Genomic DNA, 55,668 nt, shown 5'->3' on the forward strand with positions numbered 1-55,668 from the left:
CAGCGTGATCTCCTGCTCGCGCCAGTCCTGACGCACACTCAGGATGTCCTGCGACGCCTCTTGCAGCCGTTGCATGGCCTCGTCGCCCAGCTGGCGCAGCACGCGCGGATCAGGGCCGGCGAAACGGACCTCGATAGGCGCGCCCCCACCGGGGCCAAAGACCAGCCGCTTGGTGCGGAATTCGCCTTCGGGGAAGCGTCCCTGGCCGAAGTCCTCCAGATCCGCCTGCAGAGCCGGGATGCCCTCAAGGCTCGTTGCGCGGATGATCAGATGGCCATAGCTGGGGTTCGGGTCTTCGGAATCATAGGTCAGCATGAAGCGCGTGGCCCCCTGCCCGACAAAGGTCGCGACCGTCTCTACATCGTCCCGTTCGGCCAGCCAGTCCTCAAACACACGCATATGCTCGGAGGTTGTCGCAATCGACGTACCCTGCGGCAGCTTGTAATGCACAAAGAACAGCGGCGTGTTGGAGTTGGGGAAGAACTGCTGTTTCACCTGACCAAAACCGATGAAGCACAGCACCGTGATCGCAAACAGACCCGGCACCACAAGCCAGCGCAGCCGCAGGGACAGGCGCAGGATATTGCCATAGGTGCGGAACAAGAGGCCGGAATAGGCATCCTGATCGTCGCCGGTACCCTGTTTGAAAAAGTAATGCCCCAGCAGCGGCGTCGCGGTCAGCGCCAGCAGCCAGCTGAGCAACAGCGAAATCCCGATCACCGCAAAGAGCGAGAACATGAATTCACCCGTTGAATCGGGGCTGAGACCAATCCCCGCAAAGGCCATGATCCCGATCACCGTCGCGCCCAGCAGCGGGATCTGGGTTTTCGATGCAGCCTCATGCGCGGCCTCGCGTGAGGTCCGGCCCCGGGCCATGGAGATCTGCATTCCCTCGGCCACGACGATGGCATTGTCCACCAGCATCCCCATCGCAATGATCAGCGCCCCGAGCGAGATCCGTTCCATTTCGATGGCGAAGATATTCATGAACATCAATGTGCCAACGACCGTCAGCAGCAGGGTGGCGCCGACAACAACAGCCGCGCGCCACCCCATGAAGACCGCCAGCACGATGACAACGATACTGACCGACATCGCGAGGTTCACGAGAAAGGCATTGGAGGCCTCGTCTACGACCACATGCTGCTGATAGATTGGCTTCAGCTCCACACCATAGGGGATCTGTGTGCTCAGCTCCGCCAGCCGGGCATCGACCCGCTGCCCGACCTCAACGATGTTTTCAGTCGCAAGGCCCGCGACCCCCATGGTAAAGGCCTCGACGCCGTCAAAACGAATGATCTGCGAGGGATCATCGAGGCGGCCGCGATGCACATCCGCCATATCAATGATATTGATGACCTCCCCCTGAGAGCCAATCGTCAGCCCGGCGATTTCCGTCACCGAGTCCGAGCCTTCCGGCGCGCTGATGCGTGTCTGGGCAGGCCCGTTGTCGACCTGACCGGCAGAGCGGACGGAATTGGCGGTGGCCAATGCGTTCGAAACCGCGCCAATCGGAATATTCTGGTTGACGGTGATCGCCATCTTCGGCTCGACAAAGATCGCCTCTTCCGGCAGGCCCGCGATTTCGACGTCGGCGACGCCATCAACGGCAAGAAGCTCTCGGCGCAGGAATGTCGCCAGCTGGTGGCGTTCGGCATCCGTGAAGCCTTCGGCGGTAACGGCGTAGAAGACCCCGAACACATCACCGAAACCATCGTTCACAAAAGGGTCGCTGACGCCGTCGGGCAGGTTCCGCGCCGCGTCTTCGACCTCTTTGCGCAGCTTGGTCCAGAGGCCCGGCAGTTCGGTGCCGTCAAAGGTGTCCTGCATTTCGACATCGATGCGCGACAGGCCCGGCTGGTTCATCGAGGTGATCTGCTTCACCTCCCCCATCTTCTGGATCGCTGATTCCAGTGGCTCTGATACTTCCAGCGCCACCTGCTCGGCGCTGGCGCCGGGGTATTGGGTAATGACCACAGCCTGTTTGATGGTGAAGGCCGGATCTTCGAGCCGCCCGAGGTTCAGGAACCCCCAGATACCGCCAAACAGGGCGGCCAGCATGATGATCCAGGTATAAAGCGGCCGATTGATCGACCCGCGTGCAATGTCCATCTGATCCGCCCTCAGTTGGTGAAGCCGGTGAAGCGACGCACGGCCGCCCCGTCAGCAAGCGCGCTGCCACCGGTCAGCACGATTTCTTCGCCACCGTTCAGCCCCGAGACGATCTCGATCTGGCCACCGTCGGTGGCCGAGGTTTCGACCCTGGTCCAGGTGACGGTGCCCTCATCCGCGCCCTTGGGTGTAAACAGCATCACCCCGGTGTCGCCGTTGGCGGCGGGCACGATGGCGGTTGGCGGGACCACAATCGCAGACATGCCGGTATCTACGGTCACCCGTACAGAGGTCGAGGCCCCGGGGAAAATCTGGCGGTCCTCGGGCGGGTCAAGACGGAAGGTCACGCGATAGGTCTGGCCAACGCTGCTGGCCTCGGCGTCGAACTCAAGGATTTCCAGCGGGTAGGTCTTGTCGCTGCCGGGGAAGCTTGCCGTGATGGTCAGCGCGTCATTGTCCTCACCTTGCTGGAACAGAACCTCGGGCACATCGACCTCGATATGCAGCTCCGACATGTCGTGCAGGCGCACAATCGGGCTGCCGGCGCTGACGGTGCTGAACAGGGCGACCTCACGGCTGGACACCAGGGCATCAAATGGCGCGTTCAGCGTTGCATGTTCCAGCGCATAATCGGCATCCCTGAGCGCAATGCGGGCCAGTCCGGCCTGGGTTTCGGCATCGTCGATGGAGACCTGGCTGACCGTGCCGGTCAGCTTTTCCAGCCGCGTGACGGTCCGGTCAGCCTGCTCTTTTTGCAGCTGGGCCTGTCCCAGTTTCAGCTCGAACGGCTCCAGATCCAACTCCGCGACCAGAGCCCCCTTTGGCAGGAAAGCCCCCTCAGTGACAGGGAATTTCACAACCTGTCCGCCGACCTGAAACGCCAGATCCACCGTCTCTTTTGCCGCGACCTGACCGAAGAACTCGCGCTGGATCGGCACCGCGCCTGAGCGTGTTTCCATCAGTTTCACGGGTTTCAGGACGTTCTGGGCCAGTGTTGGCGTGGCCACCAGTAGCAACGCGGCGACCCCGGCGATGACTCTCGAACTCAGCTGCATGGGTTACTCCTTCCGACGCGGCTTCGCGTCCGCTTTAATGACTGTGTCATGAATCTTGGCCGACAAGGCCGCAAATTGTTTGATTTCCTCCGGGTCCAAGCCGGAAATACGTTGGAACAGATCCGTCATCGCCTCGACCAGATACTGGCGTTTGGCGGCGCCGTCGGGGGTGAGCGACAACAACCAGGCGCGCCTGTCCTGCGGATCCCTGCTGCGGCGGATCAGACCCTGCCGTTCCAGCCGGTCGGCGGCCGTGGTTACCGACGAAGGCACCGTCTGCAACATCCGCGCCAGCTCTCCCATCCGGCAAGGCGTGCCCAGACGCACCAGCACATGGCATTCCATCCGGCTCAGGTCTGGCAGGTCAACGGTGTCTTCGATGCAGGAGTCGATGCGCCAATAGAGCGCAAAGACACCCAGCATGGCGCAGACCTCCGGGCGGGTCTCAGCCTGATTGCCGTCCGTCGCGGTAACGCCGTCAGTTTGGGTGTCGCTGTCGTTGCCGGTTTGTCGAATCATACCACCATCGCCTTCATCGCGCATATACTTCAAATTTCGAACCATTCAAGGAGGGAAGCATTTTGTTCATATCAACAATGCTCCGGGACGCCCTGATCAGGTTGACGTAGGGGCTGCGCCCGTAACGCCAAGGGCCTTGCCCTTGACCTCACTGGGGGAAGATGCCCAGATATGCAGCACTTTTGAAAACCACCCGAAGGTCCAGCTCATGTATACACCCGCCATCACCGGCACGGGCGTCTTTACGCCGTCACAGACGATCACAAACGCCGAGCTGGTCACAGCCTTCAATGCCTATGCCGATAAGGTCAATGCCGAGAACGCAGAGGCGATTGCAGCGGGTGAGATGGATCCTCTGGCGCATTCCTCCGAAGACTTCATCCTGAAGGCCTCCGGTATCGAACAGCGCTACGTGATGGACAAGAGCGGTATTCTTGATCCTGAGGTGATGCACCCGCTGCTGCGTCAGCGCAACGATGACGAGCCATCCATCATGGCCGAAATGGCACTGGATGCCGCCAAGAAAGCACTGAAACAGGCCGGCAAGACTGCGGCGGATGTCGACGCGGTCATCTGTGCGGCCTCCAATATGGAACGTGCCTATCCGGCGCTGGCAATCGAAATTCAGGATCTTCTTGGCATCGAAGGCTTTGCCTTTGACATGAATGTCGCCTGTTCCTCCGCCACCTTTGGGATTCAGGCGGCTGCCGATATGGTGCGCTCCGGCTCCATTCGGTCGGCGCTGGTGGTCAATCCCGAGATCTGCTCCGGCCATCTTGAGTGGCGCGACCGCGATTGCCATTTCATCTTTGGCGATGTGGCAACGGCCACCCTGATCGAGCGCAGCGAAGACGCCAGCGGCCCGCATTTCGAAATCCTGTCGACCCGCTGCGCCACCAGCTTTTCCAACAATATCCGCAACAACAATGGCTATCTGCGCCGGTCGCGCCCGGATGGGGTCGCAGATCGTCGGGACATGCAGTTCATGCAGAACGGGCGCAAGGTCTTCAAGGAAGTGCTGCCGATGGTCAGCCAGCATATTGCGGATCACATGGAGGCCGAGGGCGTCAGCAACACCGAGCTGAAACGGCTCTGGCTGCATCAGGCCAATAAGACGATGAACGATTTCATTGGCAAAAAGGTCCTTGGCCGCACGCCAGAGGCCGGTGAACAGCCCAATATCCTGCAGGATTACGCCAATACATCCTCGGCAGGGTCGATCATCGCCTTCTCCAAATATTCGGATGATCTGGCCGAGGGCGATCTGGGGCTGATCTGCTCTTTCGGTGCCGGTTATTCGGTGGGATCGGTGATCCTGCGCCGCGCGGCCTGAGCCTGCCGGACCAGTTACCAAACGAATTCGGGCCTGCCGATCCTGGCAGGCCCTTATTCAGTCTCGCCTTCAGCTCGCGTCCGGCGCTATTTCTGCGACACCCGCTGGTGCACGGCCTCGGCGTCCTCAACCCGCTCTGAGTAGCGGTCGACCAGGTAGTCCTTGCGACCGCGAGTCAGCCAGGTGAATTTCACCAGCTCTTCCATCACATCGACAACACGGCGATAGAACGGGCCTTCGGGCAGACGGTCCCCCTCGGCAAATTCCAGCCACGCCTTGGGAATCGAGGATTGGTTGGGGATGGTCAGCATCCGCATCCAGCGGCCCAGAATACGCATCTGGTTGACAGCGTTGAAAGATTGCGATCCGCCGGAGACCTGCATCACCGCCAGCGTCTTGCCCTGCGTGGTGCGAACACCGCCTTTCAGCGACAGCGGCAGCCAGTCGATCTGTGTCTTCATGATGCCCGTCATAGCGCCATGCCGTTCCGGGCTGGACCAGACCATTCCATCGCACCAGACCGCAAGATCGCGCAGTTCGCTCACCTTGGGGTGATCTTCGCTGCCGGTGTCATCGGGCAATGGCAGCCCGCTCGGATCGAAAATCCGCGCCTCGCAGCCCAGCGCGCGCAGGATCCGGGCTGCCTCCTCGGCAACCTTGCGTGAGTAGCTGACGGCCCGCAGGGAGCCATAGAGCAGCAGGATCCGGGGCGGATGCTGCGGGTCACCTGTCGCTGCCAGGCGGGCGATATCAATCTGCGGCAAGGCCTCGGCGATGAGCGCCGGCAGATCCTCCGCCACACGCCCGTCAGCCGAAACAGCAGGCCCGGTCGTCGGTGTCTCAGCCACTTTCTTCTTCCAGATGCAGTTTCATATCCAGAAGCACCTGCTGCAGCATCACCGTTTCGCGCAGCAACCGCTTGGCCTCATTGATGGTGATGATCCCATCGGCCATGGCCTCCTGATATTCGCTCATCAATGTGGCAAAGCGCTGGCTGAGCGCAATCACATCCGCATTGACGCCACCGCGGCGCGCCTCTGAGGCCGGGCTGGCCTGACAGTAGGACAAGGTGATGTTCTTCAGATCCGCCAGACCGGAAGTCACATGCGGGAAGGAGGCCGCAGCTTCCAGTTTGGCAACGGCGTCGACGGGCATGAACCGATCGACATGTTCGGCATTATCCGAGTAATACCGCCCCAACGTCGCCTTGGATTTTCCTGTGATCTGGCAGGCTGCCTCGATCCCCACATCCTTGACCAGAGCCTCGGTGTGCTTTTTTAGATAAGTACCTATGTCTGCCATATAAAATCTACCTGCATATGACCGCGACCCCATCGGGGAAGAAACGCGTTAATTTCCCATTCACGACACTTAAAGGAAATGCAAAGCTATTTCTATCCCTAAGGTTTTTAAGGGACTTACCGCGCTGTTCCGGGTCGCGAGACAGGGAAACGCGCTGGGGGCGGAGGCGTGTTTCGTGGGCCTTCGCTGGTGGGCAATTTCCGTCCAGTTGGCGCCCTGCCGCAGGTGTCATGTGGTTCGTTTCTCGGGTTGTTTCGCCGCGAACCGGCATCCGCGCGCAGGGCGTTTTATCCTCAGACCGAAAATGCCGTCAGCTCATCGGGCAATAGGTGAAGAAATGGTGAAGAAAACCGTTTCCTCCGACCGGCTCTGCGGCTAAATCAGCGCCATGGCCAAGCTTTACTTCCACTACTCCACCATGAATGCCGGCAAATCGACGGTGCTCTTGCAAGCCTCGCATAACTACCGCGAGAACGATATGGACACCTATCTGCTGACCGCAGCGCTGGACAACCGCGCCGGTCAGGGGCGGATCGCCTCCCGCATCGGGATCGGTGCCGAGGCTGACATCTTCCGGCCCGGTGAGAACCTGTTCGACAAAGTGACAGAGCGACTGGCAAGGGGCAGTGTTGCCAGCATCTTTGTCGATGAGGCGCAGTTTCTGTCGCCGGATCAGGTCTGGGATCTGGCGCGGGTGGTCGACGATCTGCGGGTGCCGGTTTTGTGCTACGGGCTGCGGGTCGATTTTCAGGGCAAACTGTTTCCCGGCTCCGCCACCCTGCTGGCGCTGGCCGATGAAATGCGCGAAGTCCGCACCATCTGCCACTGCGGTAAAAAGGCAACCATGGTGATCCGGCAGGATGAGAACGGCCAGACCATCACCGAAGGCGCGCAGGTGCAGATCGGCGGCAATGAAACCTATGTATCGCTCTGCCGTCGCCACTGGCGCGAGGCCACCGGCGATCTGCCCACCTCTGCTGTGGGCTGATCTGAAACGGCCTGCACCGAGCGGAGGCCGGGCGCGTCTGACGCAGCGCGGGGCGTTAGACGCCCCGACGCGATACGCTGGCGGTTACACAGGCAGTTACACGGGCGAAATCAACGGCCGACCAGCAAGGAAGGCGGCGACATTGTCCAGCGCCAGATGTCCCATGGCGCTGCGCACCTCCTCGGTGGCGGTGCCCAGATGCGGCAGCAGCGTGACCTGCTCCATCTGCCGCAGGGCCTCCGGCACCTCCGGCTCGAATTCATAGACATCCAGACCTCCCCCGCCGAGCGCGCCCGCCTGAAGGGCGGCGATCAGCGCCGCCTCATCCACCACCTCACCGCGCGAGATATTGATCAGCAGGGCATGAGGGCGCATCGCCGCCAGAACCTCCGCGCTGATCAAATGCCGCGTCTCCGCACCGCCGGGCACTGCAAGCACCAGCACATCCACCTGAGCCGCCAGAGCGGTCAGGCTATCCGCGCGCGACACCGGGAAGCCGGGTGATTTGTCGCTGCGCGCCAGATAGCTGACCGACATGCCAAAGCCGAAGTGACAGCGCCGCGCGATGGCCTCACCGATGCGGCCAAAGCCGACGATGCCCACATGTTTGCCTGTCAGATGCATCCCCAGCATCTGGGTGGGATGCCAGCCCTGCCAATCGCCGGAGCGGACCAGACGTTCGCCCTCGCCGGCACGGCGGGCGGTCATCAGCATCAACGTCAGCGCAATATCAGCGGTCGCATCGGTAACGGCGCCGGGGGTGTTGCTGACCACGATCCCGGCCCGGCGCGCGGCCGCCACGTCGATATGATTGAAGCCGACGCCGAAATTGGCCAGCAACCTGCACCGTGGCTGCGGCACGGCGGCAAAACTGCCTGCGTCGAACTGGTCCCCCAGGGTCGGCAGGACGATGTCGAAATCACGCAGCGCACGCTGGCGCTCATCGGCGTTCAAAGGGCTGGTCTGCTGGCGGATCTCGACATCGAATTCCGCCCGCGCACGCGCCTCAACCGCGGCTGTCATTGGCCGGGTAATCCAGAGTTTGCCGCTCAATGCATCCGCCCTCCCAATGGGACCGGTCCATCCGGACCAATCAGAACAATCTCTCCGGTGGCATCCGGCAGCCCCAGCACCAGCACTTCGGACATGAACTTGCCAATCTGGCGGGGCGGGAAATTCACCACGGCCATCACCTGTTTGCCCAGCAGCGTTTCCGCCGTGTAATGGGCCGTCACCTGCGCCGAGGTTTTCTTGATGCCGATGTCATCGCCGAAATCCACCCACATCTTGATCGCGGGTTTGCGAGCCTCGGGGTAGTCCTCGGCGCGCACCACCTCGCCCACGCGCACATCGACCTTGAGAAATTCGTCAAAACTGATGTCAGCCACGGGACAGCTCCCTCGACCGGTTGGTGGCTGCCGCCACGGCGCGGCGCAGCAACGGCGGAAAGCCGTCGGTCTCATCCATCAGCACCTCCAGCGCGGCCTGGGTCGTGCCATTGGGGCTGGTGACATTGACCCGCAGCTGCGCTGGCGTTTCCTCGGAGGCTTCTGCCAGGGCACCGGCCCCTGCGACGGTGGCCTTGGCCAGCTGCATCGCCAGATCGGCAGGCAGCCCCTCAGCCTCGCCAGCGGCGGCAAGGGTTTCGATCAGATGGAAAACATAGGCCGGGCCGGAGCCGCTGACGCCTGTGACCGCATCCATCTGCGCCTCGCTCTGCAATCGGACGGTCTGGCCGATGGCCTGTAACAGCGCATCGGCGCGATTTATATCCGCCTCGGTCGCGCGCATGTTGCCGATGAGCGCGGTAATGCCACGCCCGACGGCGGCAGGTGTATTCGGCATGGCGCGCACGATCGGCGTCTGCGCCCCCAGAAGCGATTCATAGGTGGCGATCGAGGTTCCGGCAGCAACCGAGATAAACAGCGTCTCGCCATTGCCCAGCTGTTGCAGCTGCGGCAGCGCCTCTCCCATCATCTGGGGTTTGACTGCAATCAGCACGATCCCCGGCGCCCGGTCACCGGCCTCTGGCAAGGGCGCATTGAGATGCACACCAGTCTGGCGCAGCCAGTCGGAAGGATTGGGATCAATCACCCAGACGGTATCCGGGTCAACACCCCGGTCAAGCCATCCGGCCAGCATTGCCGACCCCATCTTGCCGCAGCCCAAGAGCGCGATGCCCCGCGCTGCGATCTGTGATACCTGCATCTTTCCCCTCCCCTAATCGGATCTCCGGCACCATGCAGCGCCGGTTCGGGGAAAGGTTTACGCGCGCCCGTAAGCCTCTGCAATGGCGACCTGAAGCGCGTCGCGCGGCGACTGTCCGCCCCAGACCATCAGCTGGATTGCCGGGTAGTAGCGCTCGCAATTGGCGACAGCGGAGTTGATCAGCGTGTCGATCTGCTCCGGGCTTGCCACCTGTCCGCCGGTCAATACCAGCCCATAGCGATACAGCATCAGCTTGTGATCGGGCCAGAAGGTAAAGCCACCGGCCCAGCACTGATCATTCATCTCGTTGATCAGCTCGTAGAGCCGCGGCAGCTGTTCCTTCGGCGGCTCCATCTCAAAGCTGCATACCATCCGCAGGGTTTCTTCATAGCCGGACCACGCCAATGTCAGCGAATAGGTGCGCCACTGGCCTTCCACCGCCATGGCGATCTGATCGTCGCCTATGCGGTCAAAGTCCCAATCGTGGTCCGAGGCCAAGTGTTCGACGATGTCGATAGGGTGAATTTCGTCTTCCAGAAAATGTTCGGAAAGAGCCATGTTGCCACCTCTCTGATCTCTAGCAAAAGAGATGCGGGGCACCCCCAATTGCTAGCGGCCTGCTCAATAAGGAGAGGGATTTACCCGTCCTCCTACCAGATATGGTGGAGGCACCAAGGCCGTCTGGCAACCCTTTATTTGGGGATAACTGCAATAAGTTGTGGACGAAAGGCGATGACCCTCAAAATATCGTGACAGTGCTGTGAAGAGAGGCAGCTGCGGGATCCTGCTGCGCCGGGTGGGAGTCTGCGACGCGGGCTTGGTCGCAAAAATGGCGCGCCACCCGGACCGGGCCGCACGCCAGCAAATGTTGCAGATCGGATATTTCAGCGCCGGGCGGCGGGCTGTGCCTGCCGCTCAGCCCTGGAACCGGATCACGCGGATTTATCCGCTTCCAGCGCGTCGAGCCGGGCCTTCAGCGCTTCGTTTTCTTCACGCGCCTTCTGGGCCATGGCGCGCACGGCGTCGAACTCCTCGCGGGTCACGAAATCGCGATCGGCCAGCCAACGGTCGATCAGCCCCTTCATGGCGGTCTCTGCCTCTTCCCGCGCGCCATGGGCCACACCCATCGCGTTGGTCATCAGCTGGGAAATATCATCCATGATCTTGTTGCGCGTCTGCATTGTCTTCTCCATGTCTGCCTTGACCCCTATATGGTCATCAACACCGGCGGCGGCAAGCCGTTGACACCGCAGCCCCCGCAAAGGCATTGACGGCACATGCACGCATTCATCCTCCAATTCCCCGATCTGACCCCGGAAATCTTCACAATTGAGCTGTTCGGCAGCCAATTCGCGCTGCGCTGGTACGCGCTGGCCTATATCGTCGGGATTGTCATCGCCTGGCGGCTGGCGGTCGCGGCGCTGCGGCGCCCCGCGCTCTGGCCCCACGCACAGCCCCCGATGAAACCGCAACAGGTCGAAGATCTGCTCACCTGGATCATCCTCGGCGTCATTCTGGGCGGACGGCTTGGCTATGTGCTGTTCTATCAGCCCGGCTACTACCTTCAGAACCCGGCCGAGATCCTGCGCATCTGGCAGGGGGGCATGGCCTTTCATGGCGGTCTCCTGGGGGTGATCATTGCCACCTGGATTTATGCGCTGCGCCACCGGATCCCGCGCCTTCAGATCGCTGATCTGGTGGCACATACGGTGCCGCCGGGCCTCTTGCTGGGCCGACTTGCCAACTTCAACAACGCCGAGCTCTGGGGGCGGGCAACCGATCTGCCCTGGGGGGTCGCCTTTCCCGGGCGCGCGGCGCAGTCCTGCGGGCAGGCACTGGGGGAGATCTGTGCGCGCCACCCGTCCCAGCTCTATGAGGCGCTGCTGGAAGGGCTGATCCTTGGTGCGGTGCTCTTGTGGCTGGTCTACCGGCGCGCGGCGCTGACCCACCCAGGCCGGGTGACCGGCGTGTTTCTGGCAGGCTATGGCGCGGCGCGCTTCGCGGTTGAATTCATGCGCCAGCCCGACGCCCAATTCGTAACCGCAGAGAACCCCTTGGGGCTGGCCTGGCATATCGGCGGCTACGGTCTGACCATGGGACAGCTGCTGTCGCTGCCGATGATCGCCATCGGCCTCATTCTGGTGCTGCGCAGCCGACGCATGGCGGTGATTCCGGCATGAGCCTGAGCGACCATATCACTGCCCGCATCCGTGCCGAGGGGCCGATTTCGGTCGCGGATTACATGGCCGAGGCGCTGCTGCATCCAAGCTATGGCTATTACACCACCCGCGACCCGCTGGGGGCCAAGGGGGATTTCACCACAGCCCCGGAAATCAGCCAGATGTTCGGAGAGCTGATCGGACTGGCGCTGGCACAATGCTGGCTGGATCAGGGCCAACCTCAGCGGTTCACATTGGCCGAACTGGGTCCCGGTCGCGGCACGCTGATGGCTGATCTGCTGCGCGCCACGAAAGGCGTGCCCGGGTTTCACGCCGCCATGCAGATTGCCCTGCTGGAGGCCTCCCCCACCCTGCGCGCCCGTCAGGCGAGGCAACTGGCAGGCCATGACCCGGTCTGGTACCCGAATATCGCCGAGCTGCCCGAGCAACCGCTGTTTCTAATCGCAAATGAGTTCTTTGATGCGCTGCCGGTGCGGCAATTTCTGCGCGATGGCGATGGCTGGCGCGAAAAATCAGTGGGTCTTCAGGATGGCACGCTCAGCTTTGGCCTTGGCGCGGTGGCGCCACAGCCCGCGCTGGCGCATCGCCTCGAGGACACCCGCGACGGTGATCTGGTCGAGCTGTGTGAAGCCGCGCAACCGATGGTTCAGACCATCGCCACCCGGATCGCCCGCTACGGCGGAACCGCGCTTATTGTCGATTACGGCGATTGGCGTTCGCTGGGGGATACGTTGCAGGCCCTGCGCGCCCATGCGCCAAGCGATCCGCTGAAGGATCCGGGCAGCGCCGATCTGACCACCCATGTCGATTTCGAAGCGCTTGCACTGGCTGCGAAATCTGCGGGCTGTGCCTATAGTCGGCTGACCCCGCAAGGCGTGTTTCTGGAGCGTCTGGGCATCACCGATCGGGCACAGGCGCTGGCGGCGCGGCTAAACGGCGACGCGCTGCAATCTCTGATTGCGGCGCATCGACGGTTGACGCATCCTGAGGAAATGGGAAACCTGTTCAAGATACTGGGGATTTTCCCCGAAGAGACCGCACCCCCACCGGGATTGAACGCATGACGCTGGAAATTCTCATCTCCGAGCTGCTCAATGGCACCAAACACGGCTTCTTTACCCGTCGCGGCGGGGCCTCTTCGGGTATTTTTGCCGGATTGAATTGCGGGCTTGGCTCGTCGGATCAGCGCGAAGCGGTGCAGATCAACCGGATGCGCGTCGCCGCAGCGATGGAGGCATCGCCCGAGGCGCTTGGCCGGGTGAATCAGGTGCATTCCGCCAATGTCCTGACCATCTCCGATCCCCGGCAGGACAATATTCAGGGCGATATTCAGGCTGATGCCATGGTCACCAATGTGCCCGGCGTGGTGCTGTCGATCCTGACCGCCGACTGCCAGCCGGTTCTGTTTCACGACCCGGAGGCCAATGTGGTCGGCGCAGCTCATGCCGGGTGGCGCGGCACGCTTGATGGCGTGCTGGAGGCCACATTGGACGCGATGGAACAGCTGGGCGCGCGGCGGCAGGCCACCCGCGCGGTTATCGGCCCGTCGATCTCGCAGCGCGCCTATGAGGTCGGCCCTGAGTTCTTTGACGACTTCATGATGCAGGATCCGGAAAACGCACGGTTCTTTGCCAATGGCGAGGGCGATCGCTACCTCTTTGATCTGCCCTCCCTGGGTCTGCACAAACTGCGCAGCGCCGGAGTGGCCGAGGCCGCATGGACCGGACATTGCACTTACTCCGACCCGGAACGGTTCTATTCCTTCCGCCGCGCGACCCATCACAAAGAGGTCGACTACGGGCGCCTGATCTCCTGCATTCGCCTGTAGGCGCCGCGACCTGCAATTCGCGGCCCAATGTGACCACCGAAGCGCGCCCGCGCGGGGGCTGAGTGCGCGCGGATCACTGCGGCGTTCCTGTGATTTCCACAGATCGGCCACATTCCCGGCGCATTGGCAGGCGACAAAAGACGGGACTAAAGCGCGGGCCGCAGAATGCTGCCCCGCTCCTACAGGAGACGCCTCATGAAACCAAAATCGCGCTTCATCAAATCCATTGTAGCTGCCGCCAAGACCGAAGAGGTGCGCCTACCCTGGACGCGTGGCGCCACCCGGCAGATCGCGATTGAGCGGCGTCGCGAGACTCTCCGGCGCCCGGCCCAGGCCAAGAGCGCCTGAGATCATTGAAGAGGCGTCCCTGCAATCTCGACGGCCCCCTCTCACGACGGGGCCGGGAATACCCGCCTGACACCGTCCACCGGTGATCACCTCCGGCGGCGGCCTCTGCCCAAGACAGGACCGCCGCATTTACCTGCCCGATTGGGCGCATTGCCCCGGACCGCGCGTATTGCGACCGGGGCGCCCGACAGGGACCAAGCGATTCCGGCGCGCCTTCTGCTCATCGCGCTGCCGGGGTTGATGCAAGTACAGTCATGAGAGAGGCACGTTCGCCATGACCATACCCCAGTCGCTGCGACGCGCAGCTGCCAATGCGGTCGAAGCCAATGCTCTGCTACAGGACCCTGCTGCCCAGCGCGGCGGGACCCGGCCACAGCTGCGCCGTTACGATGTCTGTAGCCTGCTGCCAAACGGCCAGATCGCCGAGACACGCCATGTCGCACCGTCGCTGCCATTGTTCGAAGACGCCTTTACCGCCTTTTGCCGCGGATCCCTGATCGAGACCACGCAGGGGCCCATTGCAATCGAGGATCTGCTGCCGGGCGATGAGCTGATCACCTTTGATGGCGATCCCCTCCCCCTGTTGTGGAAAGGCAGCACCAGCCTTGTCCCATCGCGCAGCGGGCAGCACGGTCGCAGCCACCGGCTGACCAGCTTTACCGCCGATAGCCTTGGCGAGGCAAAGCCGATGTCGACGGTTGTCGCAGGCCCCGCCGCGCGGCTGTTGCAACGGGCACCTCTGCCGGGGATCAAGCTGGACAATGCCGCCTCGCTGGTTCCGGTGCAGCAATATCATGACGGGATGAGTATTTTCGAAACCGCGCCCCCGACCGCCGTGGACCTCTTTCATCTGTGCCTGCCGCGCCATGCGGCGATCAGTGTCGGCGGTCTGCCGTTCGAAACCTATCACCCCGGCCCGGAGGCCCTGAAACTGGTGAGCCACGCCATCCGCACGCTCTATCTGAACCTGTTTTCGCATGTCGAATCGATCGCAGGCTTCGGCCCGCTGGCCTATCCCCGGATCCTGCTGCAAGATCCCGATATGAATTAAGCCGGGTCCGCCGACCGCTGCGGCGGTCGCCCCAAACGAAAAAAGCGCCCGCATTGCGAGGCGCTTTTTCTGATCAGACTGGCCTGACCGATTTCTGCGAGGCTCTGCCCCTCAGGCTTCGCGCGCGAGCCGTTGCTCCAGCACATCAAAGGGAACGCCGGGTTCGTCCTTGGCCCCCCGGATCACCAGCGACGTCTTGACGCTGGCCACATTCGGCGTCGTCAGCAGATCGCCGGTCAGAAAGCTCTGGAAGGTGCTGAGATCGGGCGCGACGCATTTCAGGATGAAATCCACCTCGCCGTTCAGCATGTGGCACTCGCGCACCAGCGGCCAGTCGCGGCATTTCGCTTCAAAGGCGCTCAGCTCGGCCTCGGCCTGGCTTTCCAGCCCCACCATGGCAAAGACCTGCACCTCGAACCCCAGTTCGCGTGCGTTGACCTCGGCATGGTATCCGCGGATCAGCCCGGCCTCCTCAAGCGAGCGCACCCGGCGCAGGCACGGCGGTGCGGAAATACCCACACGCTTGGCCAGTTCAACATTGGTCATACGACCGTCGGCCTGTAACTCCGACAAAATCTTGCGATCAATCGGATCAAGGCGTGTTGTGACCATCTGGAAGCTCCTGTTGAATTTTCCGTTTGTTATACCAGCATCCGTAGCGCACGCAATATTATTTCAGACGCGCGCAACAATATTTGCCGTTGATAAGATGAGACCTCAGCATCTTAGCCCAGGCATCAAAACCGGGGGCATCCGACATCGCTGAAGCCGGGGCTTTAAGACATCGCCGGGTGCAGTTATATGCATTGCCTGACGGCGGCAAGACCGCCCTTTCATCGACTGGGGAAATGAGATGAGCGACACGCGCCACACCAAGGTTCTGATCATCGGGTCCGGCCCGGCAGGCTACACCGCCGGCGTCTACGCCAGCCGCGCCATGCTGGAGCCGATTCTGGTTCAGGGCATTGAGCCGGGCGGCCAGCTGACCACGACTACCGAGGTAGAGAACTGGCCTGGCGACACCGAGGTTCAGGGCCCGGATCTGATGGTGCGGATGCAGGAGCACGCCAAGACGATGGGCTGCGAGATCATCGGGGACATCATCACCGATCTCGACACCACCTCGCGCCCATTCGTGGCCAAGGGTGACAGCGGCACCGTCTACACCGCCGATGCGGTCATTCTGGCAACCGGCGCGCGCGCCAAATGGCTCGGCCTGCCGTCCGAGGAGAAGTTCAAGGGCTTTGGCGTCTCCGCCTGCGCGACCTGCGATGGTTTCTTCTATCGCGGCCAGGAGATTGTGGTGATCGGTGGCGGCAATACCGCTGTGGAAGAGGCGCTGTTCCTGACCAATTTTGCCTCCAAGGTGACGCTGATCCACCGCCGCGACGAGCTGCGCGCAGAGAAAATCCTGCAAGACCGCCTGATGAAGAACGAGAAGATTGAGCCGCTGTGGTTTCACCAGCTGGAAGAGGTGATCGGCACCGAGAACCCGCTGGGCGTCGAGGGCGTGCGGGTGAAGAACGTGAAGACCGGCGAAATCACCGAAATCTCCTGCAAGGGCGTCTTTGTCGCCATCGGCCATGCGCCTGCCAATGAATTGGTCAAGGACGTGCTGGAAACCCACAATGGCGGCTATGTGAAGGTAACGCCCGGCACCACCGAAACCTCCATCCCCGGCATTTTTGCCGCTGGTGACCTGACCGATCACAAATATCGTCAGGCGGTGACCTCCGCCGGCATGGGCTGCATGGCGGCGCTGGATGCCGAACGCTTCCTCGCAGAGCAGGAGTGAGCGCGGTGGCGCATGATTTCGACACCCAGAAGGCCGAGACATTCTCGGCCTTCTCCGATTTGCAGGCCGAGGGTGACCTGCCGTTTGAGGCGGATCTTGATCTGTTCTTTGTCGCTGAAGAGGCCAAGGACTGGATGCCCCTTGCCGAGGCACTGGCCGATCTGGGCTTTTATACCCAATGGGCAGAGGCCGAGGGCGATGATCCCGCCACATTGATCGCGACGATGCCCGAACAGATCCTGTCCGCATCAGCGATCTGGATGGTCGAAGAGGTCGCAACCCGGACTGCACTTGACCATGGGTTTCGGCCAGACGGCTGGGGATTTGCCGAGGATTGAGCCCAAGGCAGCCCCGGCTGCCAGACCCCTGTCCCGGCCCGTCGGAGACAACAGACCGCCCGTTCCGCTTGCGTTGCAATAGGGGAACGGCGGTCTTTTTCACGAAACTCAAAAGGGTTTTGACTTTGCTGCGACTGCAAAGCATGACATGTGTTCACCCGTGAACACACTTTGAGTCGACCCGATGCCATCCCGATCCACACCACTCAGCCATGAGGACGAAGACCTGCTCTTTCGTATCCTCAGCCAGCTCGACAAGGCGCCAGACGCCTCGCAGCGGGCGACGGCGACGGCTGTCGGGATATCACTTGGGCGGCTCAATGCACATCTACGCGCAGCCGCAGAAGCCGGTCTTGTCAAGGTCAGCCATCGCGCAGGTCCCGACAAACGTCAACGCTTCGCCTATGCGCTTACCACCCGAGGTGCTGCCGAAAAAATCCGGCTCACCGATCAGTTTCTCGCCCGCAAGTTCGCCGAATACGACGCGCTTCACGCTGAACTCACTGGGACCACCAGTGGCCTCGTCCCCTTCAAGTACAGGACCAAGTTGATGCAGAATAATCTTGCCCCCATCCCGGAGCTTTATGTCTCCTATGACTCCGCCCAAAAGCTGAAGGTCGAGGCCGCAGAGCTGAAGAGCCATGACCTGAGCCCGCGCCAGATCTGCGATCTGGAGCTGCTGATGAACGGCGGCTTCAACCCGCTGAAAGGGTTTCTGAGCGAAGCAGACTACAACGGCGTCGTCGAAAACATGCGCCTTGCGGACGGCACCCTCTGGCCGATGCCGATCACGCTGGATGTGTCCGAGGATTTTGCCGCATCGCTGGAAATCGGCGAAGACATCGCCCTGCGCGATCAGGAAGGTGTCATCCTTGGCACCATGACCGTGACCGATCGCTGGGAGCCGAACAAATCGCGCGAAGCCGAAAAGGTGTTCGGCGCCGATGATGACGCCCATCCGGCGGTCAACTACCTGCATAACACCGCAGGCAAGATCTATCTGGGCGGCCCGGTGACCGGCATCCAGCAGCCCGTCCACTATGATTTCCGCGGACGTCGCGACACTCCGAACGAGCTGCGCGCCTATTTCCGCAAACTGGGCTGGCGCCGCATCGTGGCCTTCCAGACCCGCAACCCGCTGCATCGGGCACATCAGGAACTGACCTTCCGCGCCGCGCGCGAGGCACAGGCCAACCTGCTGATCCACCCGGTTGTCGGCATGACAAAACCGGGCGACGTCGATCATTTCACCCGCGTCCGCTGCTACGAGGCGGTGCTGGACAAGTATCCGGCGGCCACCACATCCATGTCGCTCTTGAACCTGGCAATGCGTATGGCCGGCCCGCGCGAGGCGGTCTGGCACGGGCTGATCCGCAAAAACCACGGCTGCACCCATTTCATCGTTGGTCGCGATCACGCAGGCCCCGGCAAGAACTCCGCCGGTGAAGATTTCTACGGCCCTTATGATGCGCAGGATCTGTTCCGCGAGCATCAGGAAGAAATCGGCATCGAAATGGTCGACTTCAAACACATGGTCTATGTGCAGGAACGCGCCCAATACGAACCCAACGACGAGATTGAAGATCGCGACAATGTCACCATCCTGAACATCTCCGGCACCGAACTGCGCCGTCGCCTGCAAGAAGGCCTGGAGATCCCCGAGTGGTTCTCCTTCCCCGAGGTTGTGAATGAGCTGCGCAAGACCAAGCCGCCACGTTCCAAGCAGGGCTTCACCGTATTCTTCACCGGGTTCTCCGGCTCCGGAAAATCCACCATTGCAAATGCTCTGATGGTCAAGCTGATGGAAATGGGTGGCCGTCCGGTGACGCTGCTCGATGGCGACATCGTGCGGAAAAACCTCAGCTCCGAACTGGGCTTCTCGAAAGAGCACCGCGACCTCAACATCCGCCGCATCGGCTATGTGGCCTCCGAGATCACCAAGAACGGCGGCATCGCCATCTGCGCGCCGATCGCGCCTTATGCCACTACCCGCCGCGCCGTGCGTGAGGATGTGGAGCAGTTCGGTGCTTTCCTGGAGGTGCATGTTGCGACCTCGATCGAGGAATGCGAGCGCCGCGACCGCAAGGGTCTCTACAAGCTGGCTCGTGAAGGAAAGATCAAGGAATTCACAGGGATTTCCGATCCCTATGATGTCCCCGTTGATCCGGAGCTGCGTGTCGAGACCGAGAATGTCGACGTCGACAACTGCGCCCATCAGGTTCTGCTGAAGCTGGAGAACATGGGGCTGATCGCAGGCTGATCCACCCGCAAGACTGACAGAAGGCCGCCCGATCGGGCGGCCTTTTTCGCCTCACGCATGGGGTTAAAGGCTGGCCCGAAGCGCCTCCGCCGCGCGGCGCTCGATACTGCCATATCGCGCAGCCTCCGGCTTAAGCGCCCTGAGCGTCGGCAGCCGCGCCGTGTAATCATCCTGCGATATCATCGCGATGGCCGCGCGTATCTCTTCGCCGGTAGAGCAGATCATCATTCCGGCAGGATCGAAGAAATCGCTGATATTCGGGCAGCCCCAATAGATCGGCACCGTTTCGCAGAGAACCGCGTCGATGAGCTTCTCTGAGAAATAATTCCGTTCGCGGACATTCTCGATCACCACACTATAGCGGTAGGGCGCCAGCCCGTCGGATTTTGCCTCAAACGGCTGGTATCCCCGCCCGAGGATGGCCACCTCGGGCGTGCTGCGCCTCAGATGTTCGACCACGTCATGGCGCAGCTTGTGGCCCGGATGGTTCCGCTTGGCTGAGGCGATGATCGAAAGATCGGCACGTTTCTCTATCGCCAGCTCCTGCCACTCAGGCACCCATGTGGTGCCGAAGGGCAGGAAAAGCCCGTTGCCAATGCCCGCCAGCAAGTCCTCATTATAGCTGAACACCCGAAAGAACCGCCGCCAGGTCCAGGGCAGCAGCCGGTGGTGCAACGACGACATGATTTTGGGCTCCATCACCATCATGGAGATCCCCGCCCGACAGGGCCAGCGCCCCGGCAGGTGCATTCCGGTTTTTGCCCAGACAATCAGATGGTCTTGCGCTGCAAGATCCGAGACCCGCCCGCCGATCAGATCGCCGGGGCAACCGAACGGCCAGTGCAGGCTTGCAAGCTCGCGATTGGCAAAGGCCCGGTTCAGCTTTGCCCCATAGGGCACCACCGCAATGGCAGGCTCGCGCGTCACAGTCCGCCCTCTGTCAGCCGAGGTCTGGCAGATCTACGGTGCCGCGCATCAGAACATAGCCACTGCCCGCCACCCGCACGCCCTCAATCGCATCCGCCGGGCCAACCCGCGTCACCACAGCCTGACCGGGACGGCCAAGGCCATGTCCCTGCTCGGCGATGAAACGGTCGGACTCCATCAGACCGTGGTGCCACAGATAGGCGGCCATGGCGCCGGTCGCCGAGCCTGTAAATGGATCCTCCGGCGGGCTCGGCGGGGCCATCAGCAGCCGCGAGAATGTGTCCCCCTCGGCGGTGGCACCGCTCAAGGTCACCAGAAACGGTTCCATCATGTCGATTCCGTCGGCACCCATTGCCGCCCCCAGCCGGGCCAGCGCCGGCACATCCAGCGTCGCGGCCTCAAGCGCGGCACGGTCCCGCAACACCGTGATACAGAACGGCAATCCGGTCGACACCCGCTGCGGTCGGCCAACAATCGCCTCCACCGGCAGCGAAACCGCCGCCGCGACCAGCTGCGGATCGGCAAAGGCGCCGAATTCTGGCGCGATCTGGGTCATTTCAATGAGATCATCCGCCATGCTCACCCGCACCAGACCGGCTCCGGTCTCCAGCGTGATCGCATCGCCCTCCATCAGGCCACGGTCGCGCAAGGCTGCCACGGTGGCAATGGTCGGATGGCCTGCAAAAGGGATCTCGCGGCTGGCGAGGAAATAGCGCACCCGCACATCGGCAACCTGTGACGGGCCGGTGAAGGTGCATTCCACCAGCGAGGTCTCGCGCACATAGGCCATGCAGATCTCATCGCTCAGCCCGGCGCCGCCATGGACCACCGCGCAGCCGTTGCCACCAAAGGCCCGGCCCGAAAAGGCATCTACCCAGTCAAAATCGTATCGCAATGTACCCTCCCCGGCGTGATCACGGTCCTGCGTCAGCAAGATCACGCCGCACGCGGCATCGCAAGCGGATTTGGGTCCGGAGTTGCCGCCTGCCCCTTTGATTGCACCTGCGCGCAGCGCCTGCCGGACAGCCTGAGAGCCCCGCCGCAGCTGTCACCCGCCCAACAAAAAGGGCGCCATGGGTATGGCGCCCGATCCGCTTGCAATCACCTGCGCTGGCGTTGCTCACGCCGTGCGGCAATATCTATTAGTGCACCGGCACCGGCGCATAATCATGCTGCCGCGCCAGAACAAAGGCCATTTTCCGGTCGCTGACCAGGGCCAGCTGTTCACCAGCGGCATCATGCACCGCATAGAGGTGGCTGCGACCGGCGGCACCGGCCTGAACCTCCGCAGGGAGATCCGCGACATCAACCGCCTTGACATAGACAATGCGGCTGTCGGCATCGTTGAACTGATAGGCTGTATGCATCTGTCTTACCCCTTCTTGATATTGATCGTCTGAACCACGGTTTCGGGCCGCGATCGGGTCAGGTCGACATGCAAGAGGCCATTTTCCATAATGGCCTCCCCCACCTCGACCCCATCCGCCAGCACAAACATGCGCTGAAACTGCCGCGCGGCAATGCCCCGGTGCAAAAACACCCGGCCATCGCTGTCATCGCTCTGGCGTCCCCGGATGACCAGTTGACGGTCCTCGACAGTGATCGCCAGATCCGCCTCGCCGAAGCCGGCCACCGCCAGCGTGATGCGATAGGAATGATCTGAGGTTTGTTCGATATTATAGGGAGGATAGCCCTCGTTCCCGGATTTGGCCGAGCGTTCCAACAGGCGTTCCAGCTGCTCAAATCCCAACATATGCGGATACGAGCCAAGTGTGAGTTTAGACACGGGTTTCGTCCTTGATTCTAAAGCGACGTATGGTGACGGCCCCATTATGGCGACCGCTTCCCTAAGAATATGGATGTTTTATCTGTTTTCACAAGCCCAAGGCACCGCGGCGCTGGCGCAAAAGCCTCTAAAAGCGTAATATTCGCCAAAGATTAACCCGCCAGCCGACGAGTCGCCAATGAACGCACCAACCGATATCTCCATGAAAACCGACGATGTTTTACAGGTGGAGCTGGAGGTCTTTCGCAGGCAACACCGCGATCTGGACGAAGCAATCGTGGCCCTGCAGGAGCGCGGGACCAGCGATCAGCTGACCATTCAGCGATTGAAGAAGCAGAAGCTGATCCTGAAAGACAAGATTGCCTTGATCGAAGACCGGCTGACACCGGATATCATCGCCTGATCCCCCATCCAGCCAACGCGCCCGACAGCTCCAATGCCGCATTGCGCGATGCACAGGGTTCTCTATAGTGCGCGCTTCCTCCAACCCAGCGGGTTCGCAGGCCCGCGGCATGACAGGATCCGAGCCTATGCCAGAGCATACCGCCGACATCAAAGTGGGCATCATCATGGGCAGTCAGTCCGACTGGCCAACCATGAAAGAAGCCGCCACCCTCCTCGACGAACTGGGCGTGCCTTATGAGGCAAAGATCGTCTCGGCCCATCGCACCCCGGACCGGCTGTGGAGCTACGGCAAATCTGCCGCCGAACGTGGTCTGCAGGTGATCATCGCAGGCGCCGGCGGGGCCGCCCACCTCCCCGGTATGGTCGCGTCGAAAACCCGCGTTCCGGTGGTTGGTGTGCCGGTTCAGACCCGCGCCCTCTCCGGTGTTGATTCGCTTTATTCCATCGTGCAGATGCCCAAGGGCTTCCCGGTTGCGACCATGGCCATCGGCGCCGCCGGTGCAGCAAATGCCGGATTGATGGCCGCCGGAATTCTGGCCTTGCAGGATCCCGAACTTGCCCGGCGTCTCGACGACTGGCGCGCGGCTCTTTCCGCTTCGATCCCAGAGGAACCGGTTGATGACTGATCGTTTGAACACAGGCGCCACCATCGGCATTCTCGGTGGTGGCCAGCTGGGCCGCATGTTGTCGGTCGCCGCCTCCCGTCTCGGCTTTCGCACGCATATCTTCGAGCCGAGTGCAAATCCCCCGGCCGCAGATGTCGCCCATAAGGTGACAACCGCGAGCTATGAGGACGCGGACGCGCTGGCAGGCTTTGCCGCCTCTGTTGATGTGATCACCTATGAGTTCGAGAACATCCCGACGTCGGCGCTGGACCTGCTGGAACAGCACAAACCCATCCGCCCCGGCCGTGAGGCCCTGCGGATCAGCCAGGACCGGTTGACCGAAAAGACCTTTCTGCAGGATCTCGGCCTGAGCACCGCAGCTTTTGCCGATATTGCCGATCAGGCCAGCCTCGACGCGGCGCTGGCAACAATCGGCACCCCTTCGATCCTGAAAACCCGCCGCTTCGGTTATGACGGCAAGGGGCAGGCCCGGATCAAGGCGCCTGAAGACGCAGCCACCGCGCTGAGCGAGATGGCAGGCGCCCCTTCGATCCTGGAAGGGTTTGTCACCTTCAGCCATGAGATTTCAGTGATCGCCGCGCGCGGCGTCAGCGGCGAGATCGCCTGTTTTGATCCCGGTGAGAACGTTCACCGCGACGGCATTCTTCATACAACGACAGTGCCCGCGCGCCTCAGCGCCGGACAGCGTATGGACGCGGTCCTGATGGCAGGCAAGATCCTGAATGCGCTGGAATATGTGGGCGTCCTCGGGGTCGAACTCTTTGTCACGCCACAGGGGTTGATCGTGAATGAAATCGCTCCCCGGGTGCATAATTCCGGCCATTGGACGCAGAATGGCTGCACCGTAGATCAGTTTGAACAACACATCCGCGCAATTGTTGGCTGGAGCCTTGGCGATGGGCAGCGGCACTGCGATGTGGTGATGGAGAACCTGATCGGTGCCGATGTGGACCGGATCCCTGAGCTGGCTCAGGAAACCCGCTGCGCCATCCATCTCTACGGCAAGACCGAAGCCAAGCCGGGCCGCAAGATGGGCCATGTGAACCGGGTGCAACTGCCACAGACCTGACCAATTGGGGCTCTGCCCCAAACCCGGGATATTTTGAGCCAGAAGATGGCGGCAGGGCAGTAAAAGCGGCCCCGCCGGTTTTACGCGCCGCAAAGAGGGCCATCCGGCCTGATGCGCGGCGCTCTCCTCCCGGCGACGCGGCGGATCTGTCAGACCAGAAAGCGGCCTGCCACATCGCCGTTCATATAGCTGACCCTGCCGCCCGAGAGCGTGGCTGCAACACCACCCTGGGCGTCAAGGATCACGAGATCGGCGCGTTGTCCGGGCCTTAGCTCTCCGCGGTCCTCCAGCCCGAGGATACGCGCCGGGCCTGCTGACACCAGCCTCCAGGCTGAGGCAAAATCCAGAACACCGGTTTTCTCAAGCATCAGAGCCGCCCGGCGCGGACTGGGGTAGTGATAGTCGGAGGCGAGCGCATCGCAGAGCCCCATGGCGATCAGATCAAGCGCCGAGGCATTGCCCTTGTGTGAGCCTCCGCGCACCACATTGGGTGAGCCGAGGATGACAGGGTCGCCCGCTGATGTCGCGGCCTCTGCGGCCTCCATTGTTTCGGGAAACTCGGAGATCCGCGCGCCGCGGTGGCGCCAGGTGATGCGGTCATCCGCTGTATGGTCATCATGGCTGCCCAAACAGACGCCTGCGGCCTGAAGCTTTGCGGCCAGCTGATCCAGCGCCGCGGGCACTTCGGGTCTGCGGGCATGCATCTGCTGCAACATCTGCCAGTGAACCTCCGGATTACGCCCTGCCTTGAGCGCCTGGCCGGTCAACCGGGGGGGCTTTTTTCCTTGCGCAAGCCGGTCATGAGGTAGGTGATCGTTGAAGACGACATAGGGGACCTGCCACCCCGCGATCTGTGACGGCAGATCATCGTAGGCCTCCAGCAGGTGGATTTCAAACCGCAGCTGCGGAATCAGATCGGTAACGACACGGGGTTTTGCGGATTTGATCCCTTCAAAGACCTGATCTGCAAAGTCGGGACCGCGCAGCCCCCCCTCCCAGGAGTAGAACTGGGCAAGAACACCGGTTGTGATGCCGTTTGCCGCCAGTTCTGCCTCTGCGGCGATCACCCCTTCGACCATCTGTTTCATGGCACCGCGCCGGGGCGCGAGGTGACGTTCGAACCCATCGCCGTGACAGTCAACGATCCCAGGAAGGATCCGATATCCGGTCAGGTCAATCTGCCGCCCCGCCCGCTCGGCCTGGATCCGACCTGCTGCCAGCGCCAGCACGCCACCGCGCTCCATCCCGTCCGGGCGCAGTACATCTGCACCGGTCAATGTCAGTTCAAGCGTGCTCATGGCCGGGCCTCCCCTTGCAGCTGATCCCCATCGGCGCTGCACCGACCACCGGCACAGGCCTCCTCTATTTCACCCGTGATGGACTCAAACCATGTCAGATCGGGGTCAAAGCGCCCCCTGTCGAGGAAATGCAACGCCTGCGCAATAACCTGCGGATTATTCATCATGAAAGTATGGGTCACGGGCAACACGATGTGATCCGCCATGCCCTCCAGATATGTGCTCTGCACCGACACCTTGCCGTCATCCGGCCCCGGAATGATGGCCGAAAACACCGGGTTGAGCGAGAAGCGCCCGGCGATGATCCCAACCGGGAAACTGGCAGCAGGCAGCTGGTTGGGCAGGCTGTCCTCGCCGGTTCCCAGCTGCAGCCCCGCAGGCCCGTTCAACAGGCCAAAGACCTCCCAATCGCCCAGTTCGTCCACCAATTCGCTGCCGTGGTTGGGAGGGGCCAGCATCACCACCCGCCCCAGCGCCTCTGGCCGGTTTTCCCGCAACCAGTGGCGCAGCAGGATGCCGCCCATCGAATGGGTGATAAAGTGGATCTGCTCGCCTTGTGATATCTGCTCCGCACATTGCCCGACCGCATCCGGCAGCGTCTCCGCGGCAAGCACCGCCACCGGTTTGTCGGTTGACGGGTACCCGGGTGTCACGACCTTGACGCCGCGCGCCTCCAGCACCTGCCCCATAACCGCCAGCGAGATTTCGCTGCGCGCCAGACCGTGCAGCAGGATCGCGCAATCTGCACGGGCCAATCCCGGAGCAAGACACAGGATCGCGGCGACACATGCCGAAATACTGGCTAAGAAGGTGGTGGAATGTCGGGTCATTGTGCTCGCGGTCTCAAGGGGTCGTGACACCGCAGATAGGGGCATTTCACCTCAACGGAAAGAGCAGACCGCGATTCCCAGAGCCGTGACGCGGCGCCTTAGCCCTCTTTGCCCGCCGGGATGCCCGCCGCCCGCCTGCGCCCCGGCCCAGACAGGACGACGATTGCAATACCGCCCAGAACAGAGATCGCGCCAATGGTCAGCTGCAGGCCAATCACCTCTCCCAGCACAACCGCACCGGCAAGGATCGCGATCACCGGCACCGACAGCTGAACCGTGGCAGCCACGGCGGGCGCAAGCTGTGGCAAGACGTGATACCAGAGCGCATAGCCAAGGCCCGAGGTTACTGCGCCGGACACAATGGCCAGCACCACGCCCCATGGAGAGATGACGATGTCCGCGCCGAAGATCAGCACCGCGGGCACCATGATCACGCTCGCCGCCGCGAAATTCACAGCCGTTGCCGCCAGTGGTGCCTTTGCGCCCCGTCCGAGCAGACTGTAGCCCGCCCATCCAAGACCGCCCAGCGCCATCAGGCATGAGGCCCCCAGCGGCGCCGCTGGCACACCGTCGGTCGGCCAGACCACCGCAGCAAGCCCGACCAGAGCAATTGCCGCGCCAGCGATCTGCCCCGGCGCGACCGGACTGCCCCGCAGCGCCCCCCACAGGAACATCGACACCTGCACCACGCCGAACAGGATCAGCGCGCCAAGCCCTGCATCCAGGTCCTCATAGGCGATGGAGAACCCGACGATATAGGTCGTAAGCGCCGCCGCCCCCCAGAAGGTCTGGCGTCGATCACGTCTCAGCGACAGCCCGCTGAGGGCACAGAGCCCAACCAGCGTGACCGCCCCGGACAGCACACGCAAAAGGCCAAAGCTCGTGGCCTCCATATGCCCGCCTCCGATGGCCAGTCGGCTGAGAATGGAATTGGCGGCAAAGGCCACCATGGTGAGGAAGACAAGAAGAAACAGGCGCATGAAGTGGCTGCTATCGTGCAAACCAACTTCGGACCAGTGATATTTTCGTGTCAGAGATCTATCTTCGACTGAACATGTGCCCCGAAGCGCCTCTAACCCTTAAAGACATTCTCCCGATGCCAGCGGAGATATGATCTGTGTGGTTTGAATGCGGGGTTCACAGGCTCAATCAATCGCCGGTCCGGCAGCAGCAAACGATCCAGCGTCGCGTCATCCACCGCCTTCTTCGCAACAAGCACCTCATGGTCGTCACTGATCGACAGAAGACCTCGGTCAAACATCCAATGCACCGTTCCCGACAGGGCCAGCCCATTGCGCACCGTGTCCGGACCAGATTCCGAAACCGGCACGATATGGGCGGCCTCGACCTCCGGCCGCCCGCCGCCATTGCGCAACTCCAGCCCCGACACCGAACAGCGGCCGCCATAGGCATGTTTGACCTGTCTTGCAAAACTACGATCCCGGAAGGCCCGCTGGGACAGCAGCGTTTCGCGAGGTCCATTTGGGGATTCAAAAGCGACCTGTGCTTCGGCAAAACCAGGCTCTGCGGTGAAATCCCCGGTACGCGGAATGGCATTCGGCTCTTCGCGCGCAGTCAGGCCGGCATTGATAATGCGCGCAAAATCCGCGTCGGAGATCAGCCGCACCGCGCTTGTGTTGCTGCCGCGCGACCGTGGCAGCCCGGTTTCATAGGGTCCCTGCCCCTCTACCCATCGGGGAACAAAATTCTCAAAGGACAGCTCACTGCCTGTGTCCAGCAGCGCATAGGCCAATGCTGGGTCCTCAGGGTCATCCTGCACCTTCAGGACACGCTGTACAGCATGGTACCCTTTACCGCCGCCGCGCCGCCCCTCGTAGAAGATGACCCAGTCGCCCACGGTTTGCTCGACCCGGCTCAAATAGAGCTTCTTCGGGAAATGATACGCTTTTCCAGGCTGGTCGTCATAACCCGAATGCGAGGACTGAATAAAAACTGCTTTGACCATGGCGGCAACTTTAGGCCTTTGTTTCGAAAACGAAAAGAGAAGAGACAAGAGGCATCATCCCCTCTTTCTGGCCAAACATGCCGACGCTGCGACGCCCCCCCCCTCATTCACCTTTCCAAAAATACTCCCGCCGGAGGCAGGCCCGCAAGGCGGGCCTTCTCTCTCCCCGCGAAACGAAAAGGGGCCGCCCGAAGGCAGCCCCTAATTCTTCCAGTCATCAGCGGTGGGCTTCCGGCGAATTGGCCCAGATAACGAACCTGCAGCCAATCGCCTTTTGCCTCATCCCAAATCCCAAGGGGATTTGTGATTACATCATGCCGCCCATGCCGCCCATGCCGCCCATGTCGGGCATGCCGCCACCTGCCGCGCCTTCTTTGGCGGGCTTGTCGGCAACCATGGCTTCGGTGGTGATCAGCAGGCCTGCGACCGAGGCTGCATCTTCCAGCGCGGTGCGGGTCACTTTGGCGGGGTCGATCACGCCGAAGGAGAACATGTCACCATATTCATCAGTCTGGGCGTTGTAGCCAAAGCTGCTGTCAGAGGATTCACGGATCTTGCCCGCAACCACGGCACCGTCAACACCGGCGTTCTCGGCGATCTGGCGCAGCGGCGCTTCGATGGCCTTGCGAACGATCATGATACCGGCGTTCTGGTCGGAGTTTGCACCTTCCAGACCGTCCAGTGCCTTGCCGGCCTGAACCAGAGCAACACCACCACCAACGATGACGCCTTCCTGCACGGCTGCGCGGGTTGCGTTCAGAGCATCGTCGACGCGGTCTTTGCGCTCTTTCACTTCCACTTCGGTCATGCCGCCGACGCGGATCACGGCAACACCGCCTGCCAGTTTGGCAACGCGCTCTTGCAGCTTCTCACGGTCGTAGTCAGAGGTGGTCTCTTCGATCTGGGTGCGGATCTGGGCAACGCGTGCTTCGATCTCGGCCTTCTCGCCAGCGCCGTCAACGATGGTGGTTTCGTCTTTGGTGATTTCGATTTTCTTGGCGGTGCCCAGCATGTCCATGGTGACGGACTCGAGCTTCATGCCCAGATCTTCGGAGATGACCTGGCCGCCGGTCAGGATTGCGATGTCCTGCAGCATGGCCTTGCGGCGATCGCCGAAGCCCGGTGCCTTGACAGCAGCAATTTTCAGACCGCCGCGCAGCTTGTTGACAACCAGGGTTGCCAGCGCTTCGCCTTCGACGTCCTCAGCGATGATCAGCAGCGGTTTCTGCGACTGGATCACCTGCTCAAGCAGCGGAACCATTGCCTGCAGCGACGACAGTTTCTTCTCGTGCAGCAGGATCATGCAGTCGTCGAGTTCTGCAACCATCTTGTCGGGGTTGGTGACGAAATAGGGCGACAGGTAGCCGCGGTCGAACTGCATACCTTCGACAACAGTGGTCTCGGTTTCCAGACCCTTGTTTTCTTCGACGGTGATAACACCTTCGTTGCCGACTTTCTGCATCGCGTCAGCGATCTGACGGCCGATTTCTGCTTCACCGTTGGCGGAGATGGTGCCAACCTGCGCAACTTCGTCGCTGTCCTTCACGTCGCGGGCCGAGGCTTTGATCGCTTCAACAACCTTGGAGGTTGCCAGGTCGATGCCGCGCTTCAGGTCCATCGGGTTCAGACCGGCTGCAACCTGCTTCAGGCCTTCTTTGACGATGGCCTGAGCCAGAACGGTTGCGGTGGTGGTGCCGTCACCGGCTTCGTCGTTGGTGCGGGAAGCAACTTCCTTCACCATCTGGGCGCCCATGTTCTCGAACTTGTCTTCCAGTTCGATTTCCTTCGCCACGGACACGCCGTCCTTGGTGATGCGCGGTGCGCCGAAGGATTTGTCCAGAACCACGTTGCGGCCTTTCGGGCCCAGGGTCACTTTCACGGCGTCGGCCAGAATGTTGACGCCACGCAGCATACGGTTGCGGGCATCGGTGTCGAATTTGACGTCCTTAGCAGCCATTTTTTACTCTCCTAGAGAAATTCTGTGGGTTTAAGCGATCAGAGATCAGAGCAGACTTGGGAAAAACCCGGTGTCTTACTCGATGATGCCCATGATGTCGCTTTCCTTCATCATCAGCAGCTCTTCGCCGTCGACGGTGACCTCGGTGCCGGACCATTTGCCGAACAGGATCTTGTCGCCAGCCGAAACAGCCATTGCGATCAGCTCGCCGCTGTCCTTGCGTGCGCCTTCGCCGGTTGCGACGACGACGCCTTCGCTCGGCTTTTCCTTGGCGGAATCAGGGATGATCAGACCACCGGCGGTTTTTTCTTCGCTTTCGGTGCGACGGACCAGCACGCGGTCATGAAGCGGTTTCAATGCCATCTTTGTAGCTCCTTAAAGGCTCAAAGGTTGTTGTCTCGCCCCCCTGCTCCCCGCAGAGGGTGTTAGCACTCAATACTGCCGAGTGCTAACGAAGGAATAGCTAGGCAGGGCGTGCGGTCCTGTCAACAGGTTGGTTGGGAAATTTTATGGCAATATTCTGCCGCGGCCATCACGCAGGGCCCACCTCGGCCGGTGTCCCATCGTCGGCCCCCAGCGCTTCCCAGCTATGCGCCCAATGAACCAGCCCCGCCTGACCGGCCTCGGTCAGTTGATAAATGCCGGTGGCGACCCGCACGAACCAGCCATAGTGATTGCTCGCCATGATCCGGGTGGCCTGCGGGACGCCCGCTGCCCTGGCCACGGCGGCCCCCTTGCTCGGCCCGTGGTCTGCCAGATGGGCGGCACAGCGCAGGGCGTCCTGGCGATAGGCGGTCACGATCCCGTGGCGAGTGGCCCCACCGGCATTCGGATCCCCCTGCAGGCGCTGGAATTCGCGCAGCAGCCGCGCCTGTTTCTTGGCAGATTTTCGCGGCGCATAAAGCCCCGGATCACACTGGACCTCCGTCCGACCATCCGGCAGAACCGTGATCAGCCCCAGCCCCAGACGCCGACACATCGCCAGATTGTCCTTCAGCACCCGCCGCGCCTGGCGGCCAGCGGGTTTCGGCACAGCGATATAAACGAGGTCGCTCAGCGCAAGCCGCGTGATCGCCTGATGGAACAGCGACAGTGAAAACCGCAACTTCAGCTCGACAATAACCGGTGGTTCATCGCCCCGGCAGGCAACCACATCAGCGGCCCCCACCTCCCCCTTCACGGTATACCCCTGCTGTTCCAACAGGGCCTTCACGGGCGGATAAAGCTGATCTTCGCGGGTCATGGCGCAATGCTACCCCCAGCCGCAGCCGAGGAAAAGCCATTCGCCAAATCAGGGCAATGATCCGCAGCCATTGGCGCTCTTGGCGCGCCTGCGCTGCCCTGATCTGCACGGACGGCATAGCTGCATTGACGAGACAACGGGCCGGGGTGACAAGATCGCCGCCCCCACCTATAAGACGCGCAAAATTCCGGCATCTGCATAGGACACACTTCAATGACTACCTTCGTCTTCGGCCATAAATCCCCCGATACCGATTCCACCGGCTCCGCCATCATCTGGTCGTGGTATCTGAACCAGATCAAAGGTGTCGAAGCCGCTCCGAAATTGCTGGGCGAGCCCAACACCGAAGCGGCCTTCATGCTGCAACACTGGGGGCTGGAAAAGCCGGAGATCATCAGCGATGTGGCCGATGATCAGCCTGTCGTCATCGTCGACACCAACAACCCGGCCGAACTGCCCGCCAATATCAATGGCGCTGACGTTCGTGCGATCATCGACCATCATAAACTGGTCGGCGGGCTGGAAACCAAAGGCCCCATCGACATCCGCATCGAGCCGGTCGCCTGCACCGCGACCATCATGTGGAAAATGATCGGCAGCGATCTGGCGCAGGCACCACGCGAGATCAAAGGCGCGATGCTGACCTGCATTCTGAGCGACACGCTGGAATTCCGCTCGCCGACCACCACCCAGGAAGACAAAGCCGTGGCCTATAGCCTGGCCGAAGATCTCGGCGTCGATATCGCCACCTATGCCGCCGAGATGTTTGCCGCGAAATCCGATGTTTCGGCCTTCTCCGACGCAGAGCTGCTGCGGATGGATTCCAAGGAATACGCGGTCGAAGGCACCAAATTCCGGGTCTCGGTTCTGGAAACCACCGCTCCCGCCGTGGTGCTGGATCGCAAGGCGTCGCTGATGGAAACCATGACAACCGTCGCTGCCGAAGATGGCGTTGATCAGGTTCTGCTCTTTGTGGTGGATATCCTGAAGGAAGAAGCCACTCTTCTGGTGCCCAACGACCTGGTGAAAACCCTCGCGGCCAAGAGCTTTGGCGCCACAGCGGAGGGCGATAGCGTTGTGCTGCCGGGGATCATGAGCCGCAAGAAACAGATCATCCCCAATCTGGCAATCTAAGGCCCGGCGCCTTCGAGCCTATGAAATGCGAAAGATGCGGGTCTTCTGAGGAGGCCCGCATCTTTTATGATGGACCCGCAGTAGCCGGCGGTCCGATCTCCGGGTGATACCACCGCGTGTTTGGATCGACCGGCAACCAGGTGCTGGTAGCACGCGCAGAGCGATCGCCACCCTCTTGCTGATCCCCCCGGACCTCTGTTTGCCGCATCTGCTGTGCGCATTGACCAATTGCTGTGGTTGCCCGTGTCGCGGTCCCCGGATGACACTCCAGCAAATCACGCCTCAGGGCGAAAGTAAGCCACGGATACCTAAGTCATCCCAGCCCGCCCCGGTGCAAAAGGGGCCAAAGCGCCGCGACCGGCGTCAGCGCCTCGGCAAAGGAGCCAGCACCGCCAGAGGTGACGTGGATCTATCGACCGGCATTGGCATTTCCGTCATGCAAAGGCATTGGCGCTGGCAATCCTGCCATAAAGTCGCGGGCGCCCGATTCGCTCACAGGCATCGGCTGACCGAGGCCGGTCGGTTCAGATTGCACCGGGCGAAGCTGACGCCCGATCCCAGGTGACAGGCCGCCACGCGCGGCAGGCGGCAAGCCCGAAACCGGCGCGTGGTCAGCTGCCTACCGTGCCCCACAGACGACTATCAGGCGCTCAGGCCGTCAGGCGAAATTGGCAACCGCATCCCGATCCGCCCAATCGTCACCGGCATCCCCTGCTTTCGACCCCACGGACTTGTGCAGCGATGCGCGGTCGGTGTCCCAATCATCGATACCATCGCCGGAAACAGGCCCATGGGCGGAGACTTCGTTATAGTCTTCCCAACGCTCCTCATCCGGGTGACCTGCCTCGACAACGGCCGCTGCGCGCTCCGCCGCTGAGGGTGCGCGGCCTGCGGCACCATCTGCTGAGAGCAGAACAAACTGGCTGACGATCTGGTTCAGACCATAGGTCTCGCTGTTCATCTTCAGGATGGCAGCGCCGGATTCCTCAACCATCGCGGCATTCTGCTGGGTGACATTGTCCAGCTGGGCAACACCGATGTTGATTTCGTTCAGCCCCTGCGCCTGCTCACCGGATTCCGAAGAGATACCAGAGACAAGCGTGGCGATATTGACCACCTCGCCGACAACCTGCGACAGGGCCTTGCCGGCGCTATCGACCTTCTCCACGCCCTCTTCCACCGTCCTGGTGCTGGCCGAAATCAGCGACTTGATCTCATTGGCGGCATCCGATGACCGTTGCGCCAAGGCCCGCACCTCGGAGGCGACGACGGCAAAACCGCGGCCGACCTCACCTGCCCGCGCCGCCTCGACACCAGCGTTCAATGCCAGCAGGTTGGTCTGGAAGGCAATGTCGTCGATCACGCCGATGATCTGCGAAATCTGCCCGGACGAGCGTTCGATCTCATTCATCGCCTCGATCGCGCCCTCCACGACCCGGCCGCTGTTTTCAACATCCTTGCGCGCGGAATCCACAGCGCTTTCGACGGCTTTGGCGTTCTGGGCGGAGTTGTTGACACTGACCGTCATTTCTTCCAGTGCGGCAGCCGTTTGCTCCAGCGTGGCCGCCTGGCTTTCGGTGCGGGCAGACATGTCTTCAGCACCGGACCGGATTTCATCGGATTGCGCCTGGATCGCGGCGCTTGCCTTGACCACCTGGGCCATCACCTCATTCAGTTTATCGACCGTTTCGTTATAATTCATCCGCAGCGGATCATAGGCCTCGCCAAAGCTCTCTGCGATGCGAACGCTGAAGTTCCCGGACGCCAGCGCCTGCAGGCCCTGACGCAGCCGGTCGATGACATGCTCACCCTCCACACGCAGGGTATTCTGTTTCTCCAGCTCGCTGATGACCCGGGCCGACACACGGTCGATATCGCGGGCGATCTCGCCAAAATCGTCACCGCGCATCCGCTCAGCGACCTTGATGCCAAAATCCCCTTCTGCGACTTCGCGCAGGGCTTCGCGCAGCCGATCAATCGGGCGCACAATGTTCATGGTCATCTTGCGCGCGTTATAGAGCGTCACCAAGACCAACAGGGCGGATGTTCCCAGGAGGACATAAAGCAGAAGCATGTCATGTGCCCGCGCCGCCTTTGCGGTTTCGACCGCCGAGGTTTCAATCCAGTCACTCAACGGGTGCAATTTCTCATTGAGGGCCGCGTAACTGTCCTGAAAGGCATCGACAGCAGCCTCCGCGGCGACCGGGTCGGTGACGGCCAGCTCTGCCAGGGCGACGCCCTGACCGACAAAGGTATCAACCTCCGCCACCATCCCCTCGACCTGCGCCAGCGCCTTTGGTGGCAAGGAATCGTTTTTCAGCAATTCCAGATTCTTGCGAAGCTCCTCGCTGGCCTGGACCACTCGTGCGCGCAGCGCCTCTTTCTCGGCTGCGGTCGCATGATCCCCGGCAAACACGAGATAGATCACTTCCGCGTGCAACTCTTCATGCAGGAGGTCGACCTTCAGCTCGTGGCGCACCGTTTTGGTTACATCAATCTGCCGCTCAAGCTCCAGTTCGCTTTGCCACAGGCTGTAGACAGATATCAGAGCCAATATAACAATCGCAAAAACGGATACCGCACCCGAAATAATAAATCGGGTTTTTGTTGACATCGTTCGAAACATTACCGCACACCTCTGGGTTGTAGCCTCGACCTGTTCTACGCCTCTGTTGTTAAAAAACCGGAAACATCGCCGATCTGGTCAAATTCCGCAGGCTCTGGCATAGCTTGAACAGCCGAAATCCCATGTGAAAGACCTGTCCCATGACCCGACTCATTGCCTCCCTCGCCGAGGTCTCAAGCCAGTACAAAGCCCTGTTTGTCGATCTTTGGGGCTGTGTGCACAACGGTATCACCGCCTACCCCGAGGCCGTGGCTGCCTTGCAGGCCTATCGCGCGGCAGGCGGTGTTGTTGTGCTGGTGACCAACTCGCCCAAGCCAAGGGCGGGGGTTGCGGCACAGCTTGGCGACTTCGGCGTCCCTCAGGATGCCTATGACACCATTGCCACCTCCGGCGATTCCGCACGCGCCGCCATGTTCAGCGGTGCCGTTGGCCGCAAGGTCTATTTCATGGGTGAATGGGAGCGCGATGCCGGCTTCTTTGAGCCGCTGAAGATGCTGGACGATCCGATTGATGTGACCCGCGTTCCGTTGAAGGAGGCCGAGGGTATTGTCTGCTGCGGCCCCTTCGATACGCAGGCCGACCCGGATGTGAACCGCCCGGATTTCCTTTATGCCAAGCAGATGGGGCTGAAACTACTCTGCGCCAATCCCGATATCGTGGTTGATCGCGGCGAGACGCGCGAATGGTGCGCCGGGGCGCTGGCGCGGCTTTATACGGAAATGGGCGGCGAGAGCCTGTACTTCGGCAAGCCCCACCCGCCGATCTACGATCTGGCGCGGCGGCGTCTGGCGGAGCTGGGCCTGGATATCGCCGACCGTGATATATTGGCGATCGGTGACGGCCCCCACACCGATATCTCGGGCGCAATGGGCGAAGGTCTGGACTCACTCTTCATTACAGGTGGACTTGCAGCAAAAGAGACCAAAACCGACCACCAGCCCGATGAAGCCGCGCTAAGCACCTATTTGGAAAAGGAAAAATCTGCACCGACCTATTCTATCGGCAGATTGCGCTAACGGAGAAAACACTTGCCTTTCTGCGACTGCAAAGTAATAAAGTTGCCGTAACAAGTCTGCATTTGCCCGATTGTTTCAGGTTCGACCCGCGACCCGTAGACAGCACCGCGCAATTTTTCGCAGAGCAACGGCAACAGGAGAGGCATATGTTGGACAATTTTCCGCGCGGAACGATCTGCATCGAAGATATCGAAATGGGGATGGTCCGCTATCTGCGCAAAGAGGTGACGGACAAGGATATCGAGATGTTTGCCGAGGTCTCAACCGACCATAACCCGGTGCATCTGGATGAAGATTACGCGCAGGACACCATGTTTCAGGGGCGCATCGCCCATGGGATGCTGACTGCCGGGTTGATCTCTGCCGTAATTGGCGAGCAACTGCCCGGCCATGGCACCATCTACATGAGCCAGTCCCTGAAGTTTCTTGCCCCCGTCCGCCCCGGCGATCTCGTGCTTGCGGAGGTCGAGGTGACCGGCATCGAGATCGACAAACGCCGGGTCAAGCTGGATTGCCGCTGCATGGTGGAGGGCAAGAAGGTGCTGGTCGGCGAAGCCATGGTGATGGCGCCGTCACGCAAGTTCGACTGACGCGATGGCCGCCAAGCTGTGGCGCCCCGTGGCATGGCTCTTGCAAGCGCGCCCCGGCGCGGCTAGGCAGTGGCCATGCGCATTATCCGTGACTTTCAATTCGTAGATCCAAAGGATCGTGGGGCCTCTGCCGCCATCGGCAATTTCGATGGTGTCCATCGCGGCCATCAATCGGTCATCGACCTGGCCCGCGACGCTGTGCCCGAGGCGCCGCTCGGGGTCCTGACCTTCGAACCTCACCCGCGGGAGTTCTTCGCCCCCGATGCCCCGCCGTTTCGCCTGATGTCGGCCGAAGCCCGGGCATCGCGGCTGGAAAAACTGGGGGTGGAGCGTCTCTACCAGTTGAATTTCAATGCCGCCCTCTCCGGTCTCACGCCCGAGGGCTTTGCCCGCAAGGTGATTGCCGACGGTCTAGGCCTGCGTCATGTCGTCGTCGGCTCGGATTTCTGTTTCGGCAAGGGTCGCGCCGGCTCTGCCGACGATCTCCAGCGTTTTGGCGACCAGATGGGGTTCGGCGTCACCGTGGCGCCGCTGATGGAATATTCCGAGGACACGGTCTCCTCCACCGCCATCCGCCGCGCGCTCAGCGACGGGCGGCCGCGCGATGCCGCCAATATGCTCGGCCATTGGCACCGGATCGAAGGCGAGGTCATTGGCGGCGAACAACGCGGCCGCGAATTGGGCTATCCCACGGCGAACATGTCGATCGACGGGCTGCATCAGCCCGCCTTTGGCGTCTATGCCGTGCTGGTCGATGTGCTGGATGGCCCCTATCGGGGCAGCTATCATGGCGCCGCCTCCGTCGGGGTGCGCCCGATGTTCGATGGCAGCCATCCCAATATTGAAACCTTCCTGTTCGATTTCACCGGCAACCTCTATGGCGCGACGCTGTCTGTGGGGCTGGTCGAATACCTGCGCCCGGAAATGACCTTCGACGGGCTGGAGGGGCTGCTGGCCCAGATGGACGCTGATTGCATCACGGCGCGCCAGCTGTTGGCGGCGCTATGAGCCAGGGCATTGACCGCAACGGGCTGAGCAAGCGCTTCTGGGAAAAGAAGCCGCTGACAAAGCTCAACAACCGCGAGTGGGAAGCGCTCTGCGATGGCTGTGGCAAATGCTGCCTGAACAAGCTGGAGGATGAAGACAGCGGCGAAGTAGCGCTGACCCGGGTTGCCTGCCGTCTGCTGGATGATGCCACCTGCCGCTGCGCCCACTACGAGAACCGCCATCAGTTTGTCCCCGAATGTATCGTGCTGAAGCCCGACAATCTGGACACCCACGCCTATTGGATGCCACAGACCTGCGCCTATCGCCTGCTCTGGGAAGGCAAGCCGCTGCCCGACTGGCACCCGCTGATCACCGGTGATCCCGCAAGCGTGCATGAGGCCGGTGTCTCGGTGCGGGGCTGGACCGTATCGGAATTCGACACTCCCGAAGAAGACTGGGAAGAGCATATAATCGAGGAGCCGCTCTAAATGCATTTCGCCTCTGACAACTCCGGTCCGGCCAATCCTGAAATTCTGGCAGCCCTTGCAACGGCCAACACTGGCTATGCCATGGGCTACGGTGCAGATGACGAGATGGCACAGGTCACCACCCGCATCCGCGAGATCTTTGACGCCCCGGACGCAGCGATCTACCTCGTCGCAACCGGCACGGCCGCCAATGTACTGGCCCTTTCGACCCTGTCGCAGCCCTGGCAGACGCTGTTCTGCACCCGACAGGCCCATATCAACGTCGATGAATGCAACGGGCCTGAGTTCTACACCGGCGGCGCCAAGCTGACGCTGGTGACCGATGCTGACAAGATGACCCCCGCCGATCTGCGCCAAGCCCTTGAGGGCGAGGAAAATCGCGGCGTCCACGGGCCGCAGCGCGGTCCCGTCTCGATCACGCAGGTGACGGAATTTGGCACGGTCTATTCGGTCGAAGAGCTGCGCGCGCTCTGCGAGGTTGCAAAATCCTACGGTCTGCCGGTGCATCTGGATGGTGCACGTTTCACCAATGCGCTGGTGACGCTGGGCTGCACCGCCGCCGAGATGACCTGGAAGGCAGGCGTGGATGCGGTGTCTTTTGGCGGCACCAAAAACGGCTGCATGGGGGTTGAGGCGGTGATCTTCTTTGACCCAGCCAAAGCGCAGGAGTTCGAATATCGCCGCAAACGCGGGGCGCATCTGTTCTCCAAGCATCGCTATCTGTCAACGCAGATGCTGGCCTATCTGACCGATGATCTCTGGCTGCATAACGCCCGCGCGGCAAATGCCAAGGCAGCGCGTCTGGCGGAAGGGTTGCGCAGCAAAGGCGCACAGTTCAGCCATGATCCGCAGGCCAACATGATCTTTGCCGCCCTGCCACGCGCCACCCACCAGCGGCTGTTCGACGCCGGCGCGGTCTATCACCTTTGGGACGGCGGCCTGGAAGGCGCAGCGGACGAAGAGGTCACCGCGCGGTTCGTCTGCGACTGGTCCATAGAAGACGACCAGATAGACGCGTTTCTCGCGCTACTCTGACACATATCGCGGTTGGGCCGCCACCTCCTAATGGGACGCCGGTTTGCCGCTCACCGGCGGCTCCCGGTCACATCGGCTCAGCGGTCATCGCAGGCCCGCCACCCGGAGCGCTGCCACCCCCGGCGCCAGCACCCATGAAGCTCTGGCGGCTCAGGAAATGCCGCGCCATAGCGTCGGCAAATCCTGTTTTGCGATAGCCGACACCAACCACCCGCGTTACCGGGTCGACGTCCGAAATCTCCCGCAGCACAATGCCCCTGTGAGCATCGCCATGGGACATTGGCATCAGCGCCATTCCCAAACCGGCAGCCACCAGATCCATCAGCTGGGCATCATGTATCGCGCTGGCCGCCACCCGCAGCCCCGTCCCGCCGCAATCCCGCGCCAGTTCAGCCAGATACCGGTCCGCGCTGGGGCAATAGGGGCGCGCAATCAGGGCCTCATCCGCAAGATCTGCCAGCGTCAGCTGCGGTTTTGCCACCAGAGGATGCCCGGAGGGCAGACCGAGACCATAACGCTCCTGCCAGAGCGGATGAAAACCGCAGCCCCGTGGCAGGCAGCTCTCAGCCGCAAAATGCAGATCCGCCTGCGTGGGATCCTCGGTGAACTGAAACTGCGCCTGTGGTTCCGCCCGCCGGATCCGGGCCAGCCCATCCTCAAATGCCGCCATCAAGACGTCGGGCGCGCAGAACACCCTTACCGTTTGCGCGACATGCCCCTTTAGCCGCGCCTCAAGCTGGCTCATCTGCGCCAGCACCCCACCTGCCTGCTGATAGAGTTCATGCCCGAGCGCGGTTGGCGTCAGACCATCCCGACCGCGCCGAAACACCGGGCCGCCATACCGTTGCTCAAGTCGGGCAATTGCCGCCGAGACCGAGGGCTGGCGCACCTCGCAGGCCCGTGCCGCAGCACTGAAGGTTCCCATTTCATAGGCAGCCCGGAAATATCGTAGCGGTGTCAGATCATCCATAGCTTCAAACTATAACATGGATAGCCTCCAGAGCAATTCCCTATAGTCGGTATCTTTGCCATCCTGTCGGCACCACTCAACAGGAGAGCATCATGTCCGCAACCACCCTCGCCCCCGCGCCCCAAGCCACAACCGCCCCCGAAATCGAGCAGTTGCTGCGCCTGTTCGAGGCAGGCGACCCCGCCCTGATGGGCTTTATCGCGCCGGATATCGATTTTCGCATCGACCATTACCGCGACAGCGATGGCGTCGACGTCAGCTGGCAACAGGCCACCGATATCGAGGGCTTTGGCGTGATCCTGTCCCGGCTTGGCCCCGAAGTTTTCCCCCAGGGAACAAAAATCGTGGATCTGACATCACAGGATCTGGGGGATGGCTGGTATAACACCCGGTTCCAGCAGCGCTATCACTACGCGGTGCGGGATCGTATGGTGGAAAGCGTGACCTTCATCCTGTCCCATCAGAAGGACGGCAAGATTGACTATTTCCGCGAAACCGTCACCACGGTGACCGATCTCTGAGGCCAACTCACGCGCCCTGACGTCGCAAGCTGAAAAACCCGAAGCCGCCTCTGGCGCGCTTCGGGTTCTTGCTACGGGAACGCCCCCTCGGGACCGTGCAGCATCGGCTAGGGCCTAGGCCTGCGCCAGCGCCACGTCCGGCCAGAAGCTTTGCAGCAGAGCCGCCGTCTCGGCCGGATGTGTGATCGGCAGCATATGTCCCGCCGCCTCGACCCTTCGGCAGGTCACCTCCGGCAGTCGTGCGGCAAGAGCGCGAATGACCTCATGCATGATGGGCTGGCTTTTGCCGCCATCAATCAGCAGACAGGGCATCGTCAGCAGCGCCAGCTTATCCGGTTCCAGCACGCCCAGCATATCGTCGTAGATCTGCGTATCGCAGGCCATCACCGCCGGAAAACTGCGGACCATGGCGCTGCGGGCGCTTTCGGGCAAATCTGGCCATTTCGGATGGCCTGCTCCCCAGGCCCGGTTGAACAGGCGAGTCGCCTGCTCCACATCACCGTTGAGATAGGTTTCGCGAACGGTCATGTGGTCCCGGCGCAGCGCCTCAAGCGCCTCGGGATCGGTCGTCGTCGCTGTCCCCAGCGAAAAAAACACAGGTTCGATCATCACCAGAGAGCGCACCAGGTCAGGCCGCATCTGCGCCATTGCCAGCGCCACCGTGGCACCAAAGGAATGGCCCAGCAGGTCAATCGGCCCGTCCTTGGCAAGGTTTTTCGACTCGATCAGGGCCAGACCGGCCTCGGCATTGCGCAGTTGCAAAAGCCCCTCACCGTCCCAATCGGGACTGCGCCCGTGCGACAGCATGTCGAAACTTGAGATCGTCACATGTTCTTCCAGAATGGTCGCCAGACCACGCCAGGCACCGGAATGGGCAAGGGAGCAATGGACTCCCAGAACCTGCCGATTGCCGCGACCAAAGGAATGGGTGACCACGGGCTGCGCCAGCCCGGCCGAGATTTCCGCCATCATGACTGCCCTTTTGCGGTCGCGATGCCACCGTCAACCAAGGTCCTTCTTCGCTGCTCCTCTGCGCAACTCCAGCAGGTTTCCCCTGCCCTGTCGTTTGCCACCATGGGCCTGTTCTCCCGCATTAAATCTAGGCGCGACGGTACGCCCATGCTAAGCGGGGTTCAACATCACGAATCTGTCACACTGCCATTGCTGCCTGGGGATAACAGCCAATGCCGACTTTGAACGAACCCAAGCTGATTGCTGGGAACGCCAATCTTCCGCTTGCCGAAACCATTACCCGCCGCATGTCGATGCACCGCGGCGTTGATCAGGGCCTCGTAGATGCCCGGGTCGAGCGGTTCAACGACGGCGAAATCTTCGTCGAGGTTTATGAGAACGTCCGCGGTGAGGACATGTTCATCATTCAGCCGACCTCGAACCCGGCCAATGACAACCTGATGGAGCTCTTGATCATCGCAGATGCCCTGCGCCGCTCCTCTGCCCAGCGTATCACCGCCGTGATCCCCTATTTCGGCTATGCCCGCCAGGACCGCCGCACCAAGGCCCGCACGCCGATCTCGGCCAAGCTGGTGGCGAATATGCTGACCGGTGCGGGCATCGAACGGGTTCTGACAATGGACCTGCACGCGGCCCAGATCCAGGGCTTCTTCGATATCCCCGTCGACAACCTCTATGCTTCGCCGATTTTTGCTCTGGATGTGAAAAACCAGTTCAAGGACAGCATGGACGAACTCATGGTCGTGTCACCGGACGTCGGCGGTGTGGCCCGCGCCCGTGAACTGGCAAAGCGCATCAACGCGCCTCTGTCGATCGTCGACAAACGCCGCGAGAAAGCGGGCGAGGTTGCCGAAATGACCGTGATTGGCGATGTCACCGACAAGATCTGCCTGATCATCGACGACATGTGCGACACAGCCGGCACCCTGTGCAAGGCGGCGCAGGTGCTGCTCGACAATGGGGCCAAGGAGGTCCACGCCTATATCACCCATGGTGTGATGAGCGGCCCGGCTGTTGAGCGCGTGACAAACTCGGTGATGAAATCGCTGGTGCTGACCGACACCATTCAGCCGACCGAAGCGGTCCTTGGCGCGCCGAATATTCGCATCCTGCCGACCGCGCCCTTGTTCACTCAGGCCATTCTCAATATCTGGCACGGCACCTCCGTGTCCTCTCTGTTCGAGGACAAGACGCTGGTTCCGATCTACGAGTCGCTGTCGCGCAACGGCTAAACAGCGCCGCCAATCGGCCAAGCTCTTTGACCCCACGCCCGGAACCCAGCGCGTGGGGTTTTTCGTCTTGCCGCTATCGACGGCACGCCGCCCAGCACGTTAGGCTTGGCGCGTGGCTTAAAGCGGGGAGGCAGGAGGATGCAGCACCATCAGGGCAGCTGCCTGTGCGGCGCCATCCGTATCAGCGCCTCCGGTGCGCCGCTCCGGGTTGGCATCTGCCATTGCAGCGACTGTCGCAAGCACCATGGCGCGTTGTTCTACGCGGCTGCGATTTTCCCGGCATCGGCTGTCACTGTTGATGGCAGGCCGCAGCATTACAGGGGGCGCCATTTCTGTGGTATCTGCGGCTCGTCGGTTTTTGCCCGAAGCGGCGATGAGATCGAGCTGCATCTGGGTGCGCTCGAAACCACGGACGGGCTGCTGCCAAGCTATGAAGGCTGGTGCCTGCGCCGCGAGAGCTGGCTGCCCGCGTTTCCGGGTCTGACCCGTTTTGACCGCGACAGAGACCCGAGTTAGGGCACGTCCCAGTCATCGGCAAAGGGCAGCGTACCGATCGCCAGCCAGGAGGCCCGGATCCGCGCGACGCGGCTGTCATTCCAGGTGCGAAACACCACGTCAAATCCTTGGTGGGTGATCTTCTCGGCGACCAGCTCCGCCCGGATGGCGGCCCCTGAATCGATGTCCACCAGCGAGCTGGAGAGATGCACCGCAGGCAGCTCGGCAAAGGGCTCGGAAAAGCGCACCTCGCGGCGACGTTCGCGCGGGCCGGTTCCGGTCCACATGCTGCCGCCATTCTCGAACTCCGAGAAGATCTCGATATCGCCCTGATCCACCCCAAGGCGGGGGCTCTGTACACGTTTCATACTGTTTCCGCCCCCTTGAACCCCTGCCCGATCTCTTCCCTGCCCGCTCTGCGCACCGCCCGACCTGCGCAAAGCCTGGTGCACAGGGCGCGGGCGAGTGCGCCGCCTGTCCTGCAACTCTGCCAAAAAACAAAACCGGCCCGCAAGGGGCCGGTTTATCGTGTTTTGCCATGGCTCTGACGGATCAGAGGCTCATGTGGGTGCCCAGGGCTTCCATGTCAGCGAGCAGCTTGGCCGCGTCTTCAACGAGACCATGCGGTTGATCGGTTTCCTGCACGGTCTTGTAGGTCGTGCGGGCCTCTTCAATCAGCTCGTCCAATTGCGCGCGCGTCAGCTGGTCCATGGGGATTGCCTTTTCAGCAAGGACAGACAGACCGTCAGCGCCGATTTCAGCAAAGCCACCGGTGACCAGATATTCCGATGTGCCTTGCGGGCCTTCAACCCGCAGGACACCCGGACGCAGCGTGGTGATGGTCGGCGCATGGTTGGCCATAGCCGTCATGTCGCCTTCCGCGCCGGGGATCATTACCGCGGTCACCGGGAGCGACGCCAGGCGGCGCTCCGGGCTCACGAGGTCGAATTGCATCGTATCAGCCATCAGGGCCCTCCTTAGGCCGCGTCAGCAGCCATTTTCTCGGCTTTAGCGATCACCTCGTCGATGCCGCCAACCATGTAGAAGGCACCTTCGGGCAGGTGGTCGTATTCGCCAGCCACAACGGCTTTGAACGACGCGATCGTGTCCTCAAGCGGAACCTGCTTGCCGTCTGCGCCGGTAAAGACCTTTGCAACGTCGAACGGCTGGGACAGGAAGCGCTGGATCTTACGCGCGCGGGTCACGGTCAGCTTGTCCTCTTCGGACAGTTCGTCCATGCCGAGGATCGCGATGATGTCCTGCAGCGACTTGTAGCGCTGAAGGATCTGCTGAACGTCGGAGGCCACAGCATAATGCTCTTCGCCCACGATGGACGGGTCCATCAGGCGCGATGTGGAGTCGAGCGGGTCAACAGCCGGGTAGATACCCAGTTCCGAGATCGAACGGTTGAGAACGGTGGTCGCGTCCAGGTGGGCAAAGGTGGTTGCCGGTGCCGGGTCGGTAAGGTCGTCCGCGGGAACATACACAGCCTGGATCGAGGTGATCGAGCCGTTCTTGGTGGAGGTAATGCGTTCCTGCATCGCACCCATGTCGGTGGCCAGCGTCGGCTGGTAGCCCACAGCCGAAGGAATACGGCCGAGCAGAGCCGAAACCTCGGAACCCGCCTGGGTGAAGCGGAAGATGTTGTCCACGAAGAACAGAACGTCGGTGCCCGACTGGTCACGGAACTGTTCCGCCAGGGTCAGACCGGTCAGAGCAACACGGGCACGCGCACCCGGAGGCTCGTTCATCTGGCCGTAAACCAGAGCCACCTGCGATTCTTCCAGGTTATCGGGCTTGATAACGTTGGATTCGATCATCTCGTGGTAGAGGTCGTTGCCTTCACGGGTCCGCTCACCAACACCGGCGAACACGGAGAAGCCCGAGTGCACTTTTGCGATGTTGTTGATCAGTTCCATGATCAGAACGGTTTTGCCAACGCCGGCGCCGCCGAACAGACCAATTTTACCACCCTTGGCGTAGGGGGCCAGCAGGTCAATCACCTTGATGCCGGTTACCAGCACTTCGGATTCGGTGGACTGGTCGCTGAACTCGGGTGCGGGCTGGTGGATCGAACGGGTCTCCGCTGCGTTCACCGGGCCCTGCTCGTCCACGGGCTCACCCACGACGTTCAGGATGCGGCCCAGGGTCGCGTTGCCGACGGGGATCGAGATCGGTGCGCCGGTGTCGGCAACAGCCTGACCGCGAACCAGACCTTCGGTCGCGTCCATCGCGATCGTACGGACGGTGTTTTCACCGAGGTGCTGGGCAACTTCCAGAACCAGGGTCTTACCATTGTTGTCGGTGGTCAGCGCGTTCAAGATCGCCGGCAGGTGGCCGTCGAATTGCACGTCCACAACGGCGCCGATGATCTGGGTCACCTTGCCTTTTGCATTTGCCATGTTTCGTCTCCGGTTTTCTTTTAGAGCGCCTCGGCGCCCGAAATAATTTCAATCAGCTCGTTGGTGATCACGGCCTGACGCGAGCGGTTGAACTCGATGGTCAGCTTGTCGATCATCTCGCCCGCGTTGCGGGTCGCGTTGTCCATCGCGCTCATCCGGGCACCCTGTTCGGAGGCCCCATTTTCCAGCAGCGCTGCAAAGATCTGCGTTGCGACGCCGCGCGGCAGCAGGTCGGCCAGAATGGCCTCTTCGCTGGGCTCGTAGTCATAAACCGCAGAACTGGTCGCAGCCGCGTCTTCCGTGGCATCGAACGACGCCGGGATCACCTGCTGGGCTGTCGGCACCTGGGTCACAACGTTCACGAACCGCGCATAAAAGAGCGTCGCAACGTCGAATTCCCCGGCATCAAAGCGGGCCAGAACGTCCTTGGCGATGTCCTGCGCATTGGCATAGCCAACACGTTTGACGTCGCTCAGATCCACGTGGCCGACAAAATATTCGCCAAGGTCGCGCTTCATCGCGTCCCGGCCTTTTTTGCCGACTGTCAGGATCTTGACAGTCTTACCCGCCGCCTTCAGCGCCTGGGCTTCCACCCGGGCCAGCTTGGCGATGTTGGAATTGAAGCCCCCGCAAAGCCCGCGTTCGGCGGTCAGCACGACCAGGAGATGAACCTGGTCGCTACCGGTGCCGGCAAGCAGTTTGGGTGCAGAATCGCTGCCACCGACAGATGCGGCGAGCCCGGCCATAACGGCATTGAACCGTTCGGCATAGGGACGTGCATCTTCGGCGGCCTCTTGGGCGCGGCGCAGTTTTGCGGCCGCGACCATCTGCATGGCCTTGGTGATCTTGCGGGTCGATTTGACCGACGCGATCCTGTTTTTAAGGTCTTTAAGGTTAGGCAACGCCTGATCCCCCCTTAAGCGAAGTCAGCTGCGAACGCGTCCAGAGCTGCTTTGATCTTGTCGGCTGCATCACCCTTGATCTTCGGGTCTTCGTTGGTGATCCAATCCAGCAGGTCCTGGTGCTTGCTGCGCAGATGCGCCAGCAGGCCAGCCTCGTAACGGCCGACTGCTTTCACGTCGACTTTGTCGAGGTAACCGTTGGTACCTGCAAAGATCACACAAACGATCTCGGCGTTGGTCAGCGGTGCGTACTGCGGCTGTTTCATCAGTTCGGTCAGGCGGGCACCACGGTTCAGCAGCTGCTGGGTCGCGGCGTCCAGATCGGAGCCGAACTGTGCAAAGGCTGCCATTTCGCGGTACTGAGCCAGTTCCAGCTTAACCGGACCAGCAACGGATTTCATTGCATTGGTCTGAGCCGAGGAGCCCACACGCGATACCGACAGACCGGTGTTCACAGCAGGACGGATGCCCTGGTAGAACAGTTCGGTTTCCAGGAAGATCTGACCGTCGGTGATCGAGATCACGTTGGTCGGAATAAACGCGGACACGTCGCCGCCCTGGGTTTCGATCACGGGCAGCGCGGTCAGCGAGCCGGCACCGAATTCTTCGTTCAGCTTCGCGGAACGCTCCAGCAGGCGGGAGTGCAGGTAGAAAACGTCACCAGGATAGGCTTCACGGCCCGGCGGACGACGCAGCAGCAGCGACATCTGGCGATAGGCCACGGCCTGCTTGGAGAGGTCATCATAAACGATCAGCGCGTGCTTGCCGCTGTCGCGGAAGTATTCGGCCATCGCGGTCGCGGCGTAAGGCGCCAGGAACTGCATCGGAGCCGGTTCGGACGCGGTTGCGGCAACCACGATCGAGTATTCCATCGCACCGGTTTCTTCCAGCTTCTTCACCAGCTGGGCCACGGTCGAGCGCTTCTGGCCGATCGCGACGTAAACACAGTACAGTTTCTTGGATTCATCATCACCAGCGGCGTCGTTGTAGACTTTCTGGTTCAGGATGGCGTCCAGCGCAACGGCGGTTTTACCGGTCTGACGGTCACCAATGATCAGCTCTCGCTGGCCACGGCCAATCGGGATCATCGCGTCAACCGATTTCAGGCCGGTTGCCATCGGCTCGTGAACCGATTTACGCGGGATGATGCCCGGTGCCTTCACGTCGGCAACCTTGCGCTCGGATGCGTTGATCGGACCCTTGCCGTCCAGCGGGTTGCCCAGACCGTCGACTACGCGGCCGAGGAGCTCGGGGCCAGCGGGAACGTCCACGATGGAGTTGGTCCGCTTGACCGTGTCACCTTCTTTGATGTCACGGTCGGAGCCGAAGATAACGATACCGACGTTGTCGGATTCGAGGTTCAGCGCCATGCCCATGATGCCGCCGGGGAATTCGACCATCTCGCCGGCCTGGACATTGTCGAGACCGTAGACGCGGGCAATACCGTCACCAACGGACAGCACGCGGCCAATTTCTGCCACCTCGGCTTCTTGACCAAAATTCTTGATCTGGTCTTTCAGGATCGCAGAAATTTCTGCTGCTTGGATACCCATTTATCCGACCTCTTTCATTGCGTTCTGTAGGGAGTTGAGCTTGGAGCGGATCGAACTGTCGATCATCTTCGAGCCCACTTTAACGACAAGACCGCCAATGATGCTTTCATCGACGGTTGCATTGATCACGACCTTTTTCCCGGTGCGTTCGGCCAGTGTCTTGGCCAGCTTTTCGCTCTGGGTCTTGGTCAGCGCCTTTGCCGATGTGACATCGGCGGTAATCTCACCACGGGTTTCGGCCAGGCGTGCGCGCAGAGCCTCGAGCAGCGCAGGCACCACAAACAGGCGGCGCTTTTCGGCCATCAGCGACAGCGCATTCGCCAGAACCGGGGCCAGGCCCATTTTCTTGGCAATTGCGGTGATCGCAGCCCCCTGCTCCTGACGCGACACCAGGGGTGACGTGATCAGGTCGCGGAGATCTTCACTATCCGCCAGAGCGGCAGACAGGTCATTGATGCTGGTTTCAAGGCTATCAAGCGCCTTGCTCTCTTCGGCGATCTCAAAGATCGCGGTGGCATAGCGCGCGGCAATGCCTGCGGAGATCGAAGCTGGTTCGGACACGTCCACCCTTCCGATATTGGCCCCGGTTGGCTGACCCTTGCAGGTGGCGTCCGGGGGCGTGAGGTCTCCCCACAATCTGGTGGGGCGTCAAAATCAGCGTGGATGTAGCAGAGCGTTGGCAACCTATCAACTGCCTTGGACAGCGAGGTAAAAAAGGAAGTTTCAAGCGTTTTCAAGTGATTAGGCAATAACACTCGATGAAACGACAGAACATGCGTCAAAAAAACCGACTTTAGGCGTCAATTTTGCGATTCCAAATCAGCAAAAATCACGCCCTGAGGACAAAAAAACCTCCAAACCGTCGAAAACGAGCACTGAAAGCGCGATTTTGAACCATATGCGGGGAATCAAGCACCAGAGCACCCGAAGCCGCCTTCCGCAAGGTCATCCTGCGCCACCTGCCAAAGATTAAGAACCGCCTATTTCATAGCCTCTCATCGCGCCCCATTTTGCGCCACCTGTCCAGCCCGCAGACGTCGCGACGCGGCGTCGTTTGCAGGCGACCTGCCGTCACCCTGTGCATATGCCGCAAACCACATCGACGACCGCCCGGACACATCCGCCCGCCCCTGAAATCGCCCCCGTCACGCCGGTTCGGGCATCGGATTGGACAACCCTTCCAGCACCCGGATCGGGTTGGGACGGCGCAGGCGGGTCATCTCGCCGCGCTGGACATGCACCTGCTTGCTGACCTCCACCAGAAACGCACCGCCCCCCAGCATCGCCGGAAGACGATCCCCCATCCGCTCAAACAAAGGCCCGGACTTCAGCCAGAAGCGGCGCTGACTGGGCGGCAGATAAAGCGCGGCTGAGTGCCGCTCGACGGTGAACTGATGCAGGCGCAGCTGATTTTCCACCTGGCTCAGCGTATAGGGGCGGCCAAAGCCAAACGGGGTCACATCCGAGCGCGCCCAGAGACCGGCACGGTTGGGCACCACAAAGACGGCGCGCCCCCCAGGTCCCAGCACCCGCCAGCATTCCTCCAGCAGATGCGACGGCCGGTCCGAGGTCTCCAGCCCGTGCAGCAGCACCAGCCGATCCACATGCCCGGTTTCAATCGGCCAGGAGGTCTCTTCGCAGAGCACCGAAACATTGGGCAGCCCGGCCGGCCATTGCATCACCCCCTGCGGCCCGGGCATCAGCGCAATCACCCGCCGCGCCTCTGCCAGATAGGGGCGCAGCAGCGGTGCCGCAAACCCAAACCCCGCGACCGTAAGCCCGGCCGCCTCGGGCCATAATTCCAGCAGCCGACCGCGGATCGACGCCTGCGCCGCCCGCCCCAAGGTGCTGCGATAGTAGAAATTCCTCAGATCCTGAACATCAACATGCATTGCGGGCGTCCGTTGCTTGGGCCAATCTGAGGCCAGTCGCCGTCAGTTTACCCATCGAGAAGCGAATGACCATGCCCATTGAAATCGTCACCCTGCCCTGCCTGTCCGACAACTATGCCTTTTTGCTGCACAATGCCGCCACCGGTCAGACCGCGCTGGTTGATGCGCCGGAAGCGGAGGCCATCAAGTCGGAGCTAGACAGGCGCGGCTGGGGGCTGGATCAGATCCTGCTGACTCACCACCACTGGGATCATATCGACGGGGTCGCCGACCTGCGTGCATCCTATGACTGCCAGATCGTCGGCGCGCGCGCCGATGCCCATCGCCTGCCGGATCTAGATCTGGCGGTGGCCGAGGGAGAGACCTTCAGCTGCCTCGGCGAGGAGGTCCATGTGCTGGATGTCTCTGGCCATACCCTCGGCCATATTGCCTTTCACCTCCCGGCGTCCTCAGCGGTTTTCACAGCCGACAGCCTGATGGCGCTGGGATGTGGCCGCCTGTTTGAGGGGACTGCCGACCAGATGTGGCAGAGCCTGCAGAAACTCGCCGCCCTGCCCCGCGACACCACGGTCTATTCCGGCCATGAATACACCCAGTCCAATGCCCGCTTCGCGCTCACCATCGACCCGGACAACCCGGCTCTGCTACAGCGCTGCGCGGCGATTGATGCGGACCGTGCAGAAGGGCGGCCAACAGTCCCGTCACGCCTGCAGGAGGAGCTGGACACCAACCCGTTCCTGCGGGCCCATCTCGACAGCGTCAAGGATGCCCTTGGCATGGGAGGGGCGCCGGCGACCAAGGTCTTTGCTGAAATCCGGGCGCGAAAGGACAAGTTTTAACCGCCCCGGCTGCCGTTTCACGGCACAGTCACGAGAAATGTGACAAGAAATTGCAAGAAAGAACTTGAAGCCGGGCACGTATCAACCAAACTCTAATACTATCAGGACATGGTTGGACTGTGGAAGGCTAGGCATCCGTCCCACAGCCTCAACGCCAACCCAAGACCAAGAGGAGCACGCCCGTGCCTTCATTCTCGAGCACTTTGGAACAGGCCATTCACGCCGCGCTTGCGCTGGCAAACGAACGGCGTCACGAATTCGCAACCCTGGAGCATCTGCTTCTGGCCCTGCTGGATGAGCCGGACGCGGCCCGCGTCATGCGCGCCTGCAGTGTCGACCTCACCGAATTGCGTGCAACCCTTGTCGAATTTGTCGATGAGGATCTCGCCAATCTGGTCACCGACATCGACGGCTCCGAAGCGGTACCGACCGCTGCCTTCCAGCGCGTGATCCAGCGCGCCGCCATCCATGTTCAAAGCTCCGGCCGGACCGAGGTGACGGGCGCCAATGTGCTGGTCGCCATCTTCGCCGAGCGCGAGAGCGACGCGGCCTACTTCCTGCAGGATCAGGACATGACCCGCTATGACGCGGTGAATTTCATCGCCCATGGCGTGGCCAAGGATCCGGCCTTTGGTGAGTCCCGGCCCGTCACCGGCTCCCCCGAAGTCGAGGAAGAGCCCCAGCCCACCACCGAGGGCGACAAGAAAGAGAGCGCGCTGGCGAAATACTGCGTCGATCTCAATGAAAAATCGCGCGAGGGCGACATTGACCCGCTGATCGGGCGCAGCCACGAGGTTGAGCGCTGCATCCAGGTTCTGTGCCGCCGCCGCAAGAACAACCCGCTTCTGGTTGGCGATCCCGGCGTTGGCAAGACCGCCATCGCCGAAGGCCTGGCGCGCAAGATTGTCGCCGGTGAAACGCCCGAGGTTCTGTCGGAAACCACCATCTACTCGCTGGATATGGGCGCGCTGCTGGCGGGCACCCGCTACCGCGGCGATTTCGAGGAACGTCTGAAAGCCGTCGTTACCGAGCTGGAAGATCACCCCGATGCAGTTCTGTTCATTGACGAAATCCACACGGTGATCGGCGCAGGCGCCACCTCCGGCGGGGCCATGGACGCGTCCAACCTGCTGAAGCCCGCGCTTCAGGGCGGCAAGCTGCGCACCATGGGCTCCACCACCTACAAGGAGTTCCGCCAGCATTTCGAGAAGGACCGCGCGCTGTCCCGCCGGTTCCAGAAAATTGATGTGAATGAACCGTCGGTCGAGGATTCCATCGAGATCCTGAAAGGGCTGAAACCCTATTTCGAGGACCATCACGGCATCCGCTTTACCAGCGATGCGATCAAATCTGCGGTGGAGCTCTCCGCCCGCTACATCAATGATCGCAAACTGCCGGACAAGGCGATTGACGTCATCGACGAGGCCGGTGCCGCACAGCATCTGGTGGTCGAAAGCAAACGCCGCAAGACCATCGGTGTGAAGGAGATCGAAGCGGTTGTCGCCAAGATCGCCCGCATCCCGCCCAAAAACGTCTCCAAGGACGACGCCGAGGTGCTGAAGGATCTGGAGCGCTCGCTGAAACGGGTGGTCTTTGGTCAGGACAACGCGATCGAGGCGCTGTCCAGCGCCATCAAACTGGCCCGTGCCGGTCTGCGCGAACCGGAAAAACCCATCGGCAACTATCTCTTTGCAGGCCCCACCGGCGTCGGCAAGACAGAGGTCGCCAAACAGCTCGCCGATACGCTGGGTGTGGAGCTTCTGCGGTTTGACATGTCCGAATACATGGAGAAACACGCGGTTTCCCGCCTGATCGGTGCGCCTCCGGGCTATGTCGGTTTTGATCAGGGCGGGCTGTTGACCGATGGTGTTGACCAGCATCCCCACTGCGTGCTGCTACTGGATGAAATCGAGAAGGCGCACCCGGATGTGTTCAACATCCTGTTGCAGGTCATGGATAATGGCCAGCTGACCGATCACAACGGCCGTACCGTGAACTTCCGCAATGTCGTGCTGATCATGACCTCGAATGCCGGCGCATCCGAGCAGGCAAAGGCCGCCATCGGCTTTGGTCGTGACCGCCGCGAAGGCGAGGATACAGCCGCCATCGAACGCACGTTCACCCCGGAGTTCCGCAACCGTCTGGACGCGGTGATCTCCTTTGCACCGCTGCCCAAGGACGTCATCCTGCAGGTGGTCGAGAAATTTGTCCTGCAACTGGAAGCCCAGCTGATGGACCGCAATGTCTCGATCGAACTCACCCGCAAGGCGGCAGAATGGCTGGCTGACAAAGGCTACGACGACCGCATGGGCGCGCGTCCTCTGGGCCGTGTCATTCAGGAGCACATCAAGAAACCGCTGGCGGAAGAGCTGCTGTTTGGCAAACTCTCCAAGGGGGGCCTGGTCAAGGTCGGCATCAAGGATGGCAAACTGGATCTCAGGATCGAAGGCCCGGCCAAGCCTCGCATCTCGGGGGACAGGCCGCCGCTGCTTACGGCCGAGTAACAGCCAATGCGTCTTCTGCCCCTGGCATTTCTCTCCTCGCTCGCCGCGCCCGTCGCGGCGAGCGATCTCGTTCTGGACTGGCCGGTCGATTGTACCCTCGGCGACAGCTGCCAGATCCAGCAATATGTCGACCGCGCCATCGGACCGGCGACACAGGATTTCACCTGCAATCCCCTCACCTATGACGGCCACAAGGGTACGGATATCGCCCTGCCCTATCTCAGCGACATGGAGGCCGGCGTCGCCGTCTTTGCCGCGGCGGATGGCACCGTGGTCGGCAGCCGCGACGGGATGGAGGACCGCTATTCCAGCGGGCCGGACGACCCCGCGATCGAGGGGCGGGAATGTGGAAACGGGGTTCTGCTGCGCCACGGCGGCGGCTGGGAAACTCAGTATTGCCACATGAAACGTGGGTCCATCCAGGTCAGCTCCGGCGACAGGGTCACGGCCGGCACACCGCTTGGGGAAATCGGCCTCTCCGGCAACACCCAGTTTCCCCATCTGCATCTTTCCGTGCGCAAGGATGGTGTCACCATAGACCCCTTTGGCCCCCGGATGGAGCAGGGCTGCGGTGCCGACATCGGCGCGCCGCTCTGGGCCGAGGAGATCACCTATCAGGCCGGCGGCTTTCTAGGCAGCGGCTTTGCCGACCATGTTCCGAAATTTGCCGCGATCAAGGCCGGGATCGCCGATCAGTCGCCGCTGGCATCCGGCAGCGGCGCAATCGTGTTCTGGGCCTATGCCTTCGGCGCCCGCAGCGGTGACCAGCTGGTGCTGCGTATCGACGGGCCGCAGGGCACCCTGCTGGAGCAGACCGAACCGCTGGAAAAAACCCAAGCGCAGCTGTACCGCGCCGCGGGCAAACGGATCCGTGGATCGGGGCTGCAACCCGGCCGCTACATCGCAACCGCGACACTGCTGCGCGACGGCCAGGTCGTAGATGATCAGCGCCAGGAAATGACGGTGAAATAGGGCTTCACCGACACGGCGGGGCCAAGCCCTCTTGGCCTTGCCGCTCTCAGCGGCTAATCTGCTGCCACGGTCGGCAGACACCGAGGCGTCGCTGCTCCCGCATGGGAGAGCTAAACCTGCCATATCACCGAACGGTTTCCATTGCAGATGGCGCCGCGTCGTCAGGACAGCGACCAACGACCCGCACAGGCGCCGATTGGATGCAATATGACCCGAAAACCGCTTCCCCTACAGGTGGATGACCTGTCCCATTTCTCCCGCGCCTTGTCCCGGCAACTGGGCGAGGCCAGCCCCTCGCATCTGACACTGATGAACATGCTCGCCCGCGCCGCCGGTTTTCAGAACCTGCAACACCAGCGCGCCATACAGGCAGCGGCCCGACGGCTCGCGAAAACCACAATGGCGCCGGCGGCTGATCATCGGCTGATCGAGCGCACGCTGGGCCATTTCGATGATCACGGGCGGCTGCTGCGCTGGCCGTCAAAACGCGCCGTGCAGACGCTTGCGCTGTTTGGGCTCTGGTCGGTCTTTCCGGCCGACAGGGCGTTGCAGGAGGCGCAGGTGAATGCGCTGCTGATCGGCGAACATCGCTTCAGGGATCCCGCAACCCTGCGGCGCACCATGATTTCCTGTGGATTGCTGACCCGGCAACGCGATGGCAGCGACTACAGGCGTATCGAACAGGAGCCCACCGCCGAAGCCAAAGCACTGATTTCGCGACTGGCAGCCCGCCGCAAACAGCGCACCCAGGCAGCAGCGCAGATCACGCGCCGGTAGCACCGGCAATGGCACCTCAGCGCTCGGTGAATTTCAGCTCGATCCGGCGGTTCTGCGCCCGTGCAGCCGCAGTCGGGGCTGGATTCACCGGCTGATATTCACCAAATCCATTGGCAGACAGGCGCTCGGGCGGGATGCCCAGCGCCTGCACCATGTAGCGCACCACCGACAGCGCGCGGCCCTGGCTCAGCTCCCAGTTATCGGCAAATTTCGGGTGCACCCCCAACGGGGTGTCATCGGTGTGCCCGTCAACCCGGATGATCCAGTTGATTTCCGGCGGAATGGCCGCTGCCACGGTCTGCAGGATCCCTGCGACCTTGGCGATTTCAGCCCGCCC

General features: G+C 61.7%; 59 protein-coding genes (2 of these 59 only partly in view). 26 read left to right on the plus strand and 33 right to left on the minus strand.

The genetic code is table 11. The features are described 5' to 3' along the window. The 3 genes in view from VWY75_RS12950 to VWY75_RS12960 are tightly spaced (at most 11 nt apart) and all read right to left on the minus strand, a layout consistent with a single transcriptional unit that may run on beyond the window. On the minus strand, positions 1–2,112 hold the 5' portion of the coding sequence (locus tag VWY75_RS12950) for an efflux RND transporter permease subunit (protein WP_416539127.1). Its footprint begins 933 nt before the window's first position; 2,112 of the gene's 3,045 nt are visible here — the first part of the coding sequence; its start codon is at positions 2,110–2,112; its stop codon lies beyond the left edge, outside the window. Positions 2,113–2,123: 11 nt separating this feature from the next. Next, positions 2,124–3,167, minus strand: coding sequence for an efflux RND transporter periplasmic adaptor subunit (locus tag VWY75_RS12955; RefSeq protein ID WP_340546208.1), 1,044 nt, complete (start codon positions 3,165–3,167; stop codon positions 2,124–2,126). A gap of 3 nt (positions 3,168–3,170) precedes the next feature. Continuing rightward, positions 3,171–3,686, minus strand: coding sequence for a MarR family winged helix-turn-helix transcriptional regulator (locus tag VWY75_RS12960; protein WP_416535015.1), 516 nt, complete (start codon positions 3,684–3,686; stop codon positions 3,171–3,173). Between the two features lie 208 nt (positions 3,687–3,894). Between VWY75_RS12960 and VWY75_RS12965 the strand changes: the two genes are divergently transcribed. Continuing rightward, positions 3,895–5,019, plus strand: a complete 1,125-nt coding sequence (locus VWY75_RS12965; protein WP_416539128.1) for a beta-ketoacyl-ACP synthase III — start codon at positions 3,895–3,897, stop codon at positions 5,017–5,019. An 86-nt stretch (positions 5,020–5,105) separates the two neighbouring features. Here the strand turns inward: VWY75_RS12965 and arsH are convergent, their stop codons facing one another. Together arsH and VWY75_RS12975 are read right to left on the minus strand one after the other, a co-directional pair. Beyond that, on the minus strand, positions 5,106–5,867 hold the full coding sequence (arsH, locus tag VWY75_RS12970; protein ID WP_374015560.1) for an arsenical resistance protein ArsH: 762 nt from the start codon (positions 5,865–5,867) through the stop codon (positions 5,106–5,108). Continuing rightward, positions 5,860–6,321 (minus strand): hypothetical protein, encoded by a 462-nt coding sequence (locus VWY75_RS12975; protein WP_340546211.1) that lies wholly within the window; start codon positions 6,319–6,321, stop codon positions 5,860–5,862. The genes arsH and VWY75_RS12975 overlap by 8 nt, the downstream gene beginning before the upstream one ends. A gap of 388 nt (positions 6,322–6,709) precedes the next feature. On the opposite strand from VWY75_RS12975, the gene VWY75_RS12980 reads away from it, so the two are divergent. Beyond that, positions 6,710–7,309 (plus strand): thymidine kinase, encoded by a 600-nt coding sequence (locus tag VWY75_RS12980; protein ID WP_416539129.1) that lies wholly within the window; start codon positions 6,710–6,712, stop codon positions 7,307–7,309. Between the two features lie 96 nt (positions 7,310–7,405). On the opposite strand, the gene VWY75_RS12985 is transcribed toward VWY75_RS12980, so the two are convergent. From VWY75_RS12985 to VWY75_RS13005, 5 genes are all read right to left on the minus strand, one after another. Continuing rightward, complete coding sequence (locus VWY75_RS12985) at positions 7,406–8,332, minus strand: 2-hydroxyacid dehydrogenase (protein ID WP_416539130.1); 927 nt, start codon at positions 8,330–8,332, stop codon at positions 7,406–7,408. A gap of 26 nt (positions 8,333–8,358) precedes the next feature. After that, entirely contained in the window at positions 8,359–8,697 is a 339-nt protein-coding gene (locus VWY75_RS12990; protein ID WP_340546213.1) for a tRNA-binding protein, read from the minus strand. Then, positions 8,690–9,517, minus strand: a complete 828-nt coding sequence (gene proC, locus VWY75_RS12995; RefSeq protein ID WP_416535013.1) for a pyrroline-5-carboxylate reductase — start codon at positions 9,515–9,517, stop codon at positions 8,690–8,692. Before proC ends, VWY75_RS12990 begins: the two co-directional genes overlap by 8 nt. A 57-nt stretch (positions 9,518–9,574) precedes the next feature. Continuing rightward, complete coding sequence (locus tag VWY75_RS13000) at positions 9,575–10,075, minus strand: YbjN domain-containing protein (protein WP_340546215.1); 501 nt, start codon at positions 10,073–10,075, stop codon at positions 9,575–9,577. A 374-nt stretch (positions 10,076–10,449) separates the two neighbouring features. Beyond that, positions 10,450–10,698, minus strand: a complete 249-nt coding sequence (locus tag VWY75_RS13005) for an accessory factor UbiK family protein (RefSeq protein ID WP_340546216.1) — start codon at positions 10,696–10,698, stop codon at positions 10,450–10,452. Positions 10,699–10,794: 96 nt separating this feature from the next. Here VWY75_RS13005 and lgt point away from each other — a divergent pair, with 96 nt between their 5' ends. The 5 genes from lgt (at position 10,795) to VWY75_RS13030 (ending at position 14,924) form a co-directional block, all read left to right on the plus strand. Further along, a complete protein-coding gene (gene lgt, locus VWY75_RS13010; protein WP_416535012.1) occupies positions 10,795–11,697 on the plus strand; it encodes a prolipoprotein diacylglyceryl transferase in 903 nt (300 codons plus the stop codon). Beyond that, entirely contained in the window at positions 11,694–12,761 is a 1,068-nt protein-coding gene (locus VWY75_RS13015; RefSeq protein WP_416539131.1) for a class I SAM-dependent methyltransferase, read from the plus strand. The genes lgt and VWY75_RS13015 overlap by 4 nt, the downstream gene beginning before the upstream one ends. Further along, positions 12,758–13,525, plus strand: a complete 768-nt coding sequence (gene pgeF / locus VWY75_RS13020; protein ID WP_416535010.1) for a peptidoglycan editing factor PgeF — start codon at positions 12,758–12,760, stop codon at positions 13,523–13,525. Before VWY75_RS13015 ends, pgeF begins: the two co-directional genes overlap by 4 nt. 195 nt (positions 13,526–13,720) lie before the next feature. Further along, positions 13,721–13,873 carry a hypothetical protein gene (locus VWY75_RS13025; protein WP_340546220.1) on the plus strand — a complete coding sequence of 51 codons (153 nt, stop codon included), beginning with the start codon at positions 13,721–13,723 and terminating at the stop codon, positions 13,871–13,873. Between the two features lie 274 nt (positions 13,874–14,147). Then, positions 14,148–14,924, plus strand: a complete 777-nt coding sequence (locus VWY75_RS13030) for a Hint domain-containing protein (RefSeq protein WP_416535008.1) — start codon at positions 14,148–14,150, stop codon at positions 14,922–14,924. A 111-nt stretch (positions 14,925–15,035) separates the two neighbouring features. Here the strand turns inward: VWY75_RS13030 and VWY75_RS13035 are convergent, their stop codons facing one another. Next, on the minus strand, positions 15,036–15,536 hold the full coding sequence (locus VWY75_RS13035; protein WP_340546222.1) for an Lrp/AsnC family transcriptional regulator: 501 nt from the start codon (positions 15,534–15,536) through the stop codon (positions 15,036–15,038). 241 nt (positions 15,537–15,777) lie between these two features. Here VWY75_RS13035 and trxB point away from each other — a divergent pair, with 241 nt between their 5' ends. The 3 genes from trxB (at position 15,778) to VWY75_RS13050 (ending at position 19,317) form a co-directional block, all read left to right on the plus strand. Next, positions 15,778–16,719 carry a thioredoxin-disulfide reductase gene (gene trxB, locus VWY75_RS13040; RefSeq protein WP_416535007.1) on the plus strand — a complete coding sequence of 314 codons (942 nt, stop codon included), beginning with the start codon at positions 15,778–15,780 and terminating at the stop codon, positions 16,717–16,719. 5 nt (positions 16,720–16,724) lie between these two features. Beyond that, positions 16,725–17,057 carry a ribonuclease E inhibitor RraB gene (locus tag VWY75_RS13045; protein WP_416539132.1) on the plus strand — a complete coding sequence of 111 codons (333 nt, stop codon included), beginning with the start codon at positions 16,725–16,727 and terminating at the stop codon, positions 17,055–17,057. A gap of 184 nt (positions 17,058–17,241) precedes the next feature. After that, positions 17,242–19,317: a bifunctional sulfate adenylyltransferase/adenylylsulfate kinase gene (locus VWY75_RS13050; RefSeq protein WP_340546225.1), complete on the plus strand. Its 2,076-nt coding sequence runs from the start codon at positions 17,242–17,244 to the stop codon at positions 19,315–19,317. A gap of 63 nt (positions 19,318–19,380) precedes the next feature. On the opposite strand, the gene VWY75_RS13055 is transcribed toward VWY75_RS13050, so the two are convergent. The 4 genes from VWY75_RS13055 to VWY75_RS13070 form a co-directional block, all read right to left on the minus strand. Next, on the minus strand, positions 19,381–20,244 hold the full coding sequence (locus tag VWY75_RS13055; protein WP_416539133.1) for a hypothetical protein: 864 nt from the start codon (positions 20,242–20,244) through the stop codon (positions 19,381–19,383). 13 nt (positions 20,245–20,257) lie between these two features. Next, positions 20,258–21,139, minus strand: a complete 882-nt coding sequence (locus tag VWY75_RS13060) for a PhzF family phenazine biosynthesis protein (protein WP_416539134.1) — start codon at positions 21,137–21,139, stop codon at positions 20,258–20,260. Positions 21,140–21,386: 247 nt separating this feature from the next. Next, a complete protein-coding gene (locus tag VWY75_RS13065; RefSeq protein ID WP_340546228.1) occupies positions 21,387–21,611 on the minus strand; it encodes a DUF1150 family protein in 225 nt (74 codons plus the stop codon). Positions 21,612–21,616: 5 nt separating this feature from the next. Then, positions 21,617–22,030: an Hsp20 family protein gene (locus tag VWY75_RS13070; RefSeq protein WP_072505182.1), complete on the minus strand. Its 414-nt coding sequence runs from the start codon at positions 22,028–22,030 to the stop codon at positions 21,617–21,619. A 178-nt stretch (positions 22,031–22,208) separates the two neighbouring features. Here VWY75_RS13070 and VWY75_RS13075 point away from each other — a divergent pair, with 178 nt between their 5' ends. The 3 genes from VWY75_RS13075 to VWY75_RS13085 all read left to right on the plus strand — a co-directional run bounded on the left by VWY75_RS13075 (position 22,209) and on the right by VWY75_RS13085 (position 24,130). Then, positions 22,209–22,433, plus strand: a complete 225-nt coding sequence (locus VWY75_RS13075; RefSeq protein WP_340546229.1) for a YdcH family protein — start codon at positions 22,209–22,211, stop codon at positions 22,431–22,433. 127 nt (positions 22,434–22,560) lie between these two features. Beyond that, positions 22,561–23,061, plus strand: coding sequence for a 5-(carboxyamino)imidazole ribonucleotide mutase (gene purE, locus VWY75_RS13080; protein ID WP_340546230.1), 501 nt, complete (start codon positions 22,561–22,563; stop codon positions 23,059–23,061). Further along, the gene (locus tag VWY75_RS13085) at positions 23,054–24,130 is read left to right on the plus strand and encodes a 5-(carboxyamino)imidazole ribonucleotide synthase (RefSeq protein WP_416539135.1); all 1,077 of its coding nucleotides are present in this window, start codon (positions 23,054–23,056) and stop codon (positions 24,128–24,130) included. The genes purE and VWY75_RS13085 overlap by 8 nt, the downstream gene beginning before the upstream one ends. A 149-nt stretch (positions 24,131–24,279) precedes the next feature. Here VWY75_RS13085 and VWY75_RS13090 read toward each other — a convergent pair whose 3' ends face one another. The 7 genes from VWY75_RS13090 to VWY75_RS13120 all read right to left on the minus strand — a co-directional run bounded on the left by VWY75_RS13090 (position 24,280) and on the right by VWY75_RS13120 (position 31,424). After that, the gene (locus VWY75_RS13090) at positions 24,280–25,428 is read right to left on the minus strand and encodes an alpha-D-ribose 1-methylphosphonate 5-triphosphate diphosphatase (RefSeq protein WP_416535001.1); all 1,149 of its coding nucleotides are present in this window, start codon (positions 25,426–25,428) and stop codon (positions 24,280–24,282) included. Next, positions 25,425–26,258 carry an esterase/lipase family protein gene (locus tag VWY75_RS13095; protein ID WP_416539136.1) on the minus strand — a complete coding sequence of 278 codons (834 nt, stop codon included), beginning with the start codon at positions 26,256–26,258 and terminating at the stop codon, positions 25,425–25,427. Before VWY75_RS13095 ends, VWY75_RS13090 begins: the two co-directional genes overlap by 4 nt. Before the next feature lie 98 nt (positions 26,259–26,356). Further along, a complete protein-coding gene (locus VWY75_RS13100; RefSeq protein WP_416539137.1) occupies positions 26,357–27,238 on the minus strand; it encodes a DMT family transporter in 882 nt (293 codons plus the stop codon). A 92-nt stretch (positions 27,239–27,330) separates the two neighbouring features. Further along, positions 27,331–28,224: an HNH endonuclease gene (locus VWY75_RS13105; RefSeq protein WP_416539138.1), complete on the minus strand. Its 894-nt coding sequence runs from the start codon at positions 28,222–28,224 to the stop codon at positions 27,331–27,333. Positions 28,225–28,531: 307 nt separating this feature from the next. Further along, positions 28,532–30,181, minus strand: coding sequence for a chaperonin GroEL (gene groL, locus VWY75_RS13110; protein ID WP_416534997.1), 1,650 nt, complete (start codon positions 30,179–30,181; stop codon positions 28,532–28,534). A 75-nt stretch (positions 30,182–30,256) separates the two neighbouring features. After that, positions 30,257–30,544: a co-chaperone GroES gene (locus VWY75_RS13115; RefSeq protein WP_340546237.1), complete on the minus strand. Its 288-nt coding sequence runs from the start codon at positions 30,542–30,544 to the stop codon at positions 30,257–30,259. Positions 30,545–30,713: 169 nt separating this feature from the next. After that, the gene (locus tag VWY75_RS13120; RefSeq protein ID WP_416539139.1) at positions 30,714–31,424 is read right to left on the minus strand and encodes a DUF2161 domain-containing phosphodiesterase; all 711 of its coding nucleotides are present in this window, start codon (positions 31,422–31,424) and stop codon (positions 30,714–30,716) included. A 213-nt stretch (positions 31,425–31,637) separates the two neighbouring features. Here VWY75_RS13120 and VWY75_RS13125 point away from each other — a divergent pair, with 213 nt between their 5' ends. Next, positions 31,638–32,558 carry a manganese-dependent inorganic pyrophosphatase gene (locus VWY75_RS13125; RefSeq protein WP_416539140.1) on the plus strand — a complete coding sequence of 307 codons (921 nt, stop codon included), beginning with the start codon at positions 31,638–31,640 and terminating at the stop codon, positions 32,556–32,558. Positions 32,559–33,216: 658 nt separating this feature from the next. On the opposite strand, the gene VWY75_RS13130 is transcribed toward VWY75_RS13125, so the two are convergent. Then, a complete protein-coding gene (locus VWY75_RS13130; RefSeq protein ID WP_374015557.1) occupies positions 33,217–35,184 on the minus strand; it encodes a methyl-accepting chemotaxis protein in 1,968 nt (655 codons plus the stop codon). Between the two features lie 140 nt (positions 35,185–35,324). On the opposite strand from VWY75_RS13130, the gene VWY75_RS13135 reads away from it, so the two are divergent. From VWY75_RS13135 to VWY75_RS13155, 5 genes are all read left to right on the plus strand, one after another. Next, positions 35,325–36,200, plus strand: a complete 876-nt coding sequence (locus VWY75_RS13135; protein WP_340546241.1) for a TIGR01459 family HAD-type hydrolase — start codon at positions 35,325–35,327, stop codon at positions 36,198–36,200. A gap of 146 nt (positions 36,201–36,346) precedes the next feature. Further along, entirely contained in the window at positions 36,347–36,790 is a 444-nt protein-coding gene (locus tag VWY75_RS13140) for a MaoC family dehydratase (protein ID WP_416534992.1), read from the plus strand. Positions 36,791–36,865: 75 nt separating this feature from the next. Then, positions 36,866–37,798, plus strand: a complete 933-nt coding sequence (locus VWY75_RS13145) for a bifunctional riboflavin kinase/FAD synthetase (protein WP_340546243.1) — start codon at positions 36,866–36,868, stop codon at positions 37,796–37,798. Next, a complete protein-coding gene (locus VWY75_RS13150; RefSeq protein WP_416539141.1) occupies positions 37,795–38,265 on the plus strand; it encodes a YcgN family cysteine cluster protein in 471 nt (156 codons plus the stop codon). The genes VWY75_RS13145 and VWY75_RS13150 overlap by 4 nt, the downstream gene beginning before the upstream one ends. After that, the gene (locus VWY75_RS13155; protein WP_416539142.1) at positions 38,266–39,300 is read left to right on the plus strand and encodes a threonine aldolase family protein; all 1,035 of its coding nucleotides are present in this window, start codon (positions 38,266–38,268) and stop codon (positions 39,298–39,300) included. Between the two features lie 67 nt (positions 39,301–39,367). Here VWY75_RS13155 and VWY75_RS13160 read toward each other — a convergent pair whose 3' ends face one another. Beyond that, positions 39,368–40,270, minus strand: coding sequence for a LysR family transcriptional regulator (locus VWY75_RS13160; RefSeq protein WP_416539143.1), 903 nt, complete (start codon positions 40,268–40,270; stop codon positions 39,368–39,370). A 92-nt stretch (positions 40,271–40,362) separates the two neighbouring features. Between VWY75_RS13160 and VWY75_RS13165 the strand changes: the two genes are divergently transcribed. Further along, the gene (locus VWY75_RS13165) at positions 40,363–40,791 is read left to right on the plus strand and encodes a hypothetical protein (RefSeq protein WP_340546247.1); all 429 of its coding nucleotides are present in this window, start codon (positions 40,363–40,365) and stop codon (positions 40,789–40,791) included. A gap of 114 nt (positions 40,792–40,905) precedes the next feature. On the opposite strand, the gene VWY75_RS13170 is transcribed toward VWY75_RS13165, so the two are convergent. Beyond that, on the minus strand, positions 40,906–41,760 hold the full coding sequence (locus VWY75_RS13170; protein ID WP_416539176.1) for an alpha/beta fold hydrolase: 855 nt from the start codon (positions 41,758–41,760) through the stop codon (positions 40,906–40,908). 215 nt (positions 41,761–41,975) lie between these two features. Here VWY75_RS13170 and VWY75_RS13175 point away from each other — a divergent pair, with 215 nt between their 5' ends. Beyond that, positions 41,976–42,995, plus strand: a complete 1,020-nt coding sequence (locus VWY75_RS13175; protein ID WP_340546248.1) for a ribose-phosphate pyrophosphokinase — start codon at positions 41,976–41,978, stop codon at positions 42,993–42,995. A 138-nt stretch (positions 42,996–43,133) separates the two neighbouring features. After that, the gene (locus VWY75_RS13180; protein WP_340546249.1) at positions 43,134–43,511 is read left to right on the plus strand and encodes a GFA family protein; all 378 of its coding nucleotides are present in this window, start codon (positions 43,134–43,136) and stop codon (positions 43,509–43,511) included. Here VWY75_RS13180 and VWY75_RS13185 read toward each other — a convergent pair. From VWY75_RS13185 to VWY75_RS13215, 7 genes are all read right to left on the minus strand, one after another. Continuing rightward, positions 43,508–43,858: an H-type lectin domain-containing protein gene (locus VWY75_RS13185; protein WP_340546250.1), complete on the minus strand. Its 351-nt coding sequence runs from the start codon at positions 43,856–43,858 to the stop codon at positions 43,508–43,510. The two genes, VWY75_RS13180 and VWY75_RS13185, sit on opposite strands and share 4 nt — an antisense overlap. A gap of 184 nt (positions 43,859–44,042) precedes the next feature. After that, positions 44,043–44,456 carry a F0F1 ATP synthase subunit epsilon gene (locus VWY75_RS13190; RefSeq protein ID WP_340546251.1) on the minus strand — a complete coding sequence of 138 codons (414 nt, stop codon included), beginning with the start codon at positions 44,454–44,456 and terminating at the stop codon, positions 44,043–44,045. Between the two features lie 11 nt (positions 44,457–44,467). Beyond that, positions 44,468–45,892 carry a F0F1 ATP synthase subunit beta gene (gene atpD, locus VWY75_RS13195; protein ID WP_340546252.1) on the minus strand — a complete coding sequence of 475 codons (1,425 nt, stop codon included), beginning with the start codon at positions 45,890–45,892 and terminating at the stop codon, positions 44,468–44,470. A 20-nt stretch (positions 45,893–45,912) separates the two neighbouring features. After that, positions 45,913–46,794 (minus strand): F0F1 ATP synthase subunit gamma, encoded by an 882-nt coding sequence (locus tag VWY75_RS13200; RefSeq protein WP_340546253.1) that lies wholly within the window; start codon positions 46,792–46,794, stop codon positions 45,913–45,915. 14 nt (positions 46,795–46,808) lie between these two features. Further along, positions 46,809–48,347 (minus strand): F0F1 ATP synthase subunit alpha, encoded by a 1,539-nt coding sequence (gene atpA, locus VWY75_RS13205; protein WP_340546254.1) that lies wholly within the window; start codon positions 48,345–48,347, stop codon positions 46,809–46,811. Then, entirely contained in the window at positions 48,348–48,908 is a 561-nt protein-coding gene (locus VWY75_RS13210) for a F0F1 ATP synthase subunit delta (protein WP_340546255.1), read from the minus strand. A gap of 584 nt (positions 48,909–49,492) precedes the next feature. Continuing rightward, positions 49,493–50,239, minus strand: coding sequence for a class I SAM-dependent methyltransferase (locus VWY75_RS13215; protein ID WP_340546256.1), 747 nt, complete (start codon positions 50,237–50,239; stop codon positions 49,493–49,495). 65 nt (positions 50,240–50,304) lie between these two features. Here VWY75_RS13215 and gloB point away from each other — a divergent pair, with 65 nt between their 5' ends. From gloB to VWY75_RS13235, 4 genes are all read left to right on the plus strand, one after another. After that, complete coding sequence (gloB, locus tag VWY75_RS13220; protein ID WP_416539144.1) at positions 50,305–51,078, plus strand: hydroxyacylglutathione hydrolase; 774 nt, start codon at positions 50,305–50,307, stop codon at positions 51,076–51,078. A gap of 182 nt (positions 51,079–51,260) precedes the next feature. Beyond that, positions 51,261–53,582, plus strand: a complete 2,322-nt coding sequence (gene clpA, locus VWY75_RS13225; RefSeq protein ID WP_340546258.1) for an ATP-dependent Clp protease ATP-binding subunit ClpA — start codon at positions 51,261–51,263, stop codon at positions 53,580–53,582. A gap of 6 nt (positions 53,583–53,588) precedes the next feature. Further along, complete coding sequence (locus VWY75_RS13230) at positions 53,589–54,554, plus strand: M23 family metallopeptidase (RefSeq protein ID WP_416539145.1); 966 nt, start codon at positions 53,589–53,591, stop codon at positions 54,552–54,554. A gap of 207 nt (positions 54,555–54,761) precedes the next feature. Then, the gene (locus VWY75_RS13235) at positions 54,762–55,331 is read left to right on the plus strand and encodes a DUF2087 domain-containing protein (protein ID WP_416539146.1); all 570 of its coding nucleotides are present in this window, start codon (positions 54,762–54,764) and stop codon (positions 55,329–55,331) included. A 16-nt stretch (positions 55,332–55,347) separates the two neighbouring features. Here VWY75_RS13235 and VWY75_RS13240 read toward each other — a convergent pair whose 3' ends face one another. Further along, positions 55,348–55,668, minus strand: the 3' portion of a protein-coding gene (locus tag VWY75_RS13240) for a peptidoglycan -binding protein (protein ID WP_416539147.1). Its footprint extends 1,647 nt past the window's final position; the window shows 321 of its 1,968 coding nt (coding positions 1,648–1,968); the start codon falls outside the window, past its right edge; the stop codon is at positions 55,348–55,350.

This window comes from Phaeobacter sp. JH20_08 (genome assembly GCF_048056635.1).
GTDB lineage: Bacteria > Pseudomonadota > Alphaproteobacteria > Rhodobacterales > Rhodobacteraceae > Phaeobacter > Phaeobacter bryozoorum.

What these genes read in the sequence shown, in the direction of transcription:
- VWY75_RS12955 (WP_340546208.1), bottom strand. Translation starts at nt 3,167, where the DNA reads ATGCAGCTGAGTTCGAGAGTCATCGCCGGGGTCGCCGCGTTGCTACTG.
- VWY75_RS12960 (WP_416535015.1), bottom strand. Translation starts at nt 3,686, where the DNA reads ATGATTCGACAAACCGGCAACGACAGCGACACCCAAACTGACGGCGTT.
- VWY75_RS12965 (WP_416539128.1), top strand. Translation starts at nt 3,895, where the DNA reads ATGTATACACCCGCCATCACCGGCACGGGCGTCTTTACGCCGTCACAG.
- VWY75_RS12975 (WP_340546211.1), bottom strand. Translation starts at nt 6,321, where the DNA reads ATGGCAGACATAGGTACTTATCTAAAAAAGCACACCGAGGCTCTGGTC.
- VWY75_RS12980 (WP_416539129.1), top strand. Translation starts at nt 6,710, where the DNA reads ATGGCCAAGCTTTACTTCCACTACTCCACCATGAATGCCGGCAAATCG.
- VWY75_RS12985 (WP_416539130.1), bottom strand. Translation starts at nt 8,332, where the DNA reads ATGACAGCCGCGGTTGAGGCGCGTGCGCGGGCGGAATTCGATGTCGAG.
- proC (WP_416535013.1), bottom strand. Translation starts at nt 9,517, where the DNA reads ATGCAGGTATCACAGATCGCAGCGCGGGGCATCGCGCTCTTGGGCTGC.
- VWY75_RS13000 (WP_340546215.1), bottom strand. Translation starts at nt 10,075, where the DNA reads ATGGCTCTTTCCGAACATTTTCTGGAAGACGAAATTCACCCTATCGAC.
- VWY75_RS13005 (WP_340546216.1), bottom strand. Translation starts at nt 10,698, where the DNA reads ATGCAGACGCGCAACAAGATCATGGATGATATTTCCCAGCTGATGACC.
- lgt (WP_416535012.1), top strand. Translation starts at nt 10,795, where the DNA reads ATGCACGCATTCATCCTCCAATTCCCCGATCTGACCCCGGAAATCTTC.
- VWY75_RS13015 (WP_416539131.1), top strand. Translation starts at nt 11,694, where the DNA reads ATGAGCCTGAGCGACCATATCACTGCCCGCATCCGTGCCGAGGGGCCG.
- pgeF (WP_416535010.1), top strand. Translation starts at nt 12,758, where the DNA reads ATGACGCTGGAAATTCTCATCTCCGAGCTGCTCAATGGCACCAAACAC.
- VWY75_RS13025 (WP_340546220.1), top strand. Translation starts at nt 13,721, where the DNA reads ATGAAACCAAAATCGCGCTTCATCAAATCCATTGTAGCTGCCGCCAAG.
- VWY75_RS13030 (WP_416535008.1), top strand. Translation starts at nt 14,148, where the DNA reads ATGACCATACCCCAGTCGCTGCGACGCGCAGCTGCCAATGCGGTCGAA.
- VWY75_RS13035 (WP_340546222.1), bottom strand. Translation starts at nt 15,536, where the DNA reads ATGGTCACAACACGCCTTGATCCGATTGATCGCAAGATTTTGTCGGAG.
- trxB (WP_416535007.1), top strand. Translation starts at nt 15,778, where the DNA reads ATGAGCGACACGCGCCACACCAAGGTTCTGATCATCGGGTCCGGCCCG.
- VWY75_RS13050 (WP_340546225.1), top strand. Translation starts at nt 17,242, where the DNA reads ATGCCATCCCGATCCACACCACTCAGCCATGAGGACGAAGACCTGCTC.
- VWY75_RS13065 (WP_340546228.1), bottom strand. Translation starts at nt 21,611, where the DNA reads ATGCATACAGCCTATCAGTTCAACGATGCCGACAGCCGCATTGTCTAT.
- VWY75_RS13075 (WP_340546229.1), top strand. Translation starts at nt 22,209, where the DNA reads ATGAACGCACCAACCGATATCTCCATGAAAACCGACGATGTTTTACAG.
- purE (WP_340546230.1), top strand. Translation starts at nt 22,561, where the DNA reads ATGCCAGAGCATACCGCCGACATCAAAGTGGGCATCATCATGGGCAGT.
- VWY75_RS13085 (WP_416539135.1), top strand. Translation starts at nt 23,054, where the DNA reads ATGACTGATCGTTTGAACACAGGCGCCACCATCGGCATTCTCGGTGGT.
- VWY75_RS13090 (WP_416535001.1), bottom strand. Translation starts at nt 25,428, where the DNA reads ATGAGCACGCTTGAACTGACATTGACCGGTGCAGATGTACTGCGCCCG.
- VWY75_RS13095 (WP_416539136.1), bottom strand. Translation starts at nt 26,258, where the DNA reads ATGACCCGACATTCCACCACCTTCTTAGCCAGTATTTCGGCATGTGTC.
- VWY75_RS13100 (WP_416539137.1), bottom strand. Translation starts at nt 27,238, where the DNA reads ATGCGCCTGTTTCTTCTTGTCTTCCTCACCATGGTGGCCTTTGCCGCC.
- VWY75_RS13105 (WP_416539138.1), bottom strand. Translation starts at nt 28,224, where the DNA reads ATGGTCAAAGCAGTTTTTATTCAGTCCTCGCATTCGGGTTATGACGAC.
- groL (WP_416534997.1), bottom strand. Translation starts at nt 30,181, where the DNA reads ATGGCTGCTAAGGACGTCAAATTCGACACCGATGCCCGCAACCGTATG.
- VWY75_RS13115 (WP_340546237.1), bottom strand. Translation starts at nt 30,544, where the DNA reads ATGGCATTGAAACCGCTTCATGACCGCGTGCTGGTCCGTCGCACCGAA.
- VWY75_RS13120 (WP_416539139.1), bottom strand. Translation starts at nt 31,424, where the DNA reads ATGACCCGCGAAGATCAGCTTTATCCGCCCGTGAAGGCCCTGTTGGAA.
- VWY75_RS13125 (WP_416539140.1), top strand. Translation starts at nt 31,638, where the DNA reads ATGACTACCTTCGTCTTCGGCCATAAATCCCCCGATACCGATTCCACC.
- VWY75_RS13130 (WP_374015557.1), bottom strand. Translation starts at nt 35,184, where the DNA reads ATGTTTCGAACGATGTCAACAAAAACCCGATTTATTATTTCGGGTGCG.
- VWY75_RS13135 (WP_340546241.1), top strand. Translation starts at nt 35,325, where the DNA reads ATGACCCGACTCATTGCCTCCCTCGCCGAGGTCTCAAGCCAGTACAAA.
- VWY75_RS13140 (WP_416534992.1), top strand. Translation starts at nt 36,347, where the DNA reads ATGTTGGACAATTTTCCGCGCGGAACGATCTGCATCGAAGATATCGAA.
- VWY75_RS13145 (WP_340546243.1), top strand. Translation starts at nt 36,866, where the DNA reads ATGCGCATTATCCGTGACTTTCAATTCGTAGATCCAAAGGATCGTGGG.
- VWY75_RS13150 (WP_416539141.1), top strand. Translation starts at nt 37,795, where the DNA reads ATGAGCCAGGGCATTGACCGCAACGGGCTGAGCAAGCGCTTCTGGGAA.
- VWY75_RS13155 (WP_416539142.1), top strand. Translation starts at nt 38,266, where the DNA reads ATGCATTTCGCCTCTGACAACTCCGGTCCGGCCAATCCTGAAATTCTG.
- VWY75_RS13160 (WP_416539143.1), bottom strand. Translation starts at nt 40,270, where the DNA reads ATGGATGATCTGACACCGCTACGATATTTCCGGGCTGCCTATGAAATG.
- VWY75_RS13165 (WP_340546247.1), top strand. Translation starts at nt 40,363, where the DNA reads ATGTCCGCAACCACCCTCGCCCCCGCGCCCCAAGCCACAACCGCCCCC.
- VWY75_RS13170 (WP_416539176.1), bottom strand. Translation starts at nt 41,760, where the DNA reads ATGGCGGAAATCTCGGCCGGGCTGGCGCAGCCCGTGGTCACCCATTCC.
- VWY75_RS13175 (WP_340546248.1), top strand. Translation starts at nt 41,976, where the DNA reads ATGCCGACTTTGAACGAACCCAAGCTGATTGCTGGGAACGCCAATCTT.
- VWY75_RS13180 (WP_340546249.1), top strand. Translation starts at nt 43,134, where the DNA reads ATGCAGCACCATCAGGGCAGCTGCCTGTGCGGCGCCATCCGTATCAGC.
- VWY75_RS13185 (WP_340546250.1), bottom strand. Translation starts at nt 43,858, where the DNA reads ATGAAACGTGTACAGAGCCCCCGCCTTGGGGTGGATCAGGGCGATATC.
- VWY75_RS13190 (WP_340546251.1), bottom strand. Translation starts at nt 44,456, where the DNA reads ATGGCTGATACGATGCAATTCGACCTCGTGAGCCCGGAGCGCCGCCTG.
- atpD (WP_340546252.1), bottom strand. Translation starts at nt 45,892, where the DNA reads ATGGCAAATGCAAAAGGCAAGGTGACCCAGATCATCGGCGCCGTTGTG.
- atpA (WP_340546254.1), bottom strand. Translation starts at nt 48,347, where the DNA reads ATGGGTATCCAAGCAGCAGAAATTTCTGCGATCCTGAAAGACCAGATC.
- VWY75_RS13215 (WP_340546256.1), bottom strand. Translation starts at nt 50,239, where the DNA reads ATGCATGTTGATGTTCAGGATCTGAGGAATTTCTACTATCGCAGCACC.
- gloB (WP_416539144.1), top strand. Translation starts at nt 50,305, where the DNA reads ATGACCATGCCCATTGAAATCGTCACCCTGCCCTGCCTGTCCGACAAC.
- VWY75_RS13230 (WP_416539145.1), top strand. Translation starts at nt 53,589, where the DNA reads ATGCGTCTTCTGCCCCTGGCATTTCTCTCCTCGCTCGCCGCGCCCGTC.
- VWY75_RS13235 (WP_416539146.1), top strand. Translation starts at nt 54,762, where the DNA reads ATGACCCGAAAACCGCTTCCCCTACAGGTGGATGACCTGTCCCATTTC.